Source organism: Vibrio proteolyticus NBRC 13287 (assembly GCF_000467125.1).
GTDB lineage: Bacteria > Pseudomonadota > Gammaproteobacteria > Enterobacterales > Vibrionaceae > Vibrio > Vibrio proteolyticus.
Genome location: NZ_BATJ01000007.1, coordinates 1 through 57671, shown reverse-complemented (window position 1 = coordinate 57671; position 57671 = coordinate 1). Strand labels below are relative to the sequence as shown.

45 protein-coding genes and 1 pseudogene (1 of these 46 running past the window's edge) are annotated in these 57671 nt (G+C 48.3%); 9 read left to right on the top strand and 37 right to left on the bottom strand.

Translation table 11 applies throughout. The features are described from left to right. The 9 genes from VPR01S_RS10090 to VPR01S_RS10050 form a co-directional block, all read right to left on the bottom strand. Window positions 1–123: the 5' portion of a hypothetical protein gene (locus tag VPR01S_RS10090; protein ID WP_021705223.1), read on the bottom strand. The gene continues 1251 nt to the left of window position 1, outside the view; the window shows 123 of its 1374 coding nt (coding positions 1–123); it begins with the start codon at window positions 121–123; its stop codon lies beyond the left edge, outside the window. Beyond that, the gene (locus VPR01S_RS10085; RefSeq protein WP_021705222.1) at window positions 120–1337 is read right to left on the bottom strand and encodes a lipopolysaccharide biosynthesis protein; all 1218 of its coding nucleotides are present in this window, start codon (window positions 1335–1337) and stop codon (window positions 120–122) included. Before VPR01S_RS10085 ends, VPR01S_RS10090 begins: the two co-directional genes overlap by 4 nt. Continuing rightward, window positions 1334–3463, bottom strand: coding sequence for a GumC family protein (locus tag VPR01S_RS10080; protein WP_021705221.1), 2130 nt, complete (start codon window positions 3461–3463; stop codon window positions 1334–1336). Before VPR01S_RS10080 ends, VPR01S_RS10085 begins: the two co-directional genes overlap by 4 nt. A 1-nt stretch (window position 3464) precedes the next feature. After that, a complete protein-coding gene (locus tag VPR01S_RS10075) occupies window positions 3465–4034 on the bottom strand; it encodes a polysaccharide biosynthesis/export family protein (RefSeq protein WP_021705220.1) in 570 nt (189 codons plus the stop codon). Then, a complete protein-coding gene (locus VPR01S_RS10070) occupies window positions 4035–5324 on the bottom strand; it encodes a hypothetical protein (protein WP_021705219.1) in 1290 nt (429 codons plus the stop codon). It abuts the gene before it with no gap. Continuing rightward, on the bottom strand, window positions 5308–6711 hold the full coding sequence (locus VPR01S_RS10065) for an undecaprenyl-phosphate glucose phosphotransferase (protein WP_021705218.1): 1404 nt from the start codon (window positions 6709–6711) through the stop codon (window positions 5308–5310). Before VPR01S_RS10065 ends, VPR01S_RS10070 begins: the two co-directional genes overlap by 17 nt. 239 nt (window positions 6712–6950) lie before the next feature. Further along, window positions 6951–10103, bottom strand: coding sequence for an efflux RND transporter permease subunit (locus VPR01S_RS10060; RefSeq protein WP_021705217.1), 3153 nt, complete (start codon window positions 10101–10103; stop codon window positions 6951–6953). Window positions 10104–10112: 9 nt separating this feature from the next. Then, on the bottom strand, window positions 10113–11246 hold the full coding sequence (locus VPR01S_RS10055) for an efflux RND transporter periplasmic adaptor subunit (protein WP_021705216.1): 1134 nt from the start codon (window positions 11244–11246) through the stop codon (window positions 10113–10115). 97 nt (window positions 11247–11343) lie between these two features. Next, window positions 11344–11904 (bottom strand): GNAT family N-acetyltransferase, encoded by a 561-nt coding sequence (locus VPR01S_RS10050; protein WP_021705215.1) that lies wholly within the window; start codon window positions 11902–11904, stop codon window positions 11344–11346. A 163-nt stretch (window positions 11905–12067) separates the two neighbouring features. On the opposite strand from VPR01S_RS10050, the gene VPR01S_RS10045 reads away from it, so the two are divergent. Further along, complete coding sequence (locus VPR01S_RS10045; RefSeq protein WP_021705214.1) at window positions 12068–13195, top strand: acyl-CoA desaturase; 1128 nt, start codon at window positions 12068–12070, stop codon at window positions 13193–13195. A gap of 39 nt (window positions 13196–13234) precedes the next feature. Here the strand turns inward: VPR01S_RS10045 and nirD are convergent, their stop codons facing one another. From nirD to VPR01S_RS10000, 9 genes are all read right to left on the bottom strand, one after another. After that, window positions 13235–13543 (bottom strand): nitrite reductase small subunit NirD, encoded by a 309-nt coding sequence (gene nirD / locus VPR01S_RS10040; RefSeq protein ID WP_021705213.1) that lies wholly within the window; start codon window positions 13541–13543, stop codon window positions 13235–13237. Between the two features lies 1 nt (window position 13544). Next, complete coding sequence (gene nirB / locus VPR01S_RS10035; protein WP_021705212.1) at window positions 13545–16028, bottom strand: nitrite reductase large subunit NirB; 2484 nt, start codon at window positions 16026–16028, stop codon at window positions 13545–13547. 10 nt (window positions 16029–16038) lie between these two features. After that, on the bottom strand, window positions 16039–16860 hold the full coding sequence (locus tag VPR01S_RS10030) for an ABC transporter ATP-binding protein (protein ID WP_021705211.1): 822 nt from the start codon (window positions 16858–16860) through the stop codon (window positions 16039–16041). A 16-nt stretch (window positions 16861–16876) separates the two neighbouring features. After that, window positions 16877–17845, bottom strand: a complete 969-nt coding sequence (locus tag VPR01S_RS10025) for an ABC transporter permease (RefSeq protein WP_021705210.1) — start codon at window positions 17843–17845, stop codon at window positions 16877–16879. Window positions 17846–17900: 55 nt separating this feature from the next. Further along, entirely contained in the window at window positions 17901–19274 is a 1374-nt protein-coding gene (locus tag VPR01S_RS10020; RefSeq protein ID WP_021705209.1) for a CmpA/NrtA family ABC transporter substrate-binding protein, read from the bottom strand. A gap of 294 nt (window positions 19275–19568) precedes the next feature. Further along, window positions 19569–20150 carry an ANTAR domain-containing response regulator gene (locus VPR01S_RS10015; RefSeq protein WP_021705208.1) on the bottom strand — a complete coding sequence of 194 codons (582 nt, stop codon included), beginning with the start codon at window positions 20148–20150 and terminating at the stop codon, window positions 19569–19571. A 67-nt stretch (window positions 20151–20217) separates the two neighbouring features. Beyond that, a complete protein-coding gene (locus VPR01S_RS10010) occupies window positions 20218–21168 on the bottom strand; it encodes a glycosyl transferase family protein (protein WP_021705207.1) in 951 nt (316 codons plus the stop codon). After that, complete coding sequence (gene cobA, locus VPR01S_RS10005) at window positions 21165–22028, bottom strand: uroporphyrinogen-III C-methyltransferase (protein WP_021705206.1); 864 nt, start codon at window positions 22026–22028, stop codon at window positions 21165–21167. Before cobA ends, VPR01S_RS10010 begins: the two co-directional genes overlap by 4 nt. Then, window positions 22025–24634: a nitrate reductase gene (locus tag VPR01S_RS10000; protein ID WP_021705205.1), complete on the bottom strand. Its 2610-nt coding sequence runs from the start codon at window positions 24632–24634 to the stop codon at window positions 22025–22027. Before VPR01S_RS10000 ends, cobA begins: the two co-directional genes overlap by 4 nt. 330 nt (window positions 24635–24964) lie before the next feature. On the opposite strand from VPR01S_RS10000, the gene VPR01S_RS09995 reads away from it, so the two are divergent. Further along, window positions 24965–25441, top strand: coding sequence for a cupin domain-containing protein (locus tag VPR01S_RS09995; protein WP_021705204.1), 477 nt, complete (start codon window positions 24965–24967; stop codon window positions 25439–25441). 6 nt (window positions 25442–25447) lie between these two features. Here the strand turns inward: VPR01S_RS09995 and VPR01S_RS09990 are convergent, their stop codons facing one another. Beyond that, window positions 25448–26059, bottom strand: coding sequence for a beta-phosphoglucomutase family hydrolase (locus VPR01S_RS09990; RefSeq protein WP_021705203.1), 612 nt, complete (start codon window positions 26057–26059; stop codon window positions 25448–25450). Between the two features lie 222 nt (window positions 26060–26281). On the opposite strand from VPR01S_RS09990, the gene VPR01S_RS09985 reads away from it, so the two are divergent. Beyond that, complete coding sequence (locus VPR01S_RS09985) at window positions 26282–28051, top strand: methyl-accepting chemotaxis protein (protein WP_021705202.1); 1770 nt, start codon at window positions 26282–26284, stop codon at window positions 28049–28051. 185 nt (window positions 28052–28236) lie between these two features. Continuing rightward, window positions 28237–29232, top strand: coding sequence for a transporter (locus VPR01S_RS09980; protein WP_021705201.1), 996 nt, complete (start codon window positions 28237–28239; stop codon window positions 29230–29232). On the opposite strand, the gene VPR01S_RS09975 is transcribed toward VPR01S_RS09980, so the two are convergent. From VPR01S_RS09975 to VPR01S_RS09960, 4 genes are read right to left on the bottom strand one after another with little or no spacing between them, the layout of a single operon-like run. Beyond that, complete coding sequence (locus VPR01S_RS09975; protein WP_021705200.1) at window positions 29233–29856, bottom strand: hypothetical protein; 624 nt, start codon at window positions 29854–29856, stop codon at window positions 29233–29235. A gap of 17 nt (window positions 29857–29873) precedes the next feature. Beyond that, entirely contained in the window at window positions 29874–30551 is a 678-nt protein-coding gene (locus VPR01S_RS09970) for a C39 family peptidase (protein WP_021705199.1), read from the bottom strand. A 1-nt stretch (window position 30552) separates the two neighbouring features. After that, a complete protein-coding gene (locus VPR01S_RS09965) occupies window positions 30553–30879 on the bottom strand; it encodes a hypothetical protein (RefSeq protein WP_021705198.1) in 327 nt (108 codons plus the stop codon). Between the two features lie 25 nt (window positions 30880–30904). Next, complete coding sequence (locus VPR01S_RS09960) at window positions 30905–31468, bottom strand: hypothetical protein (RefSeq protein WP_021705197.1); 564 nt, start codon at window positions 31466–31468, stop codon at window positions 30905–30907. A 560-nt stretch (window positions 31469–32028) separates the two neighbouring features. Between VPR01S_RS09960 and VPR01S_RS09955 the strand changes: the two genes are divergently transcribed. After that, complete coding sequence (locus VPR01S_RS09955) at window positions 32029–32670, top strand: helix-turn-helix transcriptional regulator (RefSeq protein ID WP_021705196.1); 642 nt, start codon at window positions 32029–32031, stop codon at window positions 32668–32670. Here VPR01S_RS09955 and VPR01S_RS09950 read toward each other — a convergent pair. From VPR01S_RS09950 to VPR01S_RS09930, 5 genes are all read right to left on the bottom strand, one after another. Further along, window positions 32649–33533 (bottom strand): sterol desaturase family protein, encoded by an 885-nt coding sequence (locus VPR01S_RS09950; RefSeq protein WP_021705195.1) that lies wholly within the window; start codon window positions 33531–33533, stop codon window positions 32649–32651. The genes VPR01S_RS09955 and VPR01S_RS09950 overlap by 22 nt on opposite strands. 125 nt (window positions 33534–33658) lie before the next feature. Then, on the bottom strand, window positions 33659–34870 hold the full coding sequence (gene lhgD, locus VPR01S_RS09945) for an L-2-hydroxyglutarate dehydrogenase (protein WP_021705194.1): 1212 nt from the start codon (window positions 34868–34870) through the stop codon (window positions 33659–33661). 7 nt (window positions 34871–34877) lie between these two features. Next, a complete protein-coding gene (locus VPR01S_RS09940) occupies window positions 34878–37010 on the bottom strand; it encodes a TRAP transporter permease (RefSeq protein WP_021705193.1) in 2133 nt (710 codons plus the stop codon). Between the two features lie 108 nt (window positions 37011–37118). Continuing rightward, window positions 37119–38129 (bottom strand): TAXI family TRAP transporter solute-binding subunit, encoded by a 1011-nt coding sequence (locus tag VPR01S_RS09935; RefSeq protein ID WP_021705192.1) that lies wholly within the window; start codon window positions 38127–38129, stop codon window positions 37119–37121. A gap of 282 nt (window positions 38130–38411) precedes the next feature. After that, window positions 38412–39761 carry a sigma-54-dependent transcriptional regulator gene (locus tag VPR01S_RS09930; protein WP_021705191.1) on the bottom strand — a complete coding sequence of 450 codons (1350 nt, stop codon included), beginning with the start codon at window positions 39759–39761 and terminating at the stop codon, window positions 38412–38414. A gap of 160 nt (window positions 39762–39921) precedes the next feature. Between VPR01S_RS09930 and VPR01S_RS09925 the strand changes: the two genes are divergently transcribed. Both VPR01S_RS09925 and VPR01S_RS09920 read left to right on the top strand, forming a co-directional pair. Then, on the top strand, window positions 39922–41967 hold the full coding sequence (locus VPR01S_RS09925) for an ATP-binding protein (RefSeq protein ID WP_021705190.1): 2046 nt from the start codon (window positions 39922–39924) through the stop codon (window positions 41965–41967). A gap of 91 nt (window positions 41968–42058) precedes the next feature. After that, on the top strand, window positions 42059–43264 hold the full coding sequence (locus VPR01S_RS09920) for a DEAD/DEAH box helicase (RefSeq protein ID WP_021705189.1): 1206 nt from the start codon (window positions 42059–42061) through the stop codon (window positions 43262–43264). A 168-nt stretch (window positions 43265–43432) separates the two neighbouring features. Here VPR01S_RS09920 and VPR01S_RS09915 read toward each other — a convergent pair whose 3' ends face one another. From VPR01S_RS09915 to VPR01S_RS09890, 6 genes and pseudogenes are all read right to left on the bottom strand, one after another. Beyond that, entirely contained in the window at window positions 43433–44188 is a 756-nt protein-coding gene (locus VPR01S_RS09915; protein ID WP_021705188.1) for a DUF3726 domain-containing protein, read from the bottom strand. Further along, complete coding sequence (locus tag VPR01S_RS09910; protein WP_021705187.1) at window positions 44185–45924, bottom strand: hypothetical protein; 1740 nt, start codon at window positions 45922–45924, stop codon at window positions 44185–44187. The genes VPR01S_RS09915 and VPR01S_RS09910 overlap by 4 nt, the downstream gene beginning before the upstream one ends. Window positions 45925–46026: 102 nt before the next feature. Continuing rightward, window positions 46027–47532: pseudogene (locus tag VPR01S_RS09905) on the bottom strand (BCCT family transporter); the annotation flags it as partial. A 215-nt stretch (window positions 47533–47747) separates the two neighbouring features. After that, a complete protein-coding gene (locus VPR01S_RS09900) occupies window positions 47748–48734 on the bottom strand; it encodes a membrane dipeptidase (protein ID WP_021705185.1) in 987 nt (328 codons plus the stop codon). A 70-nt stretch (window positions 48735–48804) separates the two neighbouring features. Further along, complete coding sequence (locus VPR01S_RS09895) at window positions 48805–50265, bottom strand: aldehyde dehydrogenase family protein (protein WP_021705184.1); 1461 nt, start codon at window positions 50263–50265, stop codon at window positions 48805–48807. 95 nt (window positions 50266–50360) lie between these two features. Continuing rightward, the gene (locus VPR01S_RS09890; RefSeq protein WP_021705183.1) at window positions 50361–50756 is read right to left on the bottom strand and encodes a RidA family protein; all 396 of its coding nucleotides are present in this window, start codon (window positions 50754–50756) and stop codon (window positions 50361–50363) included. Between the two features lie 160 nt (window positions 50757–50916). Here VPR01S_RS09890 and VPR01S_RS09885 point away from each other — a divergent pair, with 160 nt between their 5' ends. Then, a complete protein-coding gene (locus tag VPR01S_RS09885) occupies window positions 50917–51801 on the top strand; it encodes a LysR family transcriptional regulator (RefSeq protein ID WP_040902549.1) in 885 nt (294 codons plus the stop codon). On the opposite strand, the gene VPR01S_RS09880 is transcribed toward VPR01S_RS09885, so the two are convergent. After that, the gene (locus tag VPR01S_RS09880) at window positions 51789–53552 is read right to left on the bottom strand and encodes a hypothetical protein (protein WP_021705180.1); all 1764 of its coding nucleotides are present in this window, start codon (window positions 53550–53552) and stop codon (window positions 51789–51791) included. The genes VPR01S_RS09885 and VPR01S_RS09880 overlap by 13 nt on opposite strands. Window positions 53553–53719: 167 nt before the next feature. Further along, complete coding sequence (locus tag VPR01S_RS09875) at window positions 53720–55267, bottom strand: hypothetical protein (RefSeq protein WP_021705179.1); 1548 nt, start codon at window positions 55265–55267, stop codon at window positions 53720–53722. 946 nt (window positions 55268–56213) lie between these two features. On the opposite strand from VPR01S_RS09875, the gene ylqF reads away from it, so the two are divergent. Beyond that, window positions 56214–57158, top strand: a complete 945-nt coding sequence (gene ylqF, locus VPR01S_RS09870) for a ribosome biogenesis GTPase YlqF (protein WP_021705178.1) — start codon at window positions 56214–56216, stop codon at window positions 57156–57158. A 72-nt stretch (window positions 57159–57230) separates the two neighbouring features. Here the strand turns inward: ylqF and tatA are convergent, their stop codons facing one another. Continuing rightward, window positions 57231–57464 (bottom strand): twin-arginine translocase TatA/TatE family subunit, encoded by a 234-nt coding sequence (gene tatA / locus VPR01S_RS22235; protein ID WP_021705177.1) that lies wholly within the window; start codon window positions 57462–57464, stop codon window positions 57231–57233. Window positions 57465–57671 lie beyond the last annotated feature (207 nt).

Genomic DNA, 57671 nt, shown 5'->3' with positions numbered 1-57671 from the left:
AAACGCAAGAATAAATGGCAACCACAGCACCGCCCCGATGCCAATAAAATACTGAATCAGACCACACGCTACCAAGGTGGCAAAAGTATACAGTTGCAAGAACAAGCCATTATTCAATGTCACGCAATGGTTACCCCTTCAGCCCGTTTCAAACTGCGCGCCCTTTGATTCACGCGTACGTAGATAAACGCGTAGCGCAGCGCCGACAACAGAGCGAACGCCAACACCGAGTAGGCATAGTCGTTATAGAAATACGGAAGAACGACAAACGCCGCCACCACCACCAATAACTGCTCGACCTGAATGCGTAAAAAATATTTGGGAGATCCAAATACCAGTTCAATCACCGTAAGTGGGCACACCGCCAACGCTGGAAAGAGATACGGCAACATGTAACGGGATGTCGGAATTGACTCAATCCATTCATCACTAAACCCGAGCTGCATAACGATAGGGTAAAAGATAAACACTCCTGCCGAGGCAACCAGCCCCAACACAAACAGCAGCTTGCGGACTTTAATGAATTCATCGTAATTAAATCGACTGTTGCGAAAATCGATCGACCATTTGGAAAAGATTGAGTTTCGAACGGCGTTACCGACAATGATCACAGGCGCAAGACAAAACCGGCTGACCACTGCAAAGTACCCTGCCGTTAACGCCGAAAACCAGAAGTTGATCAGAATTGTCGGGAGATTCGAATTGGCCATCGCCAGCACTTCGGCGCTGCCAACTTTCATGATGTGGCTGCGATTTTCCAGGAAAAATTGCCAGTTGGCCGCTGGCGTCCACTGTGACCAGGTTAACGCTTTGAAATCAATCGAGTAGCTCAGCCAAAGCACAATCATGATCAACAGCATAGCCGCCCAAAGCTGGTAAATTTGTGTGGCACTGTGACTCAATAAAATGGCACTCATCACCACCAGTGATGCTGACATTCTCTGCAGAGCCAACAGTTTCATTTTTTCGACTCTGAGCAACAAGTTTTCAGAGACCAAAATCCAGGCATGACAAAGCGTCAGCACATACAAAATCGTTACTGACCTGTTGAAGATCATCGCGACAGCTATTGCATAAGGAATCGCGATGATTGTCGTCTGCACTAAGCAGAACACAATGTTCTGTGACAAACATTCTTCTTGTTGTTTGGGCAGAATTAACTGAGACGCAAACATACACACTTGCGCGCCGATCAGAACGATGCTGTATGTCAGCGCATAGTTACCCACCTCGGCCATACCGTAATAGTGGGAAATCAGCCAGATCGAAAGCGCACCAATCGCCTGAGACATCACAGAAGAGCCGGCGATTGTGGTGATGCTACGAATCAAACTCATGCTTGCTCCAGCGTATCCAAAGCAAGTGACGATCCCTGAGCAACAAATGCTTTGCTTTCTTCGCTTTGCAGATCATCATCGTTGACCTGATTTAGCACACCAAAGACGCTTTGCTCTGCCGACATCGTTAACTTACTCAGTTCACGCGTCAGTTCCGGCGACTGATGCTGATTGGCTTTGACCACCACCACCAGAACATCCAACACTCGAGATACCAAAAGAGTATCCTTGCTCTCTTCCAGCGCTGGCAGATTCAGGATCAGTTGATCATATTGTTGCGATAGCTGATCTATACAGGCCGTAAATTCATCACGGTCAAAAAAGACCAGAGGCGACTCATCCAGCTCACCGCGTGCGACAACGTCTAAATTTTGTCGAACACCAACAATTTGCTCCTTACCCAACTGGTTGACCAACGCATAAAAACCGCCCTGCTGTTGATTCTCTTTGGCCGAGGCGAGCACCATTGGGTGCGAAGCCCGGTAATCCAGATCCACCAGCAGTGTGCGCTTTTTATCGCTCATCGCATCAGCCAGTAAACGGCACAGCGAAGAGGCTCCTTCATCCGTGAAACAAGACGTTACACCCAGCACTTTCATCTGCGGTGCAGCGTCGAGGTGAATTGCGGCATTAATACCGTGGACAATCTCAGCTGAAGCCGGGTTTTCACTGATGCGACGCAACCAGTCACCTTGGGTTTCGAATTTGGGTAAATCTCCCGCGCTGTCCAGACCCAATCTGCCTCGCAACTGACCGAGATGGGTAATTCGACGATCCAACGCGGCCATAACAATCACTGCCAACACACTGAGAATAAATGTCATTACGCACACCATCGCGATCAGCAGTGCTTTATTCGGTTTCTGTGGTTTCTCCGCCACCACCGCCGGATCGTATATCACGGCATCCGACTCACGGTATGTCGACGTCAGACTTTGTTCTTTCGTGCGTAAAAACAGTTCTTTGTATAAATCTTCGGTCTTATCGAGTTCAGTTTTGAGATCATTGTAGTGATCACGCTTGGCCACCAACGCTTTGTAATCTGTGGCTTGGTTATCCAGTAGTGCTTTATACCGCTGCTCTTTAATCAGTGCTGCCTGATATTTCTTCTGTAAACCCTGTTTCAATTCATTCAGTAATAGATAAGTCTGCTTTTTGATGGCATCAATCTGCGCCTGGGCCTCCTGAATCTTATTGTGTTTGGGGCCATAACGACGGCTCAAATCTGACAAGCTACGCTGAGCCTGAATCAAGGCAATACGTAGATCCTGAAGTTGAGCGTGACCAGAGATCTCCGGTAGCGATGCCAGGTTCTCAATCGGTCCATTTGCAATTTTCAACATGGTCTCGTAGTCCGCCTGAGCAGCCAGACGGCGCTCTTTCGCATCCGCGTATTTATTGGTCGTGATGCCGAGATTCTCAGTCTCAAAACCATCGATACCACGAAATGTCAGCAAGCCTTGTTGATTCAGATAATCCGCCATCTCTTTTTTCTTGGCGTCGACCTGAGCTTTCAGCTCTTCCATTTGCTGCGCATTCCACTCCTGTGCAGCTTTGGTTTTTGTTATTTTCTGCTCAATGGTGTAGTCGACAAAAGCCTGAGCGACACCGTTGGCTATCTCTGCCGCGCGTTCTGAAGAGGCCGATTCATAGGAAACGTAAACCAGTTGAGTACGCAATATCAGTGTAAATGACAGGTTTTTCCGCAATGTTTTTAGCGCATTCTCTATGCGGGTTTCTTCTGATAACGTCCACTGGCTTTCATCGTTCTTTTCATCGCCATTGAATGCTTCATCTTCCTGCAATTTCAGTGACGTGATGGCTTTTACCAGAACAACGCGTGATTGCATCAGGTTATATTGCGTTTCGTAGTACGGATCGCGTGTGGAGTCGTAACCGTCGATTTGCTTGAGCGGTGTGGCGTTATCTTGTTGCGCTTTGATCATGACCGTGGCCGTCGAAACGTACTTCGAGGTCATTTGAGCCACCAAAGGGACGGAAATACCCGTCACGATTACGGTGGCCAACGTCACTTTCAGCCAATGCTTTTTAAGGGCCCGAAGAAACGGCGTGAAATCAATACTACTTTCAAGCTTGCGGCCACTTTCTACCAATGAAATCGTCATATTAGAAAAAACTCTGTTCAACTATTACCGTGTCACCCGGGCTAACCGGATGTGTCAGTTTTACATTCTTTATCAATTGGTTATCAGGCAATCGAATGTTGATATCTCCACGGTCCGCCCGATCAGTAAAGCCCCCAGCCAAAGCAATGGCTTGTTCCACCGTCAATCGAGGTTGATACTCATATCCGTTAGGGCTGGTTACTTCTCCGGTAATGTAAAACTTACGAAACTGTTCCAGATTCACCGTTACCATCGGGTTTCTTAGATAATCGCCACGCAAACGGGTTTCGATATCGGTTTCGATCTCAGCAGGTGTTTTGCCCGTCAGCCGCACATTCCCGATGTAGGGGAAGTTAACCTCGCCGATTTTGGTCACCTTGAGTTTCATTGACATATCCGGCTCGCCATAGACCAGAATACTGATCTGATCACCAGTCCCAAGGCGATAATCGTCATTGGACGAGTAAACCTCAGTTTGGGCTGGCGAGGATGAGCTGGGTTCAGTGCCTGCTTGCGCCCAAGGCGACACCAAAAACATCACAACTAAAAACTGTACTAGCCACTTCTTCATTTAGATTTGAACCTTCATTGTCAACTGCACCACACTTTGGTCATAACCCAGTGTTCGCTCTACAGGAGTAGTTTGATTGGCACCGATAAAGAATGTATCGGTGTCTTTGTTGGAATCTTTCATGTTGTACACATAGCTCAACTCAAACCGGATTGAGGGACGAAAATCGTAACCAACTAACGCTCTGACGGTCTGAACATTGTCTCTGCGATTATTATTCGTGACCCGATAGTCTTCAGTAAGATAACCGTAGGCAAGCTTGGTAGACAGTCGGTCAACCCACCAATGATGCTCCCATGACGCGCCCACTTTGGAATCCAGTATGTAGCCCCCTTCTTCCGACGGATCTTTCACCTTTTGCCAGGTATACAATTCCAGCATAGAGTGTTTCAATGGCTTCCATTGCGCTTTGATATCCCAGTTTAATCCGGTAAAGCTTTCGGCCGCAGGGTTATTATCAAAATCCTTGTACAACAAAGCGATATTTCCTTCTATCCAGGTTTTACCGGTTCGTTGTGTTTGAATACCGTAAAGCAGGTAGTATTCACTGGTGTCTTTCAGTTCATTCACGTCATACTGACGATAATTGCTAATGAACGAGTAGCGAAAGCGGGTCCTTGACGAGTATTGATCAAACAGCTCGACAATCAGGGAATTCTCGCGCCATTCCTGTTCACGAATGTACTGCCGAAAGTCCTCTTGGATGTCATCGGTATCCCGAAAAGAAAGATCTTTCGTTTCGACTGCGACCTGCAAGCTGCCGCGCCCCTCAGGTGCGCCATAACTGTATCTAAGCTGCGAGTCGACCAGTGAGGTTTTGAGCGCCTGATGAATATTGAAATCTTGATACTGACCGTACGTAAAACCTTCGGTTGTCTCTTGTCCGCGAGCCTCATGGCCCAGTGTTTGTGCAATATTCCAGTTCAGCCCATGGCGTAAGCCAAAACGCCACTTTCCTTCAAACATGTAGAAATGATCGTTGAAATCATCGTCTTCGCTGCTGTTGTAACGACGATAATTGCCGTTATACATCAGGTAATAACGATCTTCTCCACGCTCTCCCGTCGCCTGGATCATCGGCGACAACTGGTAATAGACAGAGGAAACCGCCTGTCCTTCCGGTGTTTTTTCTGCCTGATACGTAACATTACTGTCGTGGCCGTAATCCAACCCAACCTGGCTCTGAAAATCAATACCTAATGGACCAATATGAGATTTAGGGGTAAGGTCTGCCCAAACAGGCTGGCTCAACAATCCAGCAAGCAATGCACAGTTAGTAAGCCGTTTCACTCACAAAACCTTTAAACACAGTTAAAAAGATTATTTTCAGATCAAACCACAGTGACCATTCCTGCATGTACTGAATGTCGTACTGTACGCGTTTTTCCATTTTGTCGACGGTTTCGGTTTCCCCTCGATAACCGTTTATTTGCGCCCATCCGGTGATCCCAGGCTTAATTTTGTGGCGAATCATGTAATTATCCACTATCACCCGATATTGTTCGTTATGAGCGACTGCATGTGGTCTTGGCCCCACAATCGACATCGTCCCCTGCAACACGTTAAAAAATTGCGGTAGTTCATCCAGAGAAGTGCGTCGAATGAAGGCACCAAACTTGGTCACTCGCGGATCGTTTTTCGTGGCCTGAGTCACTACGACTGAATTTTCCATCACTTTCATTGAGCGAAATTTCCAGACTTTGATTTTTTTTCCTCCCAATCCATAACGATCCTGCTTAAACAAAATCGGCCCGGGGGAACTGAATTTGACGCCCAATGCAACAAACAGCAGAACGGGAGAAATCAATATCGTTATTGCACCGCCGATGATGATGTCTTCGATGCGCTTGATCACTGCGCCGATACCATCAAAAGGAGAAGAAAAAACACTGAATGTCTGCACATTACCTACCGTATTGATCTGCGATACCGAGAGGTTGTAGCTGTACAAGTCAGGTACGATGGACGTATCCACTGTCGTGTCTGACAAGCGATCGAGATAATCCCGGATACGATCTTTCGCCACCATAGGTAACGCAATGTAGACATCATCCAGTTCGTTGTTTTTCGCTTTTTCAATTAATCCGTCTACCTGGCCGCGAAACGGGCTTTTGATCAAATAGCTAAAGCGCTCTTCTGAACGGTCATCATAAAACTCAATCTTCACATCTTTTTTGCGGTAATCGCGCAACAATGCTTGTTCAATAGCAAGCCCGGCCGGAGTCAAGCCAACGATCGCAACCCGTTTCGTCCGCCGGAATGTCCGGTAGAGCTGTAAGCCTATTAGGCGCACCGATAATAACACCAGGATACTAGAGACAATCCAGATGTCGTACATACTGCCCTTTAAGTTGTTTATCGCAGAGCCTTCCATGCCGTTTAAGGCATGCTTCACAACAAACATCGTGATGTAGGTCAAAAGGGCCGTCATCACAAAGCGAGCAATCAACCGCCGCACACGCATCGGCAAACGCAGCTCATACAACTTGGTATTTTCACCAAATAACACGAACAAAATACCGAATATAACTGCCGCTGAGATATCAACTATTGTTTCATTTTTTCCTGACTCACGGATGAGCCAGGTTAAAGAAAAATTGATGACACAAAAATCGATAATTTTCACGACAGTCGCGTAACCATTGTCGACAAATTTTAACGTGTGACGGGATACCATTTACGCCTCAAATAAAAACCAATTTCGAATCAGGGAAACAAATAGAATTTGAATAAAACCATCTGGTTAGCATAGACCATTCCCTAGAAATATCATTAAATTAGCGTGATTTGTCCCTATTTTTTGGATGGCTAAATTACACAAAATATTTCTTGTCACGTCAAAATTTTGTCAATTATAGAAAAAAGAAAAGGCCTTGCCGGAATACTCCGACAAGACCTGTCAACACCCGTTAATTATCATTCATCATCAAGTGAAATTAATTTTGTGTTCCCACCATGCGCTTTTTCTCGCTGACGCTGTACCAAAGCATAGAAACCCGGAATGAGGAACGTTCCCGCAAGTAATACACACAACAACCCGCCAACTAAGGATATGCCCAGAGAATTCTGACTGACATGCCCGGCCCCCGCAGCAAAAATAAGCGGGAATATCCCCAGAATGAATGACCAAGAGGTCATATTCACCGCCCTGAAACGTAATTTCCCGCCGGTTACTGCTGCTTTATCAATAGCAACATCTCGCTCTTCTCGCTCAATTTTGGCAAACTCGACAATCAAAATCGCGTTCTTTGCTGCCAGTGCGATAAGAAGGACTAAACCAATCTGGGCATACAAATTGAGAGGGGTTCCCGTCAAATTCAATGCCAGGAAAGAACCCAGTGTCGCGATCGGCACGACCAGAATGATCGCCAGCGGAATGCTCCAACTCTCATATTGCGCTACCATAAACAGATAAATGAAGATCAACGCCAGTGCAAACGCAAAAATCGCCTGATTACCCGCTAACACTTCTTGATACGCCATCCCTGTCCACTCATATTGGTAGCCCTGTGGTAGCATGTCAGCTGCGACACGTTCCATCGTCGCAATTGCGTCACCACTGGAATACCCAGGTGCAGCCTGCCCCTGAATGATGGCACTGCGATACATGTTGTAACGCCAGGCGACATCAGGCTCAAACACTTGTTCATAACTGATCAGCGTACTCAAAGGTATCATCTGCCCGCTTGCCGAACGTACATGGAATCGCTGCAAATCGTCCATACTGCTACGGTGATGGCTATCTGCCTGAAGCGTCACACGAAAGTTTTTTCCGAACATAGTGAAATCATTCACGTACAGCGACCCAAGGTTACCCTGTAGCGTTTGGAAGATTTCAGACAGGGAAATGCCCAGTTGCTTGGCCTTTTCACGGTCAATATCCACGTAGTAGTGCGGTACGTTGGCTCGGAACGTACTGAAGCTGAACGCAATCTCAGGCTGGGCATTGGCGGCCTGAATAACGTCATTCATTACAATGGCCAAGTCACTGCGGTTGCGCCCTAGCGTATCTTCCAACACAAACTCGAACCCCGACGCCGCGCCCATACCCGGAACCGCAGGTGGGCCCATAGCAAACACCACTGCCTGAGGCAGTTCTTTGGCAGCCCGGGCATTAACACGCTGAACGATCGCGCTAGAGGAATGATCGCCATTCAAATTATTGCGGGTTTCCCAATCATGCAATTTGATGAACATCGACGCCCCGTTAGATGCCGCCGCCCCGGTCATAAACGAGTATCCATTAGCTACGGTGACACCATCCACGCCTGGCTCTTGTTCAATCATTGCCATCAGTTGTTCGGTGACTTCTTCTGTGCGAGACAAAGAAGCAGAGTCTGGCAATTGCACATTGACCAGCATGATCCCCTTATCTTCCTGAGGCACAAATGCGGTTGAGGTGGTTTTCGCAAAGAAGCTCACCGCGGCTACCGCAACAATGAAAAACACCACCAGTAAAGCCGACTTCTTCACCAGAAAGCCGGCAATTTGACCATAACCGGCGGTCACTTTATCCAACCCACGGTTAAACGCTTTAAACCAGTTCGCGGTGTTGCCTCCTCCTTGTTTAAGAACCAATGAACACAGCGCTGGCGACAACGTCAACGCGTTAATCGACGAGATCACGACCGAGATACAGATGGTCAACGCAAACTGGCGATACATGATCCCAGTAATACCCGGCAGCATCGCAACGGGAAGAAAGACCGCCAAAAGCACGAGTGTTGACGTGATGATCGGCCCAGTCACCTCCTTCATCGCTAGCAACGTTGCTTTACGAGGTGTGATGTTCGGGTCGTTCGCCATGGTGGTGTCCACGTTTTCGATCACCAGAATCGCATCGTCCACCACAATGCCAATAGCCAGAATTAAGCCAAACAACGTAACAGTGTTGATGGTAAACCCGGTCGCCAGCATCACGGCAAACGTACCGATCAGCGAAACAGGAATGGCCACCACTGGTATTAATGTGGCACGAGCACTACCCAGAAACAGATAGGTCACCGCGATCACCAGCAAGATGGCCTCAATCAGGGTTTTAACCACACCTTTAATCGATTCCGCCACAAACACCGTCGTGTCATAACTGGTTTCATAGGCCATTCCTTGCGGGAAGGTGTCGCTCATTTCAGACAACAAAGCCATCACCGCCTTACCACTTTCTAGCGCGTTGGCATCCGATTGCAACGACAGTGCGACGATAGAAGCATCCTGGCCACGGAATTTACCCTGGCCATCGTAGAACTTTTTACCCAGCTCGATACGCGCTACGTCTTTGAGATAAACCGACGCACCGTTACGGTTGGCACGCAGTACGACATTCTCAAACTCGCTAACCGTTTCAAGACGACCTTTCGTAACTAAGTTAAACTGAACTTCCTGCGCATCGTTGTAGGGTGCGGCGCCAATTCGCCCTGCCGCGACCTGAACGTTTTGCTCGGCCAGAGCCTGATAGATGTCGGAGGTGGTTAAGTTGAGATTGGCCATTTTTTCGGGGTCGAGCCAGACACGCATCGCGTATTCGCCGCCCCCAATCACATTAACCTCACTGATGCCTTTCACCCGTGCGAGCTGATCTTTGACATTGAGATTGATGTAGTTAATCAGAAACTGGTCGTCATACTTGCCATCTGGTGAATAGAAATTCAGTACCATCAGCAAGTCGGGGGAACGTTTTTTTACGGTGACCCCCACCATACGCACTTCTTGTGGCAGTTTGGATTCAATCTGCGATACCCGGTTCTGCACGTTGACCTGAGCCATGTCAGGGTCCGTACCGACGTCAAATGTCACCGTCAGGTTATAAGACCCATCGTTGGCCGATTTCGAAGACATGTAAATCATGTTCTCGACACCATTAACCGACGTTTCGATCGGGTCGGCAATCGCCTGTTCGACAACTTCAGCGCTCGCACCGGTATAGAATGCAGACACACTAACCGACGGTGGGCTGATTTTCGGATATTCCGCGACCGGCAGAATAGACAGCGCAATGGCGCCGGCCATGGTCAGAATGATGGAAATAACCAGCGCAAACTTAGGGCGCTGGATGAAAAAACGACTTAACATCTGAGCACCTTAGTTATCTTGTTCTGACTGAGCAGTATCCTGGATCCGGACACTCATTCCATTTCGCACGCGCTGTAAGCCTTGAGTGATCACCATATCATCTGGCTGCAAACCTTCCCGGATAATGATCCCCTGCTGGGTTTGGTCACCCAACTTAACATTTCGTCGCTCTGCGATATTGTCCGGAGCGATCACCATGACAAAGTTGCCTTCCAAATCGGTTTGTACAGCGCGGCGTGGAATCACCAATACGTCACGATTTTGCTTTTCACGCAATTCAACTCGCACATGCTGACCTGGAAGCAATTGATGATCTGGATTATCGACGACCGCGCGCATCGCAATCGTACCGGTATTGAGATCAATACGGTTGCCTAAGTAGTCCAGTTTCCCAACGTGGTCAAAAGGTTGGCCGTTCTCCAGCATCAACGCCACTTCCACTTCGTTTGCTTCAGCTTTACCGTTCCCTTGGATACGGTCTATACCAAGCGCCAGGCGTTCACGTTCACTGAGACTGAATGAGGTGTGTACCGGATCCAGACTGACCAGCGTCGTCAACACCCCTGTGGAAGGCGACACCAGATCACCGGTACTGACTTTACTGTCGCTGATCCGGCCACTGAACGGGGCACGGATCTGCGTATACGACAGGTTTACTTTCGCTAGTTTAAGCTGAGCACTGGCGGCTTCAACCTGAGCCTCCGCACTGAGTCGCTGAGCGGTCAGATTATCGAATTCCGACTGAGAAATACTGCCGCGAGGCAATAGATTTTTGCCGCGCTGAAAGTCAAGCTGCGCCTTTTTCAACGCTGCGTTGGCCTGAGCCAGTGATGCATTAGCGCTGGCAAGTTGTGCCTCAAAGGAAGACGGTTCAATGCTGTACAGCAATTGGCCTTTTTCGACCATTTGACCTTCTTCAAAATGGCGCTGTTTCAAATAACCAGATATCTGGGCGGTGATCTCAGTATCTTCGACCGCTTCAATGCGACCAATGTAGTTGCGACTGTGCTGGTAAGGAACGACGATGACATTTTCCGCCGTGACCAGAGCTATCGGTGACGTAGGTTTCTGTGCAGACTGTTCACCGCACCCAGCCAGAATCAGAGCGCTGGCGAGCGTGGTTATGATGAGCTTTTTTTTCATGGAAAACCGCTGAATAGATTGGAACAAGGAATAGGAACCTAATCAACGGTATCATCAGAAATGTCTGAAAAAAATCAAAGCCGAATGTCGTTTTGTATCAAGATATTGCTGTTGATTTTTCTTTGCTTTCATTGATATTTTTTAATAATTCCCGCGGCGAATCCCAAGTGTAAACCAATTCAGGAACCTGATTGCCACACGGAGCATTCCAAAGGCGGCGCAGTGAGTTTTTACCACCAAGATGATTATAAAATTCAACCGCTTGATGGTTGTTTTCCATCACTTCAAGATACACGCCACCATCAGAAAAGTATTGTTCAATCCACTCAGTGATTTCCGTCAGCAACCGCGTTCCCAGGCCACGACCACGGAAACTTTCGTCGACGTGTAAAGCATCAATAATGGTGCCTTTTTCAAAGTCATGATTGCCAAAGGCACAAACGAAGCCACACAGTAGGCCCCCCTCTTCGAGCAGCAGGACATGTTGGTTAAAAGGGGGATTAAGGAGTCGTGTTTGCCAGATGGCGGTGCGCTCTTCCAGCACCTCATTCATCAGGTACTCATCGCCAAGAATGCCGTTATAAAAAGTCCGCCAGCTTTGAGCATGAAGTTGTGCAATTCGTTTATAGTCGCGATATTCCGCTACTTTCAATTCCATATTTGGTTCCTTATTACTTCCTGTAATGATTTACCGAACGTTCATACTATTCATTTAGGCCAAAAAAGCCAAACATTCCATTCACACTTTTTACAAAGTAAATTTGACTTACACGTGTACGCTGATATTCTGGCGAACACTTGTTAGCTCAAAGGAAATTTCAATGGAAACGCAAAATAAACCGCCGCTGATCTGGCTGAACGTGTTTATTTTCTCTTTCAGCATGCTGTTGGCCACCGTTGCCGCTCCCTGGTACGGATTTGAGTTCGGTTACGGCAGTGAGCACTGGATCTGGCTTCTGATTACGTTTTCTTTTTGTAATCTGTCGATCACTGCCGGGTACCACAGATTGTGGTCACACAAGGCTTACGAAGCTCATTGGAGCTTGCGATTCCTATTTGCGCTGGGTGGCGCTTTTGCCCTTCAGAATAGTGCGCTGCACTGGAGTTCTGACCATCGCGTCCATCATCGCCATGTCGACGACAACGACAAAGATCCTTATTCCGCTAAGCTTGGCTTCTGGCACTCACACATTGGTTGGATGTTACGCCATTACAACAAAGCGACCTACTCCGATTACAGCAACTGTCGTGATCTTCAAAAGGATAAAATCGTCATGTGGCAACATAAGTACTATGTTCCACTTGCCATTCTGATGAACATCGGCGTTCCGGTTGCATTGGGCCTGATCTATCAGGATGTGTGGGGGATGTTACTGATGGTGGGTGCTGTTCGTCTGGTTCTGAATCATCACACCACGTTTTTCATTAACTCTCTGGCACACATCTGGGGCAGCCAGCCCTATACAGACAAAAATACCGCGAGAGATAACGGTATTCTGGCCTTTTTCACATTCGGTGAGGGGTATCACAACTACCACCATATTTTTGAAAACGATTACCGCAACGGGATCTTATGGTGGCAATACGATCCGACCAAATGGTTAATCAAAACATGCGCCTGGGTGGGACTGGCAGGCAAGTTGCGTAAAGCACCTCAGTTGAGAATTGAAAAAGCCCGCGCACAAATGAAGCTTCAGACCGCACGTTTCAATATCCAGCAGTTGCCAAATTATCAGGCGTTAAACGAGCGTCTGCAAACTGAGTTCGATTCGCTGCTGCAAAGCATGAACGAATATTACGAAGTGAAAAAGCAGCTACTGGAGAGTAAAAAACAGGATATGGTGCGCCGCTATGAGCATTCCCTGCTGAAAGTTCGTTACCAGCAGATGAAGCAGACCCTGGAAGAACGCCGCCAATCCTGGCAAGCGTTGACGGCTCAGTACGCATAAATGTAAAAGAGAAAAATGGGGCTTAAAGCCCCATTTTGATTAGTCCAGCCACACCGCGTCGTTTTTGACGGCAACTTGCCACACTTTCACCGGTTTATCCGGCTGTTCAATACAACGGCCATCGCGCAAAGAAAAGTGTTGTTTGTATAGTGGCGACGCTACACACAACTCCCCCCCGACATCACCAACAATCCCACGCGCCAGAACATGTGCCCGGCCGATAGGATCCCAGTTCTGGATCGCAAATACCCCTTGTTCTGGCACCAGAAACAGAGCCACCTGTTGTCCCTCGATCATCGCGACCCGACCGTGAAAAGGCAACAAAGCACTTAAATTACAAATTTTCATCTCATTCCTCCACGACCACTGGAATACGTTGCCCACGGATACGCTGATATTCCGGGGTTGGCACTCCCACCGCATCGTCCACGTACGTGTTAAATTTGGCGCGCTTAACCGGCGACTGTAAGGTGCTCTGCCACTCACATTGATAAGTATCAACCACGTGCTGCATTTGCGTTTCCAGCGCTTCACACAAACCCAGAGAATCGTTTTGGACGACTTGTTTGAGGTAATCCAGGCCACCATCCAGATTCTCCATCCAGACTGACGTACGCTGCAGTTTGTCTGCTGTACGGACATAGAACATCAATACCCGATCAATCAGTTGTATCAATTCCGCTTTGCTCAGATCCGAGGCAAACAGATCAGCATGACGAGGACGCATGCCACCGTTACCACACACGTAAAGGTTCCAGCCTTTCTCTGTAGCAATCACACCTATATCTTTGCTTTGAGCTTCGGCGCATTCACGGGTGCAACCGGAGACGGCGAATTTGAGTTTGTGCGGTGCCCGCAAACCTTTGTAGCGGTTTTCCAGCTCAATCGCGAGACCAACCGAGTCGTCTACCCCGTATCGACACCACGTCGACCCTACACAAGATTTGACGGTGCGGACCGACTTCCCGTAAGCATGGCCCGTTTCAAATCCGGCCCGGATCAAGGCTTCCCATATCGCTGGTAACTGCTCAAGTTGCGCTCCGAATAGATCGACACGTTGCCCACCCGTGATCTTGGTGTATAAATCGTAATCACGTGCAACTTCCCCTAAGACAATCAGTTTATCCGGCGTTATTTCTCCCCCCGGAACACGTGGTACGATCGAATAGGATCCATCTTTTTGCAGGTTTGCCATATAGGCGTCGTTGGAATCTTGCAAACCACTGTGCTGCGGCTCGAGAATATGTTCGTTCCACAATGATGCGAACACCGACGCCGCCGTCGGTTTACACAAGTCGCACCCAAGGCCCTGACCATGTTTGTTGATCAGGGTGTCAAAATCTCTGATCTGCTCTACCTGACATAAGTGGAACAGTTCCTGGCGCGATAAGGCGAAATGTTCGCAAATGTGGTTGTTGACCTCCATGCCCATGGCGGCCAACTCCCCGTCCAGTACTGACTTCACCATATTGCTGCAACCACCGCATCCGGTTCCGGCTTTCGTGCAAGACTTCAGCTCGGACAAGTCGTGGATTCCGGCATGAACCTTTGTGACAATGTCACTTTTTGTAACGTTATGGCAAGAACAGATCACCGCGTTATCGGATAATTCGCCTTCCAGCATGGATGTATCCAGCAGCAAATTTGCCGCATGCTCTGGCAATACGGTTTGGTTGAGGTAGCATTGCAGCAACGCGTCATAGTCACCAGTATCACCAACCAGAATCGCACCCAACAGTTGGGTCCCGGATTCGTCGACCACCAGCTTTTTGTAGGTGCCTTCCACCGTATCCTGCAGTACCATCTCTCTAGCATATGGGGTGGCTTTGTGCGCGTCTCCTATTGACGCAACATCCACCCCGAGTAACTTGAGCTTTGTACTCATATCAGCGCCTTGAAACGATGCTTGCGTGTCACCTGCCAAATGCTTCGCCACTACTCGTGCCATTGAATAGCCTGGTGCGACCAGTCCGAATATCCGCTCTTGCCACAACGCACATTCCCCAATGGCATAGACACCCGGTGCACTGGTCATGCACTGATCATTGACGACAATTCCGCCGCGCTCTCCAATCTCTATACCAGCCAAACGAGCCAGTGCATCCTGTGGGCGAATGCCCGCAGAAAAAACGATGACGTCCACTTCCAGAGGCAGCTGCTCTTTGAGCACCATACGATGCCGTGCATGTTCACCGTCAATAATGCGTTCAGTCGACGTGCTGGTATGGACCTGTAAACCCAGTGACTCGATTTTTTCTTTGAGCAGTTGTCCTGATCCATCATCAAGTTGAACGGGCATCAATCTGGGCGCAAACTCAACCACGTGTGTTTCCAGCCCGAGCAGACGCAGCGCATTAGCCGCCTCAAGCCCAAGCAATCCACCACCGACCACGGCGCCGCTTTTCGCTCCCCGGCAAGCGGTTCGGATTGATGAAAGATCATCTAACGTGCGGTAGACGAAGATGCCGTCTCGCTCTTTACCTTCTATTGGCGGCACAAACGGATATGAACCAGTCGCAAGGACAAGTTTGTCATACCCCAAAATCGTATCTTCATCCAGCATTAGTCTCTGTGCTTTGGTATCCAGGTGGGTGACCTGACAGCCCAGCAACAAGTTAATGTTGTTTTCGCTATACCAGTTTTCGCTGCTTAGCAGCAAATCCTGATGTGACTTGCCTGAAAACAGAGATGAGAGTTGAACCCGGTCGTAGGCGATGAAGCGTTCCTCACCAATGACGGTAATACGCTTGTGTTGATGCAGGCCTTGCTCAACCATTTGCGCGACTAAGTGGTGCCCTACCATGCCGTTGCCGACAATTACAATATGTTCCATCATCTTGCTCCTATGCCGTTTTCACCAACGGCACACTCTCTGCCGCTTCTTGTTTGGACTGTTTTTCATACAGGAAACGCAGCACACTCTGGCGATAACTCTGATACGTCAAATCATCGGCCAATGCGACTCGGTTTCTGGGGCGTTCCAGTTGAATATTCAGTACTTCACCGACGGTGGCCGCCGGACCATTAGTCATCATGACGATTTTGTCGGATAGCAGAACTGCTTCATCAACGTCATGAGTAATCATGATGACGGTGCTGTTGAGATCGGCCTGGATGCGCATCAAAGCATCCTGGAGATGTGCACGCGTCAGAGCGTCCAGCGCGCCAAAGGGCTCGTCCATCAACAAGACTTTTGGTTTGAGTGCGAGCGCCCGTGCGATGCCGACTCGCTGCTTCATACCCCCAGAAATTTCATCCGGACGTTTGTTGGCTGCGTGCTGCATCTGAATTAAGTCCAGATAATGCTCGGTTTCACACTTCACTTGCGCAGTGGATCTCCCTTTGTTGACCTGTTTAACGGCTAACTCGACGTTCTGATACACGCTCAGCCATGGCAACAATGAGTGATTCTGAAACACCACGGCGCGCTCTGGCCCTGGTCCTGCGACTTCATGTCCATCCAGGATCACGCCGCCATCGGTGGGCATTAACAGCCCTGCCACCAAATTCAGCACAGTTGATTTCCCACAGCCGGAATGACCGATCAGAGAGATGAATTCCCCTTTGTTGATATCGAGGTTGACATTTTTCAGCGCGACGAACTCCCCTTGTTTGGTGGGAAAGCGCATCCCTAGCTGAGTCAAATCGAGATAAGGTTTTGACATAACGGCCTCCTTGCCATTAACGAAGTTCCTGTTGTTTGTCCCACGACATCCATTTCTGCAACTGCAACATGCCTCGGTCGAGCAACAAACCGATCAATCCGATAGTAATCACGGCTACCATGATCCGCCCCAAAGACGCCGAGCTGCCATTTTGGAATTCATCCCAAACAAACTTACCCAGCCCGGGGTTTTGTGCGAGCATTTCGGCGGCAATCAATACCATCCAGGCAATCCCCAACGACAACCTAAGGCCAGTAAAAATCATCGGTACCGCCGATGGCAAAACAATGGTTCTGATATGCTTCCACCAAGAGAGCTGCAATACCTTGCTCACGTTAAGCAAATCTTTATCGACACTGGTAACCCCTACGGCGGTATTGATCAATGTTGGCCACAAACTGCATAACGCCACTGTAAACAGCGAATTAACAAACGATTTGGCGAACATGGGATCGTCACTCACGTACGTGGCACTGACCACCATGGTGACAATCGGCAACCACGCCAGAGGAGAGACCGGCTTCAGCAGTTGTATGATGGGGTTAAATGCCTGATAAAGCCCTTGGTTCAACCCAAGCACAATACCAAGCGGTATCGCAATCAATGAAGCCAACACAAAGCCGCACGCAACGGTAAACAAACTCGTGACGATTTGGTCAAAATACGTTGGTTTGCCGGTGTATGGCCGAATCCGAACTTCCGCATGTGGATCTTTAGCCAATTTTGCGGCGTTACGCTTTTCCTGACGTTCAATGAATGCCTGTGCTTTTTCGCGCTCACGCCAGTGTTCGTCTACCAAATGGCTCAACTGGGTAAACGTCTGAGCGGGCCCGGGGAGCGTACCCAATGAGGTATGTACCTCTCGTGCGGCCAGATGCCACATCATCAAAAACATCACAATACCAATCACTGGCAGGAGCAGCGCTTTGCTGCGACTGACCACCGCACCACTGCCTGGAAACAGAGCGATTACATTACTCGACATAGTCGTATCCTTTTTTGGGGTCTGGCGATGTAAACCAAGGTTCTCACCAGACGCGTTACACCTGATCGTCCCCTTTCAGGCCGATAGAAAACTGGTTGAGGTACTCGTTTGGCCGATGACCGTCGTACACAACGTTATCGATGAAATGAGTCTGCGGGGCGCGGAAGCCATCTTCTTCAGAAAAATCCGGAAAGTCCGCAGCGCTGAATACTCCGTCTTGAATCAGTGACAACGCAGCCTGTTGATAGATATCAGGACGGTACACCTGCTTGGCGATATCCATATACCACGCATCAGGTTTAGCCTGCGGAATCTGTCCCCAGCGACGCATTTGGGTTAAGTACCAGATGGCATCACTGTAATAGGGGTACGTCGCATTGTGGCGAAAGAACACATTGAAATCAGGCACTTCACGTTTGTCGCCTTTTTCATACTCGAAGGTGCCGGTCATTGAATTGGCGATCACCTCGGCATCTGCGCCGACATACTCGCTTTTGGCAAGTAGGCTGACCGCTTCTGCACGATTCACATTGTTGTGAGCGTCCAGCCAGTGAGCCGCGCGAATCAATGCTTTAACAACACGAATGTGAGTATTCGGGTATTTCTCCGCCCAAGCTTTCGATACACCAAACACTTTCTCTGGGTTGTTTTTCCAGATCTCGTAATCGGTGACGACAGGCACACCTATGCCTTTAAACACCGCTTGTTGGTTCCAGGGTTCGCCCACGCAATAACCTTGGATAGTGCCCGCCTCCATGGTGGATGGCATTTGTGGGGGCGGCGTGACACTCAACAAGACATCGGCTTTCAATTGCCCGCTGTTGTCCCCGGTTTTCGGCGCGTAATAGCCCGGATGAATGCCACCCGCCGCGAGCCAGTAGCGCAATTCGTAATTGTGAGTAGAGACCGGGAACACCATACCCATATTGAACGGCTTTCCTTTGTCTCGGAAGCTACTCACCACTGGCTTTAGCGCGTCCGCTTTGATTGGATGCTGTGGTTTGCCGTCAGCCTGCTTTGGAATGTGTGGCTTCATTTGCTGCCAGGTATCGTTGGAGACGGTGATTGCGTTGCCGTTTAGATCCATACTGAACGCGGTGATGACCTGCGCCTGGGTACCAATGCCTATCGTCGCCCCCAAAGGTTGTCCTGCCAGCATGTGAGCGCCATCCAACTCACCATCAATGACGCGGTCCAACAGTACTTTCCAGTTCGCCTGAGCTTCGAGCGTGACGTAGAGGCCCTCATCCTCAAAGAAACCTTTTTCATATGCCACCGCTAAAGGCGCCATATCGGTCAGTTTGATAAAGCCGAACTTTAAGTCCTCTAGTTCCGGCTCACCTAGTGGCGAAGCCCATGAAGACGTAGCGATAACACCAGCTAACGTGGCTGCTATCCAATGTCCCCGAATCATTTTCAAATATTTCATCTCAATGCTCCCTTTGATTTATTCAAACAAAAAGGCGCTACCGCAATATTTGCGGTAGCGCCTTTGCTCTTAAATCTTGCCGCCGTTGACAGGTTTTAAGTTACGTTTGATTCTGATTGTGAAATTGCGTTTGTTTCCTTACTCTTTACATTCCAAGTAACGTGCCAAGTATTTTACCAATTAAATTCAATAGCTTAATAGAAGCTAATGTCATATTGCTGCCATTGACGCTTGCTTATGGTGCGCTCTGCACCAAGGTCAAAAAAAATACCCTAACCCCAAAGTAGTAACTCATTAGCCGAGCGTTTCCAGTGTCGTCAGGATGTTTTTAGCAATCTGGCTGAGAGGCTGACTGGTCTTCATCGCGGAATTCCGCATGGCCTGATAGGCCGACTCTTCGTCCATCTTATGCATTTTCATAATCAGACCTTTGGCACGTTCAATCACTTTTCTGTCTTCGATTTTAGTGTTCAGCGATGCGATTTCATCGCACATTTTCTGATATCTCACGCGTACCCGAGCAGCGTATTCCAGCCAAACACTCAACTCACCTTCCATTGAATGCGGCAACAACACATAGTCAGATGGCTCTTCTAACGATTTGAAATTTAATGTAGAAATGGATTTTATCAGTAATAACAGCGGCACTTTGCGTTGCCGGCAAACTTCGACGATGGATCTCAGTTCCGCACACGGCGCATACCAATGCACTAACAACCGGGCCGTCGGTTCCCTATCCAACAAAAGCTCTAATTGCGCAAGTCGGCAGGTTAAGATCTGATCATAGTTTTTCACCAATTGAGTACGCAACTGCGCCTGCTCTTTGGCATGTTCGCAGCAGATAATCAACGAGGTTGGATTGATTTGTCTGGCCATACACATTCCTTGTAGTTAACTGGTCATTTATCTCAGTAACTTCAAGGAATGTGCCAGAGTGAAGAGTTTAAGCGTTGCAGTAATGCTTCCAGTACTCAAACGCCTGAGCATAGGCGCTGTCGCGATCCTGCATCTCTGCGAACAACACAACTGCCATAGTTGAAATAATGGTGTTGGCCATCAGCCCGAGATCCGATTCGGCCGTTGCAAATGGACATTGAACGGGCGCCGGAACCTCTGTCAGCATTTGTTCAGACCAGTAACACGAACTGACGTTACCTTGGTGGCTCAGCCAAACCGTTTGACTGACTTTGGGATTGTATTCCGATTCACCCGACACACCTTTGAATGAGACAACAGATTCGCTATGCTGACCAATCAGACTTTCCACTTCGGCGTGCAGTTGTTGAAATCCAGGGTGAAAACTGCCCCGCAAACCCAGCCTTGCGCCGCCTGGATTTAAAGCACGAACTACTGTGTTGATTGGCGTACGTAAACCATACCGTTTTTTCCAGCCAATCATGGTTTCAGCTTGTGGAGCAAACTGAGCAAGCGGCAGGTAAACCAGATTGTCATTGGCCAACAGGTTTTGAGCATGTTCCGCGCTGTGCGCCACCGCAACGTTGAATCTGGATAAATACGATTCGGCATGCTCGCGTAGGGTCGTATTGTCCTGATAGCCATGCATCAGGATACGATACCCGTTGTCAGCTAGGATCCGCGCCGCTAAAAGATGCCACGGCGGCCCGGCACTCTCACGCTTACCTGCATAGCACGGCCAGTCGATATCCGCGCCGACCACCGGCAAACGTTTTTGGAAAGCTTTGACGAAACCGGCAATCTCTTCTTTTGTCTCGTTCTGAACACGGATTAACATCATCAGCATGGCCATCTGATCGTCATCACATAGGCCATCCAGATACTCATCCATCACCTGGTACGCTTGTTCAAATGTTAATGGTTTACGGCCACGCTCTCCGCGCCCAACAGTGCGGATACACTCTAAAATGGAACTCATACGTCTTCCTGTACAGATTGCAGCAACTCAGCATTATGCAATAAGGCTGCTCGCAGTTTGACGACATCACCTAAAATGATCAACGCCGGACTCAGCCCTTTCAATTCAAGCGCATGTTTTTCAAGCGTTTCGAGAGACAATGTGTGTACTTCCTGCGTTGCACTGCACCCTTTACCGATAATCGCCACCGGGGTTGAACTGCTAAGACCGTGCGCCATCAGTCCCTGTTGAATCTGCGCTGCTTTTTCCAACCCCATGTAAAACACTAAGGTTTGTCCCGATGCCACCAATTCAGCCCACGCAGGAAGTGACCCCGTCACAACCTGTCCTGTCACCAAAGTTACACTGCGCGACACTTCCCGGTGAGTCAGGGGAATCAGGGAACTCGCGGCACAGCCCAAGGCCGCCGTAATGCCGGGAATAACCTGGTAGGCCACGTTAGCCGACACCAGCGCTAATGCTTCTTCGCCCCCTCGACCAAATACAAACGGATCACCACCTTTAAGACGGACGACCTGTTTTCCTGCTTTCGCTTGACGCACTAATTCGGCGTTAATACTTTCCTGAGACATACTTGGCCTGCCGCAGCGTTTCCCCACGTAGATCATTTCCGCATCGGGATCGGCAAACTCGAGTATGTCGCGGCCAACCAGTCGGTCATAGATCACAACATCCGCCTGCTGAATCGCTTTTAGCGCCTTGAGAGTCAGTAGTTCCGGATCGCAAGGTCCGGCTCCAACCAACGTCACACGACCCGCTTGGGGCTGCGTTTTCGGTTTTGATGGTAGCGTACGCTGATACCAGTCAGTGTGACTAGAGAAGTCTCCTGAAAAGAAACCATCCAAAGATCGCTGTGTCATGCGTGGCGCTCCTCTTCATTTGTGACAAGCGATGTCTGACAAGTTTGCACCCATTGTTTGAGTTCCGGTAAACAGGAGCCACAGTTGGTACCGCATTTGAGTAACGTCTGCAACTGCTTCAGGTCAACACACTCTTTCGACTCAAGCGCCCGCTTAATCTGCCAATCAGTGACACGGTAACAGCTACAGATCAGCTTTGCCTGCTGCGTGGCCATACAAATGGACAATAGTCGACCGATATCAAGAGGCATCCCAAGTAACGACAGCAGCGCTTGATAGTCCGTTTTGATCGGCTTACCTGACAACATCAAAATAGCCGCCACTTCAGGATGCTCGCCGTGGATGGTGCAATCGATTCCCAGCCAGCCGGTTTCTAATTCTAATACCAAACGACGCTGAGTGAGCTGACGTTGAAAATCCTCAATGTTTCGCTCTTCCCTGTCCACAAACCGCCATATCTGACCGTTGCGTTCCTGTTGCAGTGATGCGTAGGTGCACAGAGAAAAATCCGCCCGACTTCCCAGATACATGCCATAGGTTTTCGCTTTTACTTGACTGAGGCTGACTGAAGATGATTTAAACGCGGGCTGCCCCGACTGCTGATCCGTGCATGCTTGCACCACAGCATTGATCTGGCTTTGGCCACCATAGCGCCCCGCCCAGTGCATGGACATAAACAACTGCTGGTCACTCAGAGCATTGTCCAACTCCGCAATGGCCAGAATAGAAGTATCGCCCTGTTCAAGCTCGACCAGTTGACCTGATTTGATGGCATAACTTTCAGCTGTCAGCGCATTTAGATACAGTGTCGGTTGCACTTCAGACGCGCTCAATTGTGCAATGTGTCCGGTACGAGTCATAGTATGCCACTGGTCACGCTGACGGCCCGTGTTTAACCACAAATCAGACCGGCGCACGCAGGGCACGGTCACTGCAAAGCGAGCCTTGCCGGTATCGGTTGAAAAATGATGATCACCAAAAGGTTTATTGCCTCCCCACTGCCAAGGAAGCCAATTGTCGTACGCTTCGTCGCTCAAGTGCGCAAACTGTGATAAATCCAACTTTAACGGCGTGCCGCTATTGAGTCCGGTCATCGCCGCAAACTCACGAAAGATCTGGGCGGGCGTAGAATAATCAAACGCATCCGCGACGCCCAAATAGTCACATAAAGCACTGCCGACTCGTGCAATTTGCCACCAGTCAGGCCGGGTTTCCCCAGGCGCTGGCAAAAATTGTCGCTGGCGAGAAAGGCGCCGCTCTGAATTGGTCACCATCCCGTGCTTTTCTCCCCACCCAGAGGCCGGTAGCAGCAGATCGGCGTAACGCGCGGTATCAGTGTCCGCGGTAATATCCGACACAATGACAAAGTCACACTTTTCTAACGCGCGTCGTACTTGCTGGTTATCCGGCATCGATACCGCCGGATTGGTGGCCATAATCCACAACACTTTGATCTCGCCTCGCTCTGCAGCGCTGAACAGGTCAACCGCTTTCAGACCCGGCTGGGTTGCCACATTGGGTGCCTGCCAGAATTGCGCTACAGCGCTGATGTCTTCAGAAGTAAATCCCCGGTGCACGGCCAACTGATTCGCCAGACCGCCAACTTCGCGTCCTCCCATCGCATTCGGTTGACCGGTAATCGAAAACGGACCACTGCCACAACGATTGATCTGTCCGGTTGCAAGGTGCAGGTTGATGATGGCATTGCCTTTGTCGACACCCGATGTGGATTGATTAACTCCCTGGCAGAACAACGTAATGGCAGCGTGAGACGATGCGAACCAGTGAAAGAAAGTCCCGAGAATCGACTCACTCACGCCCAACTGTTGACTCAGCACATCCAACTGATAATGCGCTTTTTCAACCTCGGCCAGCAAAGCTTCAAAGCCTTCCGTATGCTCAGCAATAAAAGCTTCATCAACCGCCTGATGATCGCAGCAGTAGCGTAACAACCCATTGAACAGAGCGACGTCATCATCGTTACCGATCGGAATATGTAAATCGGCTTGCTCCGCTGTAACGGTGCGGCGGGGATCAATCACCACCAGTTTGAGGTTAGGATTTTGTTCACGCGCTTGTTGAATTCGACGAAAAATCACCGGATGAGTCCAGGCAGTGTTGGCGCCGGTGATAACAATTAAATCCGCCTTGTCCAAATCGTCGTAACTCACTGGCACGACATCTTCACCAAAAGCCTTACAATGCGCAGCCACCGCCGAGGACATGCACAACCTTGAGTTCGTATCAATATTGGCAGAACCGACAAACCCCTTCATGAACTTATTGGCTACATAGTAATCCTCGGTCAGTAACTGACCCGAGACGTACATCGCGACAGAATCCGGGCCATAGTGTTTAATCGCATCCGTGATCTTTTCACGCACGGTCTCAATCGCATCAGACCAGTTGATCTCGACACCATTCAGCCTGGGATACAGCAGACGACTCGGCATTTGGAGACTCTCCTTCAGCGCCGAACCTTTCACACAAAGTGCGCCCTGATTGGCAGGATGGTCAGTGTCACCTTTAATGCCTTGTTGTTGTATCGTCACTCCGCAGCCCACGCCGCAATACGGGCAGGTCGAATGGATTATTTGTTGTGTCATGCTCGATTCCTTTCTCTGAGGCAAAAAAAAGCCCCTCCTTAACGGAGAGGCTTCGTTGCCTGTGACGTCGGTGTAGTGAACTGCAGTACGAGTTCATTGTTAAATAGGTTAAAGCAAAATGATTGCCAACCTATTCTCTATTATAATTTTCAAATATTTCATAAAGTTAATAAAATCAACTCCACACAAGTTAAAGAGCACGCACCAACTTGGTTCACCATCTTCACCGATTTGGTGTGCCTGTCACCTTTTGTGCATACGCTCTGTGTGAGCGCGTCAGTCTCAGGTAAACTTCTCAGTATAATCTTGTATCTAAAAGAGAACTGCCACATGCAAAGCGCCGAATACTTCATAGACCATCTTAATCTTCAACCACACGTAGAGGGCGGCTATTACTGCTCATCGTTTCGTTCCGACACACCGTTTGATGAAAACCGCCCACTCTGGAGCAGCATTTACTTTTTGCTGCGTACCGGAGAAGTCTCTCATTTTCACCAACTGACCGCCGATGAAATGTGGTATTTCCATGCAGGAGAGTCGCTGACTATTTATATGATTGATCCAGAGGGGCAACTGACCACTCAGCAACTCGGTCTGGATATTGAACGCGGTGAACAGCCTCAGGTACTCGTACCGAAAGGATATGTTTTTGGTTCTGCGATGAATCAGCCTGGCTTCTCGCTCGTTGGCTGCATGGTATCACCTGGTTTTACATTTGAGGATTTCACGCTTTACGATCGGAATGGCTTACTCAATCGCTATCCTCAACATCGCGACGTGATCTTAACCCTAACCCGAGAAGCCTAACGACTTCTATAGGATCGATTGCGACACCGGATAAAACACCAGTTGTTCGTTTTCTACCATGAAGCAGTCCATACCTGCGTTATGGGCTGCGCTTTTGCCCAGTTCCGTGTCTTCAAACACAACGCAGTCACTCGCTTTGAGGCCTAATTTCTCAGCCGCAAGGAGAAACGTGTCTGGCGAAGGCTTGTGGTCCTGCACATCGGTGGCAGACACCACGACTTGCAGCTTGTCCAGTAGGCGGGCATTGTCGAGCAGACGCAGCGCGCTCTCCCTCTGGCTCCCAGTGCCAACTGCCATCTTTTTGTGACCCATATACTGCTCCAGAATCTCAGTCGTACACGCAATGAGCGCCGGGGGCGTATTGATGCTGGCAAAAGCATCCATTTTGAAACGTGAGACCTCACTAGGTAGCAGGTTCATGTGATACTTACGATTGATTTCATTCGCAATTTTAAAGCTCGGCATACCACCCAAACTGTGCAGCCATACTTGATCAAAGGGAAACTGAAAATGCTCGGCGGTTTTAGCCCACGCAGCGAGGTGCGCAGGCATGGTATCAAGCAGCGTGCCATCCATATCAAAAATAAGGCCTTTGTATTTGGCAAGTTCGAGGGTCATGTTATCTCCCGTCGGTTTATTGTTAAATTTGGCATTCTGGAACAATTGTCATATTTCTGTAGTTTTTTATTACACAAAAGTACCAGATAATACAATTACATATGGTGCTAAAGTTATTTTTCAGCACAGCATATATTGATAGAACCATGAATAGTGCGTAGTATCATCAAAAAACATAATAATTCACGTCAGATATTCTTTCATCAGACTTAAGGTAATCTCATGAATATTAAGCAAAAGTTGTATTCATTGGGTGTGATTGCTATTTTGGGAATTGCGTTTCTCGTGGGAGCTACAACCCACTTCACTCAAACCACCGGAGAACTGAGCCAAGCCACTCAACTTGTCGACAAATTAGAAATTCGTCTTCTCAATCTTCGTCGTAATGAAAAAGACTTCCTGCTTCGCCACGACGCCAAATATCTGGATAAATTCGAAAAAAATATTACCACGTTTTTAAGCCTTGAAAGTGAACTTTCTGGGTTACTGAGTGAACACAAGTTGCCATCCAGTCAACAACTGCGTACTGATATCCTTTCCTACCAAAAAAGTTTTCAGCAGTTGGTGGCCGGGTATCAAACGCTGGGCCTGAAGGCGGATCAAGCACTCAGAAATGACTACTATACGGCTTTCTCAGCACTGGAATCACGACTTGGCAGCGAAGACCTGGTCAAGCTCTTTGAATTTGATGAAAAAGTGGAAGCTGGAGAGCTGGACGCTCAATTGTTGACCGACGTCCCAGCCCCACAATTTCTGAAAACAGCAAATGCACTGGTTGCGCAAAAACAAGTGATTGGCCTCAAATATGACCAGGGCTTGCTCGGAGAAGCACGTACCCGATCGCACTCGGTAGAAAAGCAGTTCAGCGACTTTTCTACCAAGCTGAATGAGCAAATTGACGCGAATAACCAACAAGTATCGACGATGAAAACAGCGATTGTCGGTATTATCGTGGTACTTATCGCAGGTTTCATTTACTGGATCTCGCGCTCCATCAACCTTCAGGTTGCGTTTCTGCTCAATACCATTCAGGAAATCGCCCGAACCAACAACGTCGGCATGCGTGCTAACCTAAAAGGGAAAGATGAACTCGCTTCGATCGGCACTTACTTCAACCGCTTGCTGGAAAAACTGGAAGGACTGATTTCGGGCACTCAAACGAAAGCGGGCCAGCTATCCAGCAACACCGAAACTATGCACGGTGAGTTGCAGAGTGTGATTGAACAGTTCCACATTCAGGCTGATCACACCACATCCATGGCAACAGCCGTTCAGGAAATGGTCGCGACCATCAGCGAGATATCTGAAAGCACGTCAGTTGCGGTCGAAGGTGTCCAGCAGGCGTCTGTGAACGCTCAGAATGGCCGAACGGTCGTCGAGTCCACCGTAAGCAATATCGGCCAACTGTCTGCCACATTGGAAGACAGCCAAAATTCGATCTCATCACTTAATGATCATGTGGCGCAAATTGGCGGCGCGGTCAATATCATTCAGGATATTGCAGAGCAAACTAATTTATTGGCACTGAACGCGGCAATTGAAGCGGCTCGTGCTGGTGAGCAAGGCCGCGGATTTGCCGTGGTGGCCGATGAAGTGCGTGCGCTTGCCAGCCGTACACATCAGTCGACAGAAGAAATCACCAAGGTGGTTTCGGCGATTCAACATCAAATGTCTCAAGTGGTTGATGACATCAATCAATGTAACCAGCAAGGCCATGAAACACTTGATGCTTCCCAGAAGCTCGATGACAGCCTGAGCCAAATTATTCACGACATGGAAAACATTCAGGCCAACTCAGAGCGAATTGCGTCTGCAATTGAAGAACAAGGCATCGTGATGAATCAGGTCAGTGAGTCGATCACCGAACTCAATACCATCTCGGAAAACAACATGCACTCTGCTCAGCAGTGCTTGGTGGAGGTGGATGAAGTATCACGTCAGGCCCGGGATATGGACGCGGCGGTGGCAGAATTTACCACCAGCAAAAGCTAACCAAATATCACGACGATAACTAACCTCGGCCCCCAACACTGGGGGCTTTTTTATGCTTCATATTCAAGACAAATTTGCTTCTATTTTTTGAGAATCCATATACAACAAAACTAATAGGTGAAGTGTATTTCCACCTTGCTGTAACTAAGTTTAAGTGTGACCTCACAACCTCATAAGGCTAAGTTATGTTAAGGACAACGAAAACAATATATGTACTCCCTCTGCTTTGTTTTTCTGCCTCGTCACTGGCAGCCGAAGAGTCTGACATTGCCAAACGCCCTCAAACGGTTAACGACGTTTTTGTCCGTTCCGGCGTCCTGACCCCAAAGGGCCAATTCGCGTTTGATGCGTCATTAAGCTACACACAAAACTCTTCCAACAAAGTCTCCGTCGTTGGTTACACCATTCTTCCTACTCTTCTGGTCGGTCGAATAGAAGTCTCTGATTCCGATCGTACAACCATTACTGCCGGCTTATCGGCCCGTTACGGCTTGTTTGACGATACTGAAATTGAGATCCGCTTGCCGTATGTCTATCGAAACGATCAGGTCTCCACGCGCCCAATTCAAGACGGAGCCGCTGACAACACCATCAATACCACATTAGATGGTGGTGGATTGGGCGACATCGAACTGGCAGTGCGGCATCAATTCAACTTTAATAGCACGCCCTACTGGGTCGGAGGATTAACCGTTAAATCGGACACTGGCAAATCCCCTTATGAGGTCGACATCGATCCCAACGACAATACGTTTAAAGAAGTGCCTACTGGCTCCGGATTCTGGAGTGTTGAACCATCTATCTCCATGTTGTATCCATCCGACCCTGCCGTTCTGTTCGCCAGTCTCAGTTACATCTACAACTTTAAAGATGATGTCTCGGTTAACGGAACCCGAGTTGAAGTGGATCTTGGTGACACCATTGCACTCGGCGCCGGGCTCGGTTTTGCCATCAACCCAGATCTCTCCTTTACACTGGGTTTAAGTCATAAAACCATACTGAAAAGTAAGATAGACGGTAGCGAAAATGACGATGCGAAGATGCTGCAGCTCGACACCATTAACTTTGGTGTGAATTACGCTTTTAGTCCCAAGACCTCACTGAATGTGAATGCGCAGGCGGGATTGACAGAAGACACCCCCGACTTTCAATTAACAGTGAGGGTGCCATTTACGTTCTGATCAGTAGAAGCTTGAAAGGATGGCGTCATCCAACTTTTGATTCACCTGAATCTGTTTGATGACGTCGCCTACCTGGGCATCAATATCCACCACAGTATTTAACCCGAGCACGCTGTTATCCAGTGTATTCTGGATAATATTGGTGATCGTACTGGTGTTGACGACTGTAGGTGTCGTATTTCCCGTACCGGAGTCAATCGGCATCGCAGGGTTGGTGATTGACTCGACAACAGGCACAACCGGAGCCTCTTCGACACTGTTGCCCTCTCCTACCTGAACAACGTTAACCACGCCGCCGGACGACACGTCCGGGCCCTCAACACGAGAGTCGGGTGTTTTGGGTGTCGGTACACGCTTTAAGTTACCGTTTTGAATCATCAGGTGAGCAATACGGGTATTAAACAACGTCATTCCATTTATCGACGTTGTGATACTCAGGCCGATGTTGATTACGTAATCGTTCTTCAGCCTGAATCCGCCTCGATATGACGAGAGTGTATCGCTCGCCACCGGGGTAAGGTGGGTTCCTTCCTCCATCAAGACATCCGCATAAAACTCACTGGCATACGCGGGCATGGTTGACAGTAGTACAGACAATCCACTGAGTATTTTCCAATATCTCATGTCGCTGTCCTCAATGGCTAATACTCACCCGCTTCTGGTAAGGTGATGCTGAAAATGCCTAGTGACTCCCTATGCACACCTGTGTCGAGTGGTGACGGCGTGTAGATCGCGTATTCGTCACTGGTAATGAAATTGGAACGCCCCACTTCAGCATGAGTGCGAATCAACAGAATCACTCCCTGATAATGCTGCTTAAAACGTTCAATACTCATCTTCATGGTCCCTCTGGACGGATCGCCCAGGATCACGGATTCTGAGTTCATTCCCTTTATCACCACAAAATGCAGGTAGCCGTCGAAGTTCACCAGCGTAATGCCGGGCACCCCTACGTCACGGATTTTATCCAGCCCTATTCTGAACCCATCCGAACGAAAACCGAGTGACTCCAAATACTTTTTCATATCCAATAGAGAAAACCCTTGCTTTTCGATCAAAGTGCGATCGCCATGGTCGAACATCACTTTGAAGATATCCTGTTCGGAGGAAGGTGTCTCGTAATGGAATGTCAATAGAGAAGCCAATGCCGCCGAGCCACAACTAAAGTCGTACTGTTGACGAAAGACATCACCAAACAGCATTTCTTTGTAGCTTTTTACCGGCACGGTGTATTGTCCGCGACTGGGGAGAAAGTCCAGAGAATAGGCAGATGCTGACAGCATCAGCATCGGCCAAATTGAGTAACGCCAAATGTTCATATCACTTGAGTGTCAGGTTTACGACCGTTGAGTTTTGTATCAGCACGTTGTTGCCACTATTTTGAATCACACTGTTGATTCCCGAGCTTTCCGCCAGCGCACCCGCTGAAAGTATGTTGTTCCCGGTCACAGTGTTATTCGCAATGTTGCCAGCACTCACCCCATTAATTTCAGAGGACGCTGTTACATTCTCGATGTCGATGTAATATTGGCCGCCTCTGGAACTGTCCATGACTGCTTCGGACAGTTCCATATCGGCCATCACAATATCATCGGCACTAGCGGATAGCGCAGCCATCGCACTCAAGGCGAGTAGTGCAATACGCATCGCTTACTCCTGCTATGCTGCTAGATTAGTCGGTAAACACAGATGCGTTGGTAGACACAGCTTGCTGGATCAACGAATTGTTACCTGCATTTTGTGCCACGGTGCTGATACCTGCCGCACTGTTGAAACCACCCAGTGAGTTACTGTGATTCACAGTCAGACCACCACAGCACTCTTCACTGTTGTCGTGTCCGTGTCCACGACCACGGCTTTGAGCTGGTGAGCTGGTTGCACCGTAACTGACTGACGTGTCGGACACTTCACCACTCAGATCATTCTGAGCAACGACGGTGTCCATATCAACGCTGATTTCAAGTGACTGTTTGTTCGACCAGGACTGCTCATTCATGAACGTTTGTTCATTGGACAGAGAAGTCCAGGTATTACCGTCATTACCATCATTGGTGCTGATGGTGTTGTTATCATCACCATTGTTGCTGTGGAAATGATTGTTGCTGCCGTTTTCCTGATTGTAGCTATCGTCAATGTCGCCACCGTCACTTCCTTGACTGCCACCGTAAGCCAGCGCGCCACCAGAAATAAACAGCGAAGTAACCAACAGTGCGATTGCAGATTGTTTTAGTTGCATGATCTTATCTCCATGTTTGTATCAACTATGAACTACATCCTTTTGCCCTCAGGCAAGCTGATTATAGGTACGCTGTTAGGTTTGAAAGTCTTACAAATAAGACATACTCGTCACTGACGCCAATTTCTGTGCAACAAGGTGATAGAAACAAAATCAAGAGACCAAAAATCAATGAGATAGAAAGGAAAATTGTGCAAATTTGTAGTGAAGTATGAAAGGTAGCGGAAAGTTAGTATGACAGAATTGGCACTTTGCACCGCTCAATTACCACTTCGGCGGTCAATTCGTCTTGGCTCAATATTCAATCAATAACACAATGAGTGCGAGTTTTCAGGCATTTCCCTAAGCCACTTAGGACTAACGTTGAGTTTAGCTCAATTCACGCCTAATCACTAAGAACTACTGGAAATTCCTAATCTCATCTGGGGGTTAGATTTTTGGGGTTCATACTGCGATATTGTGCCCGTCGCATATACTTGATCTGGAGCAGTATGTGTATGTGCATATTGTCGGAACAAGCAGTTTTCAACCTAAAGATTACTGAGCTCCGGGTATAAAAAATGACTATTAGAACACTCGTCATCTTGACGGAAAAGAGTCTGCAAAGCAGCCTCATTGAACAACAGTTGGCTTCGATAACACAGTTAAATATCCAAACATGCAGCGCAGAGCAGTTGAACCGCCTGAGTAGCAGCTTCATGATTGACCTGGTGCTGCTGGATTATCACTATCTTGTCGAGTTGACGGACAGCGACAGCCTGCCAGATTTTGATCTGTTGGGCGTCCATATACTGGTTCACAATATCCCAGAGGGTGAGTTGAACGAGCTGTTTATCCGCTGGCGATCCTTAAGAGGAATACTTTATCAGAGCGCGTCGGTCGAGCACCTCACAGAGAGCGTCACTTACATCATGAACGGCGGTTTGTGGCTACCCCGACGTTGTCTGGAACAAATGGTCCATTTCTATCGAGACCCGGGAGTATTCAATAACTTCAGATACGACCAACTCACCAACCGTGAGCGCCAAATTCTCGATTTACTCTCCCATGGCAAGACCAACCAGGAAATCGCAAATCAGCTGTTTTTAGCGGAAAGTACGGTAAAAACGCACGTCTATAAACTGTACAAGAAGCTGGATGTTCACCGCCGTCACGATGCGATCCGGCTGGTAAAATACACTCACGCCTCGTCAGGGCTGTGATCTCGCTCTGACGTACTCGGTTTATCGCTTGGCGGGCGACAGATTATCGCGAGCTTTTGTTTTACAGTTTGTCCCGGCAAGGTCAGATCTCTGAACATATCACGCCATTCACTGAACGTAACCACCAGTGGATTTACACTGTGTACTGGCTTGGTAATCCCATAAACAACAGGCTCACGCTCGGGGACAAACGTTCCAAACAGGCGATCCCAGATGATCAGAATGCCTGCGTAATTTTTGTCAATGTACTGTGGGTTTCGGCCATGATGTACGCGATGATGTGATGGCGTGTTCAGTACCCATTCCAGCGGACCGAGTGAACGAATCCATTGCGTATGAACAAAGAATTGCAGCCCAAGATTGAGCAGGACGACAAACACCACCCACTCCGGCGGATAGCCCAGCACCACCAACGGCATCCAAAATACCCACATACCAGCGAGTGGGTACATCAGACTCTGACGAAATGCCGTACTGAAGTTCATACGCTCAGAACTGTGGTGCACAACGTGAGCTGCCCACATCCAACGAATACGGTGGCTCGCGCGGTGAAACCAGTAGTAGCATAAGTCCTGCAAAACCATCAGCAGAAGAAAGCTCCAGAGCGTCATGTCAATATCGAAAAGACGCCAGCCAAACACCCAAAGATAAAGATGCGCGATCAGCAGCCCTGCTAATAAATCCGCTCCCTGATGCAGGCCAGCCAGGACAAGGTTACATAACAGTTCCGGCCAACGATACGCCGCTGAAGCGGGCAAACGGCCTTTTCTCTGCCCCAGCACATATTCCGCAAGCATGAAAACGAAAAAAACAGGAGCAAGTGCGAGTAACAGCCACTCGGGATGGGTAATAAGGTTGTGCATATTCGAAACCGTAACCAAAACTGACGGTTTAAACTTAACACACCATTAACAATTTTCTAGAGTCGATACTCGAAGATTAACAAAAGTGGGATGCTCCACCGAACATCCCTAGAGACGATAATCCGTTAAAGCGCGGCGACTTTGTCGTTAATACGCTGACAAATATACTCTCCTATCGGCAGAGCAGACGTAGCCGCAGGTGATGGTGCGTTGCAAACGTGGAGACTGCGCGTACTCTCGGCAAACAGAAAGTCATGCACTAAGGTCCCGTCACTCAGCACTGCCTGAGCCCGGATACCAGCGGGATAAGGTTTAAGATCCGACACCTGAATCGATGGGCAGTATTTATTCACCATTTTCAGATAACCGCGCTTCCACCATGAGTTTTTTAGCTCAGCGAGCCCCGAGCTGAGGTGTTTCATGCTGACTTTCCAGAATCCCGGGAAAGTCAGCATTTCGAGGCTGTCACGCAAGCTGACATTCACCTTACCATAACCTTCTCGTTTCCAGCCTTGAACGGCATTAGGGCCAACCGTGACGGAACCATCGATCATTCTGGTCAGATGGACACCGAGAAACGGTAGCTCCGGATCCGGAATCGGATAAATGAGATGATTGACGACTTGATTGTGCTTCTGATCCAGGCGGTAATATTCACCACGATAAGGCACGATCTGAAAATCGGTCTCGATATCCAGCATTTTGGTGAGCCGGTCCGCCATCAAACCGCTGCAGGTGATCAGAAAACGGGTGTTAAGCTGCATTGTCTGACCATCTGACTCACAAGTGACCTGCACTTCTTCGTCATTTTCTGCTAGTGCAGTAACCCGGGTACGCAGGCTCACCTGCCCACCCATAGCTTTAAACTCTTCCGCCATGTGCTCTGTGACTAAACGATAATCCACTATACTCGTCGTTTTCACATAAATGGCCCCGAGCCCTGTGATATTGGGCTCTGCCAGTTTTAACTGCGCTTGGTCGAGCAGTTCCACGTCAATACCATTCTCATGGCAGCGCTCGTACAAAGCCATCATCCGATCCTGCTCTGCAGGCGTGGTGGCCACCAGCAGCTTCCCGCAGTTTTCCACGGGTATATTGTGATTGGCACAAAACTCGGTTGTGCGCTCGACACCACGTTTACAAAAATCCGCTTTCAGACTGCCCGGAGCGTAATACACTCCGGCATGAATCACACCGCTGTTATGGCCGGTCTGATGCTGTGCATAGCCGGATTCCTTCTCCAGCAACAGAATCGAACTGTCCGGATGTTGCTGCTTGAGTTGCCATGCCGTTGATACTCCGACGATGCCACCACCAACGATAATGTAGTCATACATTGTTATGTTACGCTCCTTGAGACATAGACACGTTTGACGCACTCGCTTTATAGCACTTATTGCTGTAGACAAACACAGCCACAAATACCACACATGCGATAAGACGGGCCCAGATAGGTACATTGTGCCAAACCAACGCAACCCCTGTTGCCAACAGGACCACTCGCAACAATACGTTGAGCGGCCCTTCCAGATATCCCTCAATCGCACCAATCATGGCGTAAGTACCAACAATAGCAAACGCACCGACGGTCAGTACTTCGGCTACGTCCCAACTCACGAGATCAGTATATGCAATCAAGAGCGGGACCAAGTATAACCCTTTGGCGATTTTCCACGCCATCATCCCTGTGCGCATTGGTGGCGTTTTTGCGATAGTGGCAGCTGCAAAGGCGGTCAGACAGACTGGTGGAGTGACGTTGCTGTCCTGTGACAACCAGAAAATAATTAAATGGGCCCCCAACAGTGCCAAACCCACCGCTTCAATCCCTAAACTCTGCTCTAACAAAGTTTCCATGAAGTCCGCTGGCACGAGTGCCACCATTTCTTGCGCTGTACTCAGTGCCATTGGCGCATTCAGCAATTCCAGTTTGTCTTGTGCCGCCAACATGAAAATTGCTTTCGCCTGCTCAGGTAACTGTCCAGACATCATCAGTTCCAGCAATTGATTTTCCGCTAACAACTTGTACAGTGCCGGCGCCGACAAGGTTCCCAGTACGATATACGCAGCGGTTACCGGTAAGCCCATCCCCAAGACTAACGACGCCAATGCGATCAGTACTAACATGGTCAGCAGATCACCGTTGGACCAGCCATCAATCATCAAGGAGAACGTATTGCCGATCCCTGTGGTACTAATGACGTTGATCACCAAACCGATCCCAACCAGCAACACTGCTGTTGTCGCCATGTTCTTTGCGCCCTGAGCTAAGGCTTCAACAATCGCTTGAGGCCCCATTTTGTGCTCTTTTGAAAACCAGCTCGAAACCACGACAGAAATGATCGACAGCCCGGCCGCATAGGTCGGCGTAAATCCTTTCACCAACAAAGTCACCAAAACGACCAATGGAATCAGGTTGTGCCAGCCGGACACCAACACTTTCAGCAATGACTCTGAACTGGTGGTGATCTTCTGTACCCCACTGCGCTTTGCTTCAATACGAACAAAAAAGGCTACCGACAGAAAATAGATCAGTGCAGGCACAAACGACACCGCAATGATATCGACATACGGGATCTGAGTGTAAGATGCCATTATAAACGCCCCGGCCCCCATCACAGGTGGCATCAGTTGTCCGCCCGTTGACGCTGCGGCTTCAACACCGGCAGCAAAACGAGCCGGGAAGCCTGCTTTTTGCATCAACGGAATACTGATGACCCCCGTCGACACCGTGTTCGCCACACTCGACCCGGACACAGAGCCCATCAATCCAGAGCCGATCACCGCAATAAAACCTGGGCCACCGATGATTTTACCCGCCGCCGCCCGCGCGACGTTAATAATGTAATCCCCCACACCAGAACGCACCAGAAACGCACCGAACAGGATGAACATGAACACGTAACTCCAACTGATGCGGGAGATAGAACCAAACATGCCTTCAGACGAGTAAAAGCTGCGATAGAGTAACGTCTCCATACTGAGACCGGGAAAGTGAAAAATGCCTGTCGCCCACTTCCCCCATAACACCACATAACTCAGACAAATTACGATCAGCACAGGGATAAACCAGCCCATTGTGCGGCGGATAAGTTCGATAACAATCACAATCGCCAGAATGGCAAAAAACCAGTCGCTGGTAACGAACTTAACTCCACGCTCATACAAGGCATCTTCGGCATAGGGAATGTAAAGTAAGCAGGCAAACGCCGCCAGTGCAATCAACACATCAAACGCCAACGCGATTTTGTTTTTCTTCAGCGAGGCGTGGGCCGGATACCACAACGCACAAATGGCGGCAAAGCCAGCAAAATGCGTCGCTGATATCCAAAGTTCTGACCAGGTAGACAAAGTGTTGAACCAAATGTGGATGACCGACAGGATCACCCCCAGTACGGTAACAGCTGTGGTTACCCACGGAAAATCGGTTCGCGTAGGCAATTCAAACTTCTGCAATTCCTTTTCAATTGAATCGCTCATGAGAAACTCCAGACGCCCGGCAGCCAGGCAGTAACCACGGGAGCCGACAACGGCATCCCGTGTTGATAAGAGTGGAAAGAAAGGCTCCCCGAAAGAAGCCGTCTGGGCTTATTTCGCCAGTAGATTAGATGGAATGCTGATACCCACTTCTTTGTAGTAACGCGCTGCGCCTGGGTGCAGTGGCACCGGCAGGCCTGCGATGGCTTTCTCAAGCGCCATGGCTTTTGTTGCCTTGTGAATACCTTGCAAGAACGGCAGGTTTTCATAAATCGCTTTGGTTAGCTGATACACATCTTCTTCTGAAATGTCGTCGCGAACGGCAAGGAAGTTCGGCTGGGCGATGGTCGTGATCGGTTTGTCCAAGCCTGGGTAGGTATTGGCTGGAATGACGTATTTGGTCCAGAGCTCGTAATTGCCGTTGGCTTTTTTGATCTGCTCATCACTGAATTCCAGAATCTTAATGTCATTCCCCAATGCAGCAAACGCCTGCGTGACAGCGCCAACAGGCACACCGGCTGGTGTGTTCATGCCATCAATAGTCCCGTTTTGTAACGCACTGGCACTGCCGCCATATCCCATATAAGCCAGATTGAATGAATCCGGATCCACATTCAGGCCTTTCATGATCTGTCGTCCTGAATTTTCTGTCCCTGAATTTTTCTTTCCGATAGAAAACTTTTTATCGGCCAGATTAGACAGATCCGTCACCGAACCGGTCTTAGCCAGTTCAGAACGTACAATAAAGTGCTCAACGTTTTGCCACAGCATTGAGACTGAACGCAGTTTCTCTTGTTTAATGCCTTTATACGGCCCCTCGCCCGACCAGGCCCATGCGCCATACAATCCCTGAAGAATCGCGAATTGCGCTTCATTTTCATTCAGTAGTTTGACGTTTTCACCTGAACCGGCTGAGCTGATAGCAGAAAGGGAAAAATGATGTTGTGGACTCAGCTTGACCTTACTCAATGTCGCTAATGCAACACCAACCGGATAATAGGTACCACCAGTGGATGCCGTAGCCAGAATGTAACTGCGATCATCAGCAGCCGATGCCTGCGCAACCAGGCCAAATGAAGCCAGTGCGACCGCCATTGTCTTCATGAGTTTATTGATTTTCATTATTACTCTCCGTGTAGTACGTTTCACGTTAAAGGGTTGTTAACTCTCATGAAGTAAGAGCAATAGTGATGCCAGTTTTTAACTATTTGTTTTTATGAGAAATAAAACAAAACCTCTCATAAAATGAGCAAGTTTATGCTCATTATGGTTGATCCAGATGAGCAAAATCTTGCTCATCTGGATTCGGATATATCCGGGTTATTCATCACAAATATGACCAAGGTGTGATCAATGTTATTTTTTTGTAACTTTAGGGCTAAGCAAAATCTTGCCGATGGGGGATCAGGTGTAATCTGAGCGGTTGAGGCCCAACTTCTGCATTTTCTGATTCAGTGTTCTTCTCGGTAAATCAAGTTCTTGCATTACTTCGTTGATTTTTCCATGGTGACGAACCAAAGCCTCGTGGATCACTTTTCGCTCAAAGTTATGCAGTTGTATCGCTAAAGGAACACCGGACACTGTCGGTTCAATAATGGTACTCGGGCGACTGGCCAGTAATTCAACCACCGAAACGGTGTTGTCGAGTGCATAACGAATCGCAACGTTGCGTAATTCACGCACGTTACCAGGCCAAGAATACGCGAGCAGGCCACGGATATCCGCATCACTCGCGGCGCGGCTCGTCGGGTTGGCCTGTCGGGAAAAGTGCTCGAATAAAATTAAGACATCATCGCCACGCTCACGCAATGGCGGAATGTGGATCTGCGCCACGTTCAGGCGGTAGAAAAGATCCTGACGAAATTCAGGGTGGTCAAGCAGATCCTCTTTGGCCGCAGCTACGACTCTGAGATCCACCGGAATTTGCTGATTGCCTCCGACCCGCTCAACGATATTTTCTTGCAGGCTGCGCAATACTTTTACCTGCATCGCCGCAGGCATACTTTCAATTTCGTCAAAAAACAGCGTACCTTTGTCTGCATACTCCAGTTTACCGATACGGCGCTTAGCGGCCCCGGTAAAAGCGCCCGCTTCGTGGCCAAACAGCTCACTTTCGAACAGGGTTTCTGGGATGGCTCCACAATTAATCGGAACAAAACGGTAAGCACGTCTGACACTTTCCTGATGCAAACTGTTGGCGACCAGTTCCTTACCGCATCCGGTTTCCCCATAAATGATCACATTGGTGTCAATCTTTGCTACGCGGGCGACCTGCTCTCGCAGTCTGCGCATGACATCACTCTGGCCAACCAGCACTTTTTCCAACCCTGAGATACTGGCCAGATATTCTTCGCGTTGCTGACCCGATCCCTGATGACGAAAGTGTTCCACCGCTCGAAGTGTGGCTTCTGAAAGCCGATCAGGTTGAAAAGGTTTCTCAATAAAATCAAATGCCCCGAGGTGAAGCGCTTTGACTGCCATGTCTATATCACCGTGACCGGTGATCAATATGACCGGCACATCCGGTACGTTGTGCTGGAATCGTTTGAGGAGTTCAATACCATCAATATCCGGCAAACGTACATCACTGATAACGGCATCAAACGCTTGCACTGGAATCGAATTAAGCGCCTCGGCACCATTGGCAAACTCTTCAACCTCAAAACCAGCCAGTTTCAACCACTGACCAGTGGCCTGCCTGACGATCTCATCGTCTTCAATGAGGGCAATCCGTCCCTCGAATCCTGCTTCCATCTACTGCTACCACTTATTACGATGCGATTTATTGCTGTACGGTAGGCAAAAGCTCGCTTTTAGAAAAGGAGCTGGATCCCACTTCTTACTTAGTAAGGTTTAATATCAATAACAAAGCAAGCAATCTGGGTACGAATCTTGATTGGGGTGGAAAACGATAATGCAACGCAAATGGATGTGGATTCTCGTCGCCGCCATCTTTGTCTGGCTGGCTCACTGGGGCAGTAAAGAGATTGCGCGTCAATGGCTGACACAACAGGCACAATACGATTCACAGCAAAATCTGCTCAATTACATCGGTGACATACGCCGTGCTCTGCGACGCTTCTATCACCTGCCTTATCTGGTGACCAACAATGCCGATACCCTCGCACTGGTTAGTGGGACGGGAGCCAATGCCAGTGATCTCAAACAAGAATTGATTCAACTGGATAAAGCCGCCAACACTAAAGGCTGGTACATATTGTCCGATCAGGGAAACATTCTTTCGGCAAGCCTAGACGGCGAGCACATTAGCTTGTCCGATCGCCGTGCAATTGTCGAACAAATCCAAACTCAGGGGGAAGGCACGTCTTTGGTGAGCAAAACCCGGGGAGCCAGCCCGTTTTACTATCTGGCAGCACCGGTTTTTGACAACCTGACCATCGCAGGCATTGTCGTGGTTCAACTCGATTTGCGGCTGCTGACCGAACAGTGGTTAACCAGCCAGGACATCATCTTGCTGCAAAACCATCTCAATCGCTTTTTCTTGTCCAGCAGCAATACCTACACCGCAGACTGGCTCAATGAACCACTAAATCAGGTCGAAATTCAACAAGATCGCTTGTATCAGGGTAGCAAAGTGACCCGCTGGGTATTGGATGGTAAGGCCTACTTTGCACAAACCGTACGTCTTGATGATCTCAAATGGCAACTGAGTTACCTCTCTCCCACCGCTCCCATTAATCAACTTTCGGCGGCGGTGGGCTGGATTGTGTCTACCGCTATGCTGGTGTTTTTCCTGCTTGGTGTGATCCGCTTCCAACGCCGGCAAAAAGAAATCAGCCAACAACGAATTCAGGAACTGATCACCGAATCAGAACAAAGATTAAATCAGATGATCAACAAGACCCAAGTTGGTCTGTTATTGCTTAACGGCGAAGGCCAGATCATTGACATCAACCCGATGGCCAAGCGCCTGTTTGTCTTGTCAGACAACATGATCCGCGCCCTGAATTCATGGGAGTTATTCGATACGGGTAATGACAGCTCCACCACGCTGAATTTACTGCGTGATTTGAATAAACACCGCGAGCTGGCGGAGATCAGTGGTGTTGAAACGCTCGCCCGAAGAAGTGACGGAACCTTGTTCCCTGTTTTATTTTCCCTCACCAGTTTTCCACTTCACGGCCAACAACATTACCTCGCCACGGTCTCGGACATCAGCAAGCGGAAAAAGGCGGAACAAGCACTGCGAGAAGCCAATGACCTGCTTTCCTTGCGGGTGGAAGAACGGACTGAGGCTCTGAAACAGGCGCAGTCGCAGCTGATCGAGGCGAGTAAAATGGCCGCGCTTGGGCGCATGTCCAGTGCCGTCACTCACGAACTGAACCAGCCGCTTACAGGATTAAGAACCTTGATGACCACCAACACACTGTTGATGGAACGCGGCGATAAAAAAATGATTGAAGCCAATAACCGTTTGATGGATAAGCTGATTGACCGGATGGCAAACATGACCCGACAACTCAAAACGTTCGCTTACAACAAGCCAGAACGGCTGTCAGCTATCTCCTTTAGCGAGGCACTTCAGGAAGTGCTGCGCATCTATCAGCAGAGACTCGAAAACATTGATGTACGAATCCGCGTACCGGCCGAGGTTCCTGATGTGCTGGGGGAAGAGCAACGCCTGCGTCAGGTATTGGGAAATTTGATATCGAATGCCATTGATGCCATGGCTGTGTCCCCTTCTCCTCAGCTGACGGTTTCAGTCAGCGAGACCAACACCACACTTGAAGTACAGATCACAGACAACGGTTGTGGGGTTGAGCCCTCACAGTTGGCGACGATATTTGAACCATTTAGCACCACCAAAAAGATGGGCGAAGGCCTCGGACTTGGCTTGTCCATTTCGGCCAACAACATGCGTGATTTAGGCGGTGAGATTTCCGCAGCACTCAATCCGGCAGGCGGCATGACATTCCTGCTGAAGTTTCAATTGGCATAAAGAGTCAGCGTGTTAGAATACGCGCCCTTAACCGGGTTCAGTACTTTTATCCAACTGATCCTGATCGTTACTCGTCAAATCCGGGATTCCCATGTCATTTTCAAAACTTGGCCTTAAACAAACACTGGTAAACGCGGTCACTGACCTTGGTTACGAACAGCCGACGGCAATCCAACAGAAAGCTATTCCGATTGTCTTATCCGGTAAAAACCTGATCGCCGCCGCTCAAACCGGTACCGGTAAAACCGCCAGTTTTGTTTTGCCTATTCTGGATCGACTCAGCGAAGCTGAAACCCAACGTAAAAAACGCATTCGGGCACTGATTCTGGCACCGACACGGGAACTCGCGATCCAAGTTGATAACAACATCAAACAGTATGCGAAGTACCTTAACCTCACGTCGATGGCGATGTTCGGTGGCGTTGATGATAAGGTGCAAAAGCAACGCCTGATCGACGGTGTGGATATTCTGGTGTCAACACCAGGCCGATTGATCGATCTGTACGGTCAACGAGCGGTCCACTTTGATGAAGTTGAAGTGCTGGTGCTGGACGAAGCCGACCGCATGTTAGACATGGGCTTCATCGAAGACATCAATAAAATTATCGCTCGCCTGCCTGAAGATGTGCAAAATCTGCTGTTTTCAGCGACCTTGTCAAACCCTGTACGCGATCTGGCGAAATCCGCCATTACCCATCCGGAAGAAATTACGATCGCGAAGCACAGCGCCTCCAAATCGAATATCGAGCAATGGCTGGTTACTGTGGATAAAGACATGAAGTCCAGCTTACTGGCACACATGATCACACACTTTAACTGGCAGCAGACTCTGATTTTTATCGAAACCAAACACGGTGCTGCGAAATTGGTGTCTCAACTTGAGAAACGAGGCATTGAAGCTGAGGCTTTCCACAGTGGCCGTAGCCAGGCCATTCGCGAACAAGTACTGGCCGATTTTAAACAAGGTAAGGTGAAGTTTCTCGTCGCGACCGGTGTTGCCGCACGTGGTATCGACATTGAAGATCTGCCGCGAGTTGTCAACTACGATCTACCTTACCCTGCTGATGAATACGTTCACCGTATCGGTCGTACCGGGCGCGCAAACGCGCAAGGGGAAGCGGTGTCTTTTGTATCAAAAGACAACTTCAAAAACCTGTGCATGATCGAAAGTCGTCTGGGTCATTTGATCGAGCGACGCGAGATTGAAGGATTTAAACCGCGCAAAGAAGTGCCAATCTCAATCCTTAACTACGTGCCTAAAAGCAAGCGCCAATCGACGAATAAGAACAGCGAGTAAGCAGATATGCCCTCTCGTCCACCTCGCCGAAGAAAAGGCCCATCACGCCGTTCAGAGCAGTAAGGATCTTTCGATAACGCCGGCACTCGCTGGCGTTTCTCTTCCAAGCAGCTTATGACCACAAACCTGCTATTCGCCCACTTTGTGTCACGGTACCATCTTCGTGGCTCAATTAGCCATCAGGTTATACGTCTGTTGTTCCCCAGCGCCTTGAATTGAGCGTTCGCTGTTTTCAACCAGAAAAACCGTCGCCGTTTGTTTCAATACTTCCCATTCGGCATCGTCGACAAATATGCCTTTTTCCCAAGACTCGGCTTGCACGAGATTGAGCTCTTCCCCTTCGATATGAGTGGAGTATCCCTGTGAGCTTACCTCGATGTCGAAATCATACACCGACAGCTCTATGATCATGCTGTGAGAATCAGCGCCATGATCCTCATTCACCTGTTCGGAGAAAAACACTTCTGGAGCAACGTGTCCTCGGTTCAATACATACAAGGTTCGCTTTGGGCTGGAACCATTCACCCATTGAGCGCGGCATGCAATCCCCTTCGAGGAGAGTTTTACCAGTTCGCTGTAAGCCAGCCAGCGGTTGTGGCATTGGCGAAGTATAATTGTTGCGGATTTGTTGTTGATCATTTTCTCCAGTGCAAAATCTAATACCACAGGCAGATGGCACGCTACGCTGCTGTTGTTTAGCGAAACATCAATGCTCGACTCTGTGTGCTTGTTGATAGAGACAGCGCAGTCTGAATCCAGATTGAGAAACGTACTGGCATTATTAAAATGCCTGACACCACCTAATCCCACCATCTGCAGATCCGCTACCATGTTGGCGATTAAATCCGCTTCGCCACAGTGGCGGCGCATACCAAGGAACGCTCTGTTTACCGCAGCAACCAGCTCATTGTGAGAGACAATCATAATGCAACACCTCCATCGATTCTTTGATTGTTGCTTCGCTCGATATCCCCTCGTTCTGGCATGATTGGGAAAATCCATGTATCGGTGTAATTCGGGTCGTGAATTTCATCGAGTAACGGGGCGCCTTGGAAAAAGGTCACACGGACCCAGCGGTCTGAGCGCGGGTCAAACTTTGTCGCGCCGAAAATGGCCAACTTACAGCGAAGCAAATGCATTGGTAACGCATCTTTACGGAGTACGTTCATTTGGATATCACCCATGGCACGATTGCCAAGCGTCCACACCCGACGCGTAATCGCACGGTATTGAGGCTTTTTCAGCAAGAACTCCGCTAATGACGTTTCTGATTGGCATTTTTGTAGCGTGCGGTAAAGACGGTTTACTTGTCGACCAATATCGAGTGGCAGTTCTCGCTCTTCTCCAATCTCTTCTCCACGAACACCGAGTCTTGGCTCTTCTTTGTCTTGCGAGCGGTACCAAAACCAATAGTTGTTCTCCGGTAGCGAGTAATCGGCGTCAATCGACCAGCGATATCGGTGTTCTAGCACTTGCAGAACATCCTGAACACTTTTTCCCCCGGGGATCGAAAGTGACTCGTCAGTGTTCATTTGGTTTTCAAATTCATCAACCAAAGCTGGGTAGAGTTCAATCAAACATGATATTAGGATTTCTTGGGCCTCCAAACTTATTGTGGAGGTTTGCTCAATTAAACTCGCCCAATTTGAATGCGCGACCATCAACGCATTCAAATTGACTTGTAACGTTTTGATGTCCTCTTTCGCCTGATGGTTAAGTTTATCTTGATGTGTGTTGATCGTAACCACTTGTTCTAGGTGGCGCTGTGCTTTTGAGAGTAACGTTTGCAGAGGCATCTCTAACGCTACGGCGTCACATGGCTGTGCCAGTACGTTCGCAATGGCACGCTCTCGTGATGTCATCCATTGATCGACAACACATGGGTGGTTGATCAAATATGGCGCCATGCCTAAACCTGTCGCGTTGCCCACACCAAGATAGCGCTGCAAGCCTTTATGAAGCGTAATGGCGTTGCCTCCGCCCTGTTGATAAGCCAGGTAATGCACCCAGTCAAGGCTGAACTCTCTGAGCATGTAAACCGCACACATTTGCGCACTGAAAGACTGACTAAAGTCTGGGTTGTTCTCCAGCAATTTGAAGTCGGCAATACCAAACTTGCCATTACCATAAACCGCGGTGGTTCGTAGGATGTAGCCGACGTCTGCGAGCTCTTTAGGTTCTGGTTGTTCTCCTTTTGATAACGCGCGAACAATGTGTTCAAATACACGAACACTCTTATTCGCACGTGCGAGAACCAACACGTTGTTCGGGTTACGTCCGGCCTCTTGCAATGGTACATTGTCTCTGAGTTGCTCTAGAAGCTCGACATTGACTTCGCCCTTCACGAGGGCAAAAGTCACGTCCCATTTTTCGGCAATGACTCGGTCATTACGCTCTTCATCGGCAATTTCGTCACAAAACACCACCAAATGGTAAACGTGTGTTGGAGTCACCAATTTGTAGATCACATGACCAAATCCACGTGGGCACAATTGCCACTCATGTTTGCTCACTTGCCACTCTTGACTCGCCATTTTTCGAATCAAGCTTCGGACAAAGCTGATTCGGTTCTGGTGCATAGCGCCTAGCCTGTCTGGTGCCATCACAATATCGGCATTGCGAAGTTTTACTTCAGTGTAAGTAGAACGATGTGCATCCATTTTGCTCACCACCTATTTTTTATTGTAAGAATCTAGACTTGTACCGGTACAAGAGGAGACACCCGCACAAGCTCCACGTTATTGAATGTGATTTTTAAGAATTTATAGCCCTTGCTCTTTAGCCATCTTGATGGCGATCTGCGGAGCATTCCAAAGTGATGGCAACAAGATTAACGACACTGGAACCGCTGTTATCACGATGAAGGACTGCAAGGCTGAAACGCCACCAGAGCCGAGCGAGATAAGAATCAGTGCCGTGATGCCCATTGCCACCCCCCAGAAGGTACGAATAATGGCATTTGGCTCCGTCTCACCACTGATCACCACACTGATGGTGTACGTCATCGAGTCACCCGTAGTTACGATGAAGATGGTAGTCAAAATCAAGAACAAGATTGACACCAGCATCGGCATTGGTAATTGTTGAGTAACAGCGAGCAACGCGCCTGGTAAGTTAAACCCTTCAAATGCCGTACTTACACTACCTGGGTTCGCAATTTCAAACGCCAAGCCCGACCCACCAACGATGGTGAACCAGAAACAAGTGGTCAGTGGCGCAACAATACTGATGGTAGAAATGATTTGGCGAATGCTGCGGCCACGAGAGATACGAGCAATAAAGATCGCCATCATCGGTCCATATCCCAGAAACCAGCCCCAGAAGAATACCGTCCACCAGCTCAGCCACCCTTCATCACCACGATAAGTCGCCATTGGAATGAAGTTATCTAGCATGGTACCAACACCTTGAATGTAACCATTGAATATAAAGTCTGTTGGACCAAACAGCAGAATGTAGACCATCAATGCCATTGCTAAGATCACGTTGTACCGACTCAGCATTTGCATACCACGATTTAGACCACTCAAAGCCGATACGGTATACAGCACAATCGCAAACAGAATGATGATCAGTTGTGTGGTAAAGCCGTCGGGAACATCAAATAACGCATTTAACGCGTAACTAACCTGCAAGCCTAAGAATCCAATTGGGCCAATTGTCCCCGCTGCTACCGCGATGATGCAGCACGCATCAATCAATGCCCCCGTTTGACCTTTTAGCGCTCTCTCACCCAATACTGGATAAAGCAAAATACGAGGTTTTAGCGGCAAACCTTTATCGTAGTGCAAGTGCATCACCACGATAGAGGTTAAGCTGCCAACGATTGCCCATGCCAGGAACCCCCAATGCATAAACGACTGTGACAACGCGTTAATAGCAGCTTGCTGAGGATTGTCTTGCGGACCATACAAAGGTGGTGGACTCACGTAATGCGCGATAGGCTCTGCCGCCGCCCAAAATACGCCACCGCCTGCTAAAAGCGTACAGAAGATGATGGCCATCCAACGGAAACCATCCATTTCAGGCTTCGTTATTCCACCTAAAATCACCTTGCCTGTTCGCCCTGCTGCCAAGCCAAGACCAATAAGAAAAGTGAGAAGAAGCAGTATTTGCCAATACGGACCGAAGACTTTCACCGACCATGCAAAACCCGTATTAACGAGGGTTGAAAGCAGTTCACCATCATAAAGTGCGATGGCAACAAACAGAGCAATAAAGCCGCCGCTGTACCATAGCGCAGGATTGCTCAACCCTAACTTATCTGGTGAATTTACTGTTCCTGGTGTGTCGCAATGTTGCGCTGGGTGCTTCTGCGATGACACACTCATCGCAGAAGCTTTCATGCTATTGGTTAAATCAGACATACTCTGACTCCAGAGGTTAATTGCAGCGGCCATAACGGCTGCAAAAAGTGACGTTAACACCCGCCTTGTTATTATTTTTTGAGCGGGCTACTCCATGTTTACTTGGGTTACACAACCTAGCTAGCGTCTAACCCTTCGTTCAGAAAGTTAAACCAGTTTTCACCCAGGATTTTTCCTGCCTCGGATTCACTGAATCCATGGCACTTTAAGCCGTTGTAAATATTTTCCATTCCTTTGCTACCGCTAAACCAAGGCAGCGCATCAGGCCAACCCGCATTGCTTGCGTCCCCTTCGCCGTAGTCCATTGCTTTTGACCAACGGCCATTACGCATCCACTCAAGCACTTGTTGTGGTTGGTTTAAACAAAGATCACTACCAATACCTAGGTGTTCTACCCCAAACAGGTCTGCGGTCTTTGCAACCATCTGGCAGAAATCTTCTAGCGTACATTGGCTACCATTCGGCAAATGGAATGGGTACAAGCTAAAGCCGATCAATCCACCGCGCTCGGTCAGAGCCTTAATGACAGTGTTGGATTTGTTGCGCAGTGCATCATGAGCAAAAGTTGGGTTAGCGTGACTGATGCAAATTGGACGAGACGAAAAGTCAATTGCTTCCAACGTTGATCGCTCTGCGCTGTGTGACATATCGATGATCATACCAACACGATTCATCTCTTCGATGACTTGCTTTCCAAATCGTGTTACGCCAGAGTCGTTCTGCTCGTAACACCCTGTCGCCAACAAACTTTGGTTGTTGTACGTCAATTGCATAATCAGCAAGCCCTGACGGCGCATGACCTCAATTAAGCCAATTTCATCGTCAATGGGAGAACAGTTCTGCGCACCAAAGAAGACACCGACTTTGCCTTCTGCTTTTGCTTTCTCTACATCCGCCATCGAGTGAATTGGCATAATCAAGTCTGCGTTTTGCTCGAAGCGCAGATTCCATTCAGCAAAGCGAGTGAGGGTGTCTCGTGCATTTTCGTGATAGACAATCGTGGCATGCACAGCTGTAATGCCGCTTGCCTTCAGCGTTTGAAAGTATTCTCGATCCCAATTGCAGTACTGCAATCCGTCAATCACAATCCGTTGTTGGTACATAACCACTCCTTAAACGTTGATGAGCCTTTAAGGTGGGTAGACAAATACTCAGCTACCCTATTTCAATTACTTAGTAAGGACGTTGATAAGCGGTTTTCACCACGGTGTAGAACTCTTTCGCATACTGACCTTGTTCACGTGGACCAAAGCTTGATTCTTTGCGACCACCAAACGGCACGTGATAATCCGTGCCCGCAGTAGGCAGATTGACCATGACACAACCTGTCTGTATTTGTTGCTTGAAGATGGCACTGTTGCGGAGACTTTGAGTAATAATGCCGCCCGTCAAACCAAAGCGAGTATCGTTCGCCACGGCAATCGCCTCCTCCAAATCAGACACTCGAATCACACTCGCCATTGGTGCAAACACTTCTTCTTGGTTCACTTCCCAGTGGTTTTGTGTATTAAGGAAAAGCGTCGGTGACATGTAGAAGCCTTCGTGTTGCAGATGCAGACGCTCTCCACCAAATGCCAACTCAGCGCCACTTTGCCTAGCTTTCTCAATCCATTCGAAGTTGGCATTCAGTTGGTTACCATCAACCACTGGCCCCATAAAAATGCCTTCTTCTAGCGCATGACCGACTTTTAGTTCGCTCATACGTTTGATCAGCGCTTCAACGTAAGCATCGTGAACGCCGTCCATAACGATCAAACGCGAAGACGCAGTACACTTCTGACCAGCACCAGAAAAAGAGCCTGCAATGGTCGCTTCGACAGCGATCCGGATGTCTGCATCATCGGCAACCACCAGCGCGTTCTTACTGCCCATTTCTAACTGACAACGTACAAAATTCGGTGCAGTCGCGGCAGCGACTTTACGTCCGGTATTGACAGAACCGGTAAAGCTCACGCCATGTATATCTTTCGAGTTGATAAGCGTGTTGCCCACTTGCGAACCGCTGCCCAAGACAAGGTTGAATGTGCCTGCAGGCAAGCCTTGACGATGGATAATCTCCGTCAGCGCAACCGCACTTGCCGGAGTCAGATTGGCGGGCTTCCATACTACGCTATTGCCAAAAGCAAGCGCTGGCGCGATTTTCCAAGCAGCAGTCGCGGTTGGGAAGTTCCAGGGAGAGATAATGGCGATAACGCCAACGGCTTCACGAGTCACCTCAACGGAGACGCCTGGACGGACAGAAGCTGCGTTATCACCAATTTGACGCAGCACTTCCGCCGCAAAATACTGGAAGAACTGACCCGCGCGATAGATCTCACCGCGGCCTTCAGCAAAAGGTTTACCTTCTTCACGCGAAAGCAGCGTACCAAGCTCATCACAACGTGCTATGAGCTCATCCCCAATCGCCTGCAGAACCGCTTGTTTGCGTTCAATCGGCGTTTTTTCCCACTCTGGTTGCGCGACTTTCGCTGCTTGAATGGCTAGTTCAACTTGTCCTTCACTCGCCTGAGCAAAGTCACCTAAGTTTTCACTGATGTCTGAAGGGTTAATATTGGCAATGGCATTGACACCAGCTTGCCATTCACCTGCAATGTAAAGAGATCTGTCTGCTTGAACATTATTGATAAAAGTCATTGCTCTGTCCTTATTCTTCCTGACGTTCGGTGGCTTTCCACCAACCCACTAATCTCACTGGTAAAGCCTAAACATGAGGCTCTGATTATTGTTCTCTACTCTGGTTGGCTTGCTGAGGCGTACACCACAAACTCCACCAGCATTTCTTCGCGTGCCAACCCCGCTACGACCATGGCAGCACGATTTGGGTAAGGTGCTTCAAAGTATTCGGCGTAGATATGGTTAACGGTTTTCAGATACTCACGATCGGTCACATAAATCAGTACTTGCAGGACAGAGTCGAGCGATTCCCCTGCACATTCCAGTGTGTGAACCAAATTATTGAAGGTTTGACGAGTTTGGGCTTCGATACCGCCTTCCACGACAGCACCTGACTCATTAATTGGGATTTGGGCAGTATATAAGGTGCCATTGTTAACAATGGCCCATTCCAATGGCGCTTTAGACGCAAACAGCGCTGTCTTAACTGAGTATTTGTGGGTAGAAGTCATTACGTGCCTTTCAACCTTTGTAAAAACTATGTTTCAAGATGGTTAAATACTGCACATTGACACGTGATAAATCGAACGGTAAATTTCTTACATTTGATAAGAAAAATCTATCACCACTATTAACAACAAGATAAATAAAGGGATTACTAAGGTTTTTATCGTGAGTATCAAACTTCAACAATTAAAGCATTTTGTGATGGTGGTCGAAGAAGGCGGCTTTCGCGCCGCATCCCATCGAGCAAACCGTTCCCAGGCGGCGTTATCAACATCCATCAAAGAACTGGAAAAACTCCTCGGGCAAACTCTATTTGAGCCGGGCAATAAATCCAAGCTGACACCCTTCGGTGAAATCTGTTTGCCTAAGATCATTCAGTTTCTGAACATCTACAATGCACTGGATAACGATTTGAAGGCCGCAGCCGCTGGTCAGCAAGGCCGGGTCCGTATCGCTAGCGTACCTTCCGTAGCTGCCAAGCTTATTCCTAGTGTTTTAGGCGCGTTCTGTGAACAGTTTCCAAATGTTGAAGTGAGCTTGATTGACGACAACGCATCAGGGGTTGAAGCCCGTCTGTTGTCCGGAGAGGTCGACTTAGCACTCGGTAATCCATCTCACCTGGATGACAGGACTATCGAGTTTACACCGCTGCTGTCCGATCCGATTGGCGTTGTTTGTTTAAAAGACAACCCTATCGCCAATCATCCAGAAGGTATTGAGTGGCAGACTCTGTTAAAACAACCTTTTATTAGAAATGGAACATGCACTTTACTTGATCCGACACCGGCTCGAGCCTTGAGTGCGCAAGCGCTCTACTCCGTCGAAAATATCACCTCATTATTCTCTGTTCTGGAATTAGGGATAGGTATCACCACACTGCCGAAACTGGCGTTTCCGACCAACGAAACTCGCCTCGTATGGATCCCGCTTATCGATCCGCCCTTAAAAAGGCAGATTGGCATTTTCACTTTGAATGACCGCACAATCTCACCACAAGCGAAAGCGTTTCAAGATTTGTGCGTCCACTATCTGCAGCTTCAGAGTGAATAACCTTGCGCCAGGCTCGTTCCTTTTTCATTCTCGCATTTTGCGGATACTGTATCTTCCTGGCTTCCCGGGTACAGTACGGAGGCCAGTAATACGTCCGCCATCTGCATCTCCGCTGGCACCGTGACCGGTTTTGACTTCTCGTCATCGTCATCTTGTGAATCGGTGACAACAAAATACACCGGCTCACCCGATGACTTCTCTTTGGGCAACGTCACACTGACGTGGTGAAAACGCTGATTGAGGCGTCCGACTAAAGGTACACCTTCAATCCGTATACTCCCCATTCCCAAACTGTCAGCCATCGACTTGATCTCTCCTTGCGCTGTCGAGGAAGGCTGGATCGATATCGTCACTTGCGGCGAGTTTGCAATCAATACCCCGCTTAACGTACCGAAGTCGCCCCCTTGAGCAAGTTCACTGAAATTAAAAGGCGGTGGGACAACGAAATGATAGCCTGTAACCGCTCGTCCACAGTTTTGGCTGGCTTGCCAGATAGGGTTGCTATAAAACCAGCCACTTGCCGAACTGGAACTGAAATCTGCTCTGAATATCGGCACGTAAATATACCCCTGGTAGACGACATCAATCGTGACTTTTCCGTCCGATGCAATCTCCCCCAGGTTAACTGCCTGACCTTGGTCGTTCGAGAACATAACCTTGCCCTGCATCGGATAAGCCCCCGCTTCTGTCGTCTGTTGACGTTTTGAGTCCGAACTGACAGTAAAGCTCAGACTGATCACCCGGCTTTTATCACTGAGTGCGTTTTGAATTTCTGCCAATGACAAACCTATCGCATACCCTGGCAACAGGTTTGGCGAGACTTTTCCGTTCACCGGATCGAACACTTCAATCCCACCGTTGGCATGTGTAGGGCGCTGCGCATTGTCCAGTGTTTGGTCTAGCGCATTAGTGTTGACTTGCAACGTATCGTTTACCGCTTTGACCCGGGAATACAGATGAAAATACAGCGTTATTGTAGGCAGTAGTATCGCTCCGTCTGAGGGCATCTCAGGCAGATACCTGATTAGGTTTGGCAAGTTAACCAATTGGGTAAAACTGAGAGGTGCCAGGTTCTGTTGATCGCGTGCACTCCAAAGGTAGCCAATGACATAGGTGAATACAAAATCCAACTTGGTGGATATCCCAACCTGAAACTCGGTGAGCGCTGTGTTGGCACTTTCGATCTGAGCGTCAGTGATCACACCGTATATTTGCTCATATGTTTGCACAATGTTATTGCTGAGTTGTTCCAGTGATTTCTGTTGTTGAGACAAGAGCGTTTGTTGCCAGATACTTAAATGGTAGGTCGTTCCGGACAGGACTTGAATGTAGGCATTGGTAAAGCCGTTACCCTCTGATAACTCTACCGTACCCAAAACAGGCCCAGGCAACACTCGCGAGCTAACATATTCATAAGTGTATTGATTAAAAATCAGGTTTTCGTTCACATACCAATATGGGAAACGAGCATATTCAGGATCCAGTACCACCGCCACATTATCATCCAGACTCGGAGGCAACACTTTGCGAAACTCTTGGGTTACATATTGATAGTATCCACCCAGAGCCTCGTAATCCGTGTCGCTCCTCAGTGCCGTGTTCGTTCCCACTTCACGCTTGATTGGCTGCACGCCTTGCATGCAAGCATGGTCGTACCCCGCAGATTCCACCTCACACGGCACTTGCGTATAGGCGCTGAACGTAATCAGCCATCCTAAAATACACCAAAGGGTTAAACCGCGAGTAAACATTGGATTTATCCTTGTTCTCACCCACCAATCTGGACTGGAGGTATTAAACGATACCTTTGCTCAATATCTGTCGTGTACTTACTATTAACAAAAACGGAAAACAGGCTGGAGAATATCTCCTCCAGCCTTAACGTCTAAGTGGCAGTTCGATAGTCAAGACACTGCGACTATTTCGAACCAGGGTTAGTTACCGCTCCTGCGATAACGAAGCCTTGGTGCTGGAATTCAGGTACGGTCAAAATTTCCTGAGACGGGCTGAACGTCAGTGTAAACTCATTGTTGGTTGCCCCCTGCTCATAGCTGCTACCAGAAGCCCCCGCATCAAATGACCCCAGAGAAATAAAACCAAATAGTTTCAGGTTCCCAGATGTGTGAGTACTCCATGCTTGCTTAAAGCTATTAAAATCCGCATTTTTGTACTTGATGGTGATAGTTGGGTAATTACTGATAATGACATTGTTCAACCAACCAAAATCACCGCCATCACTCAACGAATCAAAGTTAAACGGTAGTGACGTTTGCGAAGAGAACTTAAAGCCGCTGACGTCTTTCCCTTCGCTTTCTACCGCCTGTCGGATAATTTCCCCATTGTACCAGCCTTCGTCGATGTCCTGCTGCCACGCCAGAACACTGATTGGAACAATTGAGTAGCCTTTATACTGCACGGTAATTTCTGCATCACGACTGGTACCTTCAAACGTCGACATATCATAAGAGAAACTGGTACCCAACGAGAATTTAAGCCATGAGCCTACACTGATCCCAGCCTGCCCATTGATACTGACATCCATGCGCGATCCCGAAGCCTCAGACGTAGTCATCTTAAACTCAATCACACGACTCTCGTTGTTCAGATCATTTTTGATGTCAGCAATCGCTTTATTGATCTTCCATCCTGTGCGGTACTTAGTATCAACAGACCCATCCACCGGGTTAAAGGTTTTCATGCCACCATTTTGCTCAGATGGATAACGGGTGTTGTTCAGTGCCTGTGCTACTGTCCAGGAGCCGTTTTGCATTTGCGTTTGCAAAGTATTAACGCTCTGAGTCATATTCAAATACAACGACACATCATTTATCACTCGATCTGAAGACGCCGGACGTGCTGGCAGCAATAATTTCAGATCGCGTGCTGATGACATCTCACTGTAGGTTAGAGGCGGTTTGCTAGCGGCAGTACGCCCACTCCACTGAGACCCCATCACATAAGAGATAATGTAGTCATATTTGGTAGCCACACCCCAGGAACCGACAACCTCTTTAGCCTCGTTCAGTTGCGCTTCGGTGATCGTGCCATAGGTGTTCTGATAGTCCTGAACGATCGTCGCTTGCTGCGCCTGTGCGTTATTCTGCACTTCGTTCATGTTCGCCGTGTCTGCGTTGTTCAGAGAATATTCGATACCAGATAAGACCTGCACGTAGTCAACAAGGAAGCTACCTTCAACATCTAACTCCGCCGCTCCCTCAATGTTGCCTGGCTTAACATTGCCAGTGATAAGATCGTACGTCCCACGGTTAAATATGTTATTGAGGTTTTGCCATTCATACAAAAAGCCCCCTTGCGGCGGAAACTGCAGTGCATAGACCTCATCACTGATCACGCCTTGAACAGCAGCTGCGGTTTGCTGTTGAAGTACTTGGTAGTATTCCGTTGAAGCCAAAGACTCATCTTGTGTTTCACCCTGAGGCGTACCCGTTTTTTTAAGTACGTTCATAATATCCATCCTTTGTTGTGAAATTTAACTTCTTGTTTATTCAACAGTCGGATTAAAGCCAACTAATAAGACCGCTTGATACAAACTGAAAACCAAAACCGGAGATTAACCGTTCATACGTTAAGCAATAATATGTATAGGTCATAGAGAGACGACATTCTTTATATTTACTTTTCAACAAAAGCAGTCAACTGTTAATCACAACAATACAAGACACTGAAAAAAGTAATTAATAAAAACGCATAAACAACAAAGACAAAAAAGTCCTAGAAACACCAAGACATATATCATCCAATACATTGACCAAGATCACAAAAGCTCTCAATCAAGTTTATAAAAAGCAACCTATTACATTATTAAATTCAGTAAAACCAATTAAATTCAATCAATTAGATTGAAACACTCACAATCAATTAAAGAAAATCAATGTGTTATCAACCAGTTAAAAGCCATAGATTTAATAAATCTTTCTATTTATTATCGTTGCCATTTGTAACGTCTAAGCCAAAAAAATAGTAATATTAAAACGTTAATCATCAACTTAAAATCAGACTCCAATAAATAAATATAAATCGTTTACAACACCATATAACACGAGTTAAAAAGCTTCTAACTTCTTAATGAAGTGATATTTAATTTAGGTGTAAAAAACTTAAAATTATAAATATAAAGTCGGTATAATTAATTGATTTCATGTCAAATATACAGCGCTATAGTTTACTCATATCTCTCAATTACGACGTACTTAAAGTAACAAATAGACATAAACCATTCGAAGATCAAAAAGTGACCTTCCAGCAACCCGTTTACATTCGCCGATTCCCGCATCAACAATAAAATGTTAACATTGTCACATCTGAACAGCGGTGGCTGTGAGCCAAAGCGCATGATGTTTTTTGGCGTTCTCCACTTGCATAACCATTAAATATAAAGGCAATAGTTTCAAATGGTTAATAACACAATTCAATGGTTTCCGGGCCATATGCACAAAGCACGTAAAGAAATTGAAGAGGCCATCCCTCAGGTTGACGTCATCATTGAAGTGCTGGACGCCCGAATCCCTTTCAGCAGCGAAAACCCAATGATTTCGCAGCTTCGTGGCGACAAGCCCGTGGTAAAGGTACTCAATAAACGTGATCTGGCGGATCCCGAGCTGACTCAGCTTTGGATTGACCACTTTGAACAAGAAAAAAATGTCAAAGCAATGGCCATCACAACGTCTAACACTCAAGAAGTGCATAAGATTATGGAACTGTGCCGTAAGCTTGCACCACACCGTGAAGAAATCGGCAAAAATATTCGCACTATGATCATGGGTATTCCGAATGTCGGCAAATCGACCATTATCAATACCCTGGCAGGCAGAACCGTGGCCCAAACGGGCAACCAACCCGCAGTGACCCGTCGCCAGCAACGCATTAATCTGCAAAACGGTATCGTCTTGTCTGATACTCCTGGAATCTTGTGGCCAAAAGTAGAGAATCCTCACAGTGGATTCCGCCTTGCTGCCACGGGCGCCGTCAAAGATACGGCGATGGAATACGACGAAGTGGCGTTCTACACCGTAGAATATCTCGCTGAAGCCTATCCAGACCGTCTTAAAGAACGCTACCAGATTGAAGAACTGCCAGAATCCGATATTGAGTTAATGGAAGAGATTGGTCGCCGCCGTGGTGCTCTGCGTTCGGGTGGGCGTGTTGATTTGCACAAAGCTTCCGAAATTCTGCTGCACGAGCTTCGCTCCGGTACCTTAGGGCAAATCACACTGGAGCGTCCGGAAATGATCACGCAAGAATTGATTGAAGTGGAAATTGAAGCGGCGCGTCGGGCAGAAGAAAAAGCCAAACAAAAAGAAGAGCGTCGTAAACGTTACCTGAAAAACAAACGTTGATAACAGACGACGGTCAGTTTAAAAAGAAAATCCCCTGGCTTGTTCCAGGGGATTTTTAGTTAAACCTCATTGTTACCCGTAATGAGGTGGTTTGGATTTATCCGTATGTCTGTTCTCCGAAGATCCGGTAAGCGGCGCTTCAGAATGGTCATCATGAGCCGGAGAAGCGTCTTCACGCATTGCTTTTTGAAAAGCACGCAATGCATAACCCGCATCCTCTCCGATACTGCGGAGTTTCTTTGTCCCGAAAACAAGTGCGATAATGCAGCCCAGAATCAACAGTTTTCCCAAACTAATTCCACCCATCTTATCCCCTCCAGCAGACTACATGACAGACCTGTCGTGCTAAATCAGGCTCTTCCCTTCCGTTAACCGAAGTGACTTTATCCCACTAAAAGACCACACCAGCTCACTTTCGTTCTTAACCTGAATTGAGTGTACGAAGTTGTCTGTATGCATGTTGCAAACATTACCCGACAAGATGTAAAGATTGTATAAAGACCCAATACTGGG

Excerpts from the sequence above, each read along its gene's own strand:
- VPR01S_RS10085 (WP_021705222.1), bottom strand. The coding sequence starts at position 1,337 with ATGAGTTTGATTCGTAGCATCACCACAATCGCCGGCTCTTCTGTGATG.
- VPR01S_RS10080 (WP_021705221.1), bottom strand. The coding sequence starts at position 3,463 with ATGACGATTTCATTGGTAGAAAGTGGCCGCAAGCTTGAAAGTAGTATT.
- VPR01S_RS10075 (WP_021705220.1), bottom strand. The coding sequence starts at position 4,034 with ATGAAGAAGTGGCTAGTACAGTTTTTAGTTGTGATGTTTTTGGTGTCG.
- VPR01S_RS10065 (WP_021705218.1), bottom strand. The coding sequence starts at position 6,711 with ATGGTATCCCGTCACACGTTAAAATTTGTCGACAATGGTTACGCGACT.
- VPR01S_RS10060 (WP_021705217.1), bottom strand. The coding sequence starts at position 10,103 with ATGTTAAGTCGTTTTTTCATCCAGCGCCCTAAGTTTGCGCTGGTTATT.
- VPR01S_RS10055 (WP_021705216.1), bottom strand. The coding sequence starts at position 11,246 with ATGAAAAAAAAGCTCATCATAACCACGCTCGCCAGCGCTCTGATTCTG.
- VPR01S_RS10050 (WP_021705215.1), bottom strand. The coding sequence starts at position 11,904 with ATGGAATTGAAAGTAGCGGAATATCGCGACTATAAACGAATTGCACAA.
- VPR01S_RS10045 (WP_021705214.1), top strand. The coding sequence starts at position 12,068 with ATGGAAACGCAAAATAAACCGCCGCTGATCTGGCTGAACGTGTTTATT.
- nirD (WP_021705213.1), bottom strand. The coding sequence starts at position 13,543 with ATGAAAATTTGTAATTTAAGTGCTTTGTTGCCTTTTCACGGTCGGGTC.
- nirB (WP_021705212.1), bottom strand. The coding sequence starts at position 16,028 with ATGGAACATATTGTAATTGTCGGCAACGGCATGGTAGGGCACCACTTA.
- VPR01S_RS10030 (WP_021705211.1), bottom strand. The coding sequence starts at position 16,860 with ATGTCAAAACCTTATCTCGATTTGACTCAGCTAGGGATGCGCTTTCCC.
- VPR01S_RS10025 (WP_021705210.1), bottom strand. The coding sequence starts at position 17,845 with ATGTCGAGTAATGTAATCGCTCTGTTTCCAGGCAGTGGTGCGGTGGTC.
- VPR01S_RS10020 (WP_021705209.1), bottom strand. The coding sequence starts at position 19,274 with ATGAAATATTTGAAAATGATTCGGGGACATTGGATAGCAGCCACGTTA.
- VPR01S_RS10015 (WP_021705208.1), bottom strand. The coding sequence starts at position 20,150 with ATGGCCAGACAAATCAATCCAACCTCGTTGATTATCTGCTGCGAACAT.
- VPR01S_RS10010 (WP_021705207.1), bottom strand. The coding sequence starts at position 21,168 with ATGAGTTCCATTTTAGAGTGTATCCGCACTGTTGGGCGCGGAGAGCGT.
- cobA (WP_021705206.1), bottom strand. The coding sequence starts at position 22,028 with ATGACACAGCGATCTTTGGATGGTTTCTTTTCAGGAGACTTCTCTAGT.
- VPR01S_RS10000 (WP_021705205.1), bottom strand. The coding sequence starts at position 24,634 with ATGACACAACAAATAATCCATTCGACCTGCCCGTATTGCGGCGTGGGC.
- VPR01S_RS09995 (WP_021705204.1), top strand. The coding sequence starts at position 24,965 with ATGCAAAGCGCCGAATACTTCATAGACCATCTTAATCTTCAACCACAC.
- VPR01S_RS09990 (WP_021705203.1), bottom strand. The coding sequence starts at position 26,059 with ATGACCCTCGAACTTGCCAAATACAAAGGCCTTATTTTTGATATGGAT.
- VPR01S_RS09985 (WP_021705202.1), top strand. The coding sequence starts at position 26,282 with ATGAATATTAAGCAAAAGTTGTATTCATTGGGTGTGATTGCTATTTTG.
- VPR01S_RS09980 (WP_021705201.1), top strand. The coding sequence starts at position 28,237 with ATGTTAAGGACAACGAAAACAATATATGTACTCCCTCTGCTTTGTTTT.
- VPR01S_RS09975 (WP_021705200.1), bottom strand. The coding sequence starts at position 29,856 with ATGAGATATTGGAAAATACTCAGTGGATTGTCTGTACTACTGTCAACC.
- VPR01S_RS09970 (WP_021705199.1), bottom strand. The coding sequence starts at position 30,551 with ATGAACATTTGGCGTTACTCAATTTGGCCGATGCTGATGCTGTCAGCA.
- VPR01S_RS09965 (WP_021705198.1), bottom strand. The coding sequence starts at position 30,879 with ATGCGTATTGCACTACTCGCCTTGAGTGCGATGGCTGCGCTATCCGCT.
- VPR01S_RS09960 (WP_021705197.1), bottom strand. The coding sequence starts at position 31,468 with ATGCAACTAAAACAATCTGCAATCGCACTGTTGGTTACTTCGCTGTTT.
- VPR01S_RS09955 (WP_021705196.1), top strand. The coding sequence starts at position 32,029 with ATGACTATTAGAACACTCGTCATCTTGACGGAAAAGAGTCTGCAAAGC.
- VPR01S_RS09950 (WP_021705195.1), bottom strand. The coding sequence starts at position 33,533 with ATGCACAACCTTATTACCCATCCCGAGTGGCTGTTACTCGCACTTGCT.
- lhgD (WP_021705194.1), bottom strand. The coding sequence starts at position 34,870 with ATGTATGACTACATTATCGTTGGTGGTGGCATCGTCGGAGTATCAACG.
- VPR01S_RS09940 (WP_021705193.1), bottom strand. The coding sequence starts at position 37,010 with ATGAGCGATTCAATTGAAAAGGAATTGCAGAAGTTTGAATTGCCTACG.
- VPR01S_RS09935 (WP_021705192.1), bottom strand. The coding sequence starts at position 38,129 with ATGAAAATCAATAAACTCATGAAGACAATGGCGGTCGCACTGGCTTCA.
- VPR01S_RS09930 (WP_021705191.1), bottom strand. The coding sequence starts at position 39,761 with ATGGAAGCAGGATTCGAGGGACGGATTGCCCTCATTGAAGACGATGAG.
- VPR01S_RS09925 (WP_021705190.1), top strand. The coding sequence starts at position 39,922 with ATGCAACGCAAATGGATGTGGATTCTCGTCGCCGCCATCTTTGTCTGG.
- VPR01S_RS09920 (WP_021705189.1), top strand. The coding sequence starts at position 42,059 with ATGTCATTTTCAAAACTTGGCCTTAAACAAACACTGGTAAACGCGGTC.
- VPR01S_RS09915 (WP_021705188.1), bottom strand. The coding sequence starts at position 44,188 with ATGATTGTCTCTCACAATGAGCTGGTTGCTGCGGTAAACAGAGCGTTC.
- VPR01S_RS09910 (WP_021705187.1), bottom strand. The coding sequence starts at position 45,924 with ATGGATGCACATCGTTCTACTTACACTGAAGTAAAACTTCGCAATGCC.
- VPR01S_RS09900 (WP_021705185.1), bottom strand. The coding sequence starts at position 48,734 with ATGTACCAACAACGGATTGTGATTGACGGATTGCAGTACTGCAATTGG.
- VPR01S_RS09895 (WP_021705184.1), bottom strand. The coding sequence starts at position 50,265 with ATGACTTTTATCAATAATGTTCAAGCAGACAGATCTCTTTACATTGCA.
- VPR01S_RS09890 (WP_021705183.1), bottom strand. The coding sequence starts at position 50,756 with ATGACTTCTACCCACAAATACTCAGTTAAGACAGCGCTGTTTGCGTCT.
- VPR01S_RS09880 (WP_021705180.1), bottom strand. The coding sequence starts at position 53,552 with ATGTTTACTCGCGGTTTAACCCTTTGGTGTATTTTAGGATGGCTGATT.
- VPR01S_RS09875 (WP_021705179.1), bottom strand. The coding sequence starts at position 55,267 with ATGAACGTACTTAAAAAAACGGGTACGCCTCAGGGTGAAACACAAGAT.
- ylqF (WP_021705178.1), top strand. The coding sequence starts at position 56,214 with ATGGTTAATAACACAATTCAATGGTTTCCGGGCCATATGCACAAAGCA.
- tatA (WP_021705177.1), bottom strand. The coding sequence starts at position 57,464 with ATGGGTGGAATTAGTTTGGGAAAACTGTTGATTCTGGGCTGCATTATC.